The sequence below is a fragment of the Shinella sp. GW835-FHT14H05 genome (assembly GCF_058793575.1).
Window position 1 is genome coordinate 111959 of the sequence record NZ_JBXAFY010000012.1, and the last position, 52495, is coordinate 164453.

Here is a 52495-nt window from a genome sequence, read left to right on the forward strand (position 1 = left end):
GACAGAAAGACCTGCGCCACGCGGACGATGTGGATGTCGCGCTGGCAGAGGTAGAGCCCGATGAAATGAACCGGCAGGACGACCAGTGGCGCGAGAAAGCTCGACGATGCGATGAAGATGACGATCCCGAAGATGCCGTTCACCACGAACACGATGATGTCGACCCCGAAATATGTCGGCGGCCGGGTCAGCGGCTGGATGAGCGGTTCGACATCGGGTGCATCATCACGCATGTCAGACACCCCCTGCCGCCTTCATGGCGTCGACCAGTTCGGCGGCGCCGAAGATGATGGCGATGCCGATGACGATGGAGATCGCGCCCTGCCAGGCCATGCGGCCGGTTAGGAACAGGAAGCCGAGGAAGCAGACGGCTATGATGGCGAGCGAGCGGGCGACACTGCCCTGGAGGACACCGACGAACCATTCGAGGATGCCTTCGACGGGCGCTGCCGACTGCGCATAGGCGAGTTCGGGGACCAGCGCGATCGTGGTCGCGAGCAGCGCCAGCGACAGGACGGCCTTGCCGCGCCGGCGCGGCGTAATCGGGGAAATGCTCATGCGAAGTCCTTCATGTCTTGGGAGGATGATCGGGGGGCCGGCGCTATTCGGCGGTCCAGACGTGCTGGTCGCGCCAGGGCGAGGGCGCCAGCGCAACGGTCTCTTTTCGGGGGAGGCGGTTTCCGGCGCGCTTTTCCTGCGCCACTGACGCCTTGGCGTTCAGCGTCCAGCGGTTCATCACCTTGACGATGTACTGGGCGGTCTCGTTGAATTCGGGAATGCCGCCTTGTCTGTAGACGCGCTCAGGGCCGGCGTTGTAGGCGGCGAGCATCAGCAGCGGATCGTCGAATTCCCCGTAGAGCTTTTTGAGGTAGCGGACACCGGCGCGGATGTTTTCTTCGGGGTCGCAACGGTCCGTGACGCCATAGTCGGAGGCGGTCTCCGGCATCAGCTGCATGATGCCGACGGCACCCGCCTCGGAGACCTGGTGCTGGCCGCCCGCGCTCTCGACGTCAACCACAGCGAGCGCCAGATCGGGATCCAGGTCTTCTTCGGTGGCGATGGTCCGCACCATCTCCAGAACGCGGTTCGTATCGACCGGATCGCAGGCTTGCGCCGCGATCGGCGAGGTCGAGACGAGGAGGAAAAGCAGGGTGGTTTTCAATTCGAATGTCCGGGTTGCCGCGTTTGCGAATAAACTATAGTTAATTCGCGAAGGATTCCTCTGTCAATTCAGAAATGGCTTTTTCTGCAATGCACAAACAACTCAAGGTTCTCGAGATGGCCGCTTGGCTCCTCGTCGGAGGCGCTGGATTCGCCGTTGCGGAGGGTGAAGATCCCTATGGTGAGCCGTCGCCAAACTACCTTCGTCAGTTCCGGGATGAGGGGGCGAAGACGTTCGTACTGGAGCGCTTCGACGCCGAAGGAAGACTTGCGGCGCGGTCTGTGGAAAAGCTCGATGGGGAGGTCGAAATCGGCGGCCCGGTCGAGCGGATGATCGCCGGCCGGCGGTTTACCCTGCGCGGCCTGAACGCCTGCCCGACGGAGAAGGTCGTCTATAACCGGGTGCAGTCCTGGAGCTGCACCGACGCGGCGCGCGACTACGCCGGGGCGGTCTATCACAGGCGCGCCAGCGTCATCCTCTGCAAGACCCTGGTGCTGACGCCGGCCGCTGGCGAGACCACTCCGGCCTCATGTTTCGTCCTCGTCGGCGGCAAGGGCGAACCGTTCAAGACCGTCAACGATGACGACAGCATGGTCTTCCTCGGCCTTGCCGCAATCGGGCGGACAGCTGAGGGCCGATCCCGTCGGCCGGACCTCGAAGCATCGCAATCGCTTTCTCGATCGATGGGGTTCCAGAATGCGGATTGAGCTTTCCATTGCCGTGGCCTTAGTGCTGGCGACGACGGCGCGTGCGCAAGAGGAGACGATCTCGTTTCCTGCGGCCGTGAGTTTTGAAACGGGCGATAGCTGGCAGTACGAAGGCCGGAAATTCAGGCTGTTCGCCGTGCAAGCGTGCATTCGAGGCACGATCTATCGTGCCCCTGACGGCGCGGAAAGCGATTGCGGCATGCAGTCGATTGCGTCTCTTGCGGCACTGTTTTCGACGGGTATGGTCGGGTGCCAGCCGGTCGGCCGGGCGAAGGACGATGCGACCTTCGTCGTCTGTGCCGCCCAGCTCGACAACACCACCGTCGATGTCGGGACCGCGCTGATCTCTTCCGGCGCAGCCTTCGCCGCAGTGTTTCCGTCCGGTGCCCCGGTGTCCGCGGCCTATGCAGTCGCCGAATCATCCGCCAGGGATAAGGCCAGCGGCTTATGGTCGGGGACGTTCGCCCATCCCGTTTCCGTGCTTCTGAACAAGTGACCAGATCGCGGTGAAATCGACATGCAGGCACTCGGCGATCGCGCCGATCTCCTTGACCGTCAGGCGATGCCAGGCGCCGGCCTGAAGGTATTCCAGCCGCTCTTCCGAAATACCCGTCATCTCCGAAAATTCATGGAGCTTCGTCCCGCGCTGTCGAAGCTCCTCCGCGAGGAATTGCACAAGGTCGGCAGCACTCTCAATGGCCATTTGCGGTCATCCTTTCCTTGTCCCGTCGCACGGCGTCCGAGGGGCGGGAACCGCTGGCTCTGATCGCGAAGTATGGCGGAGGATCGTCGATAAGCTGATGGCGGAGCGGGCGGATACGGTACCGCCAGCCTCCAGTTTTGTCGCGCAACCTCTACACGAGCAAAAAGCGGCGTTTTCGCGGCGGCTCGGCTTTTTGGTTGGTCTACAAGTAAAATATAATTACTGTCGTGACTCGCTTCATAAGCAATCGAGCGGTGGAGGTGCCATGCCGTAGACAAAATAAAACCCGCCTCGGAGAGACGGGTCGAGTGACACACGAAGATGTGCGCAAAAGTCTTATAGCCACTGATTTTTTCGCACATTGACGCCGCCGCTGCAAGCTAATTCTTGCCACGGATACGTGTGTCCTGCGCGCCGGTCCCTCCGTTGTCATCATTGAATATGGAGAGATCATGCCTGCCACGATCCGAACGGCCTATGGGCCGAGCCTATTGGCGCGCCTGCTTGCAGCCGGTACGCAGCAACAAGTCGATGAATGCGCGAAAGCTGCCTGGATACTAAACGGCGAAGGACTGATCGCCGACGAGGAGATGGAATATCTTGCTCCTGTGATCGAGCACCGGCGGCTGTCGATCAGCGCAATGATGCGAACGGTTCGGGCGAAGGGATGCACCCGTCATTGCCGTCCGGCGATTCCTTTGCAGAAGCGCGCTGCTTGCTGGCTTCGCCGGCGGGGGCTCGCCAAGGACTGCATCATTCCAACGTGCCTGGCTCAGGCCTTCACCGTCAGCAAGCTGGCGGTGCTCTCCGTCATCGCGCGGGCGGTCATGGAGCGAGGCCAATCGACGATGTCATTGCCCGAAATCGCTGCGCGTGCGGGTGTCGGATGCACGACAGCGCGTTATGCGATTCGCGATGCTGCAAAGATGGGTCTCATCAGCGTGTCTGAAAACCGCATCAATGGATTTTGGAACCGCCCCAACACGATAAGGATCGTCTGCGGCCGCTGGCTACGATGGCTGAAGGTGTGCGCGGCATCCCGCGCACAAAAATCTGCGCGACCGGCGGGTCGGGGCGATCTCAGCACCCCCCTCAGAAATCTGATCCCCACGATTGAAATAGTAAGATTCTCCCTGCGAGGTGCGATAAGGCAAGGGACGAGTAGACCCGTATTGCCGCCCTGCTGGCGAGTTTGCCTTGGATCGAGTGAGGAAGGGTGGCCCTTGTAGCAACGATCCGGCTGGCGGCTCGACCTATATCGCAGGCATATCCGTAGTCGTTCGGCTAATTGCGATGCCGCAACGCGTCGACAATGACCTTGAACGCCGGAAGGTTCTGGCGGCGGCTGGGATAGTAGAGGAAATAGCCGTCGAAAAACGGCGACCAGTCGTCCAGCACCTGCACCAGCGCCCCTGAAGCGATATGCGGCTCGACAATATTCTCCGGCACATAGGCGATGCCGTAGCCACTCACCGCAGCGTCGATCATGGCATAGGAGTTGTTGAAGGTGAGCTGGCCGCTGACGCGTACGCGCAGTTCCTGTCCGTCTTTCTCGAATTCCCATGCGTAAAGGCCGCCGGCAGTCTCGTGGCGCATGTTGATGCAGGCATGCCCGACCAGGTCCTGCGGATGGTCCGGCAAGCCATGTTCGTCGAGATAGCCGGGCGAAGCGACCGCGACCAGCCGCCAGTCCGGCCCGATGCGCATCGCGATCATATCCTTCTCGACGCTTTCGCCGAGCCGCACGCCCGCGTCGAAACCGTCCTCGACGATATTGCGGAAGGTGCTGTCGAGGATCAGTTCGACGTTGATATCGGGATAGGCCTTGAGCACCGGCTTCAGCTTCGGCCAGACGACGCTTTCGAGCGCGTGGTCGGAGAGCGTCAGCCGGATCGTGCCCGTCGGCGTGTCGCGGAACGTCGATAGTGCAGCAATCTCATCCTCGATCTCCGCCATGCGCGGCGTGATCGTCTGCAGAAGCCGCTCGCCCGCCGGCGTCGTGGCGACGTTGCGCGTCGTGCGCGTCAGAAGGCGAATGCCCATGTTCGTCTCAAGCTGCCGGATGGCGTAGCTGAGGGTGGACTGCGCCACGCCGATCCTCGCCGCCGCCTTGGTGAAGCTCTTCTCCTCGGCGACGATCCGGAACCAGGTGAGTTGGTTGAAGTCCGTCTTCTCCATGTTCCCTCGCGATGTTCGATGAGCGGAGATTAATCGATGACATCGATTGATCCAATCAAATTGCGACGGCTAATCGCCTCAGTGTCGACGAGCTATATCCGCATCGAACCCGATGGACAGGAGAATGCGGACAATGGTTTCCGCCGTGGAAAATGCCGGCAGCAAGCCTGCCGCCTGGGGCGCCGTCCTTTCGATGGCGCTTTGCGTGGCGATGCTGATCGCCTCGGAATTCATGCCAGTCAGCCTGTTGACGCCGATGGCCGAGGGGCTGAACGCGACCGAGGGGCAGACGGGGCAGGCGATCTCGATCAGCGGGCTGTTCGCCGTTGCGGCCAGCATGCTCGTCACCACCGCTGCCGGACGGCTGAACCGGAAATGGGTGCTGATCGCGATGACGGCCTTCATGCTGCTTTCGCTGGCCCTGGTCGCCGCCGCGCCGAACTTCCTCGTGCTGATGGCCGGTCGCGCGTTGCTTGGCATCTGCATCGGCGGTTTCTGGGCACTGGCGACCGCCGTCATCATGCGGCTGGTTCCGGCCGAAGACGTGCCCCGCGCGCTCGCCCTGATGTATGGCGGGCAGGCGATTGCCGCCGCCTTTGCGACTCCCGTCGGCAGCTATCTCGGAGGCCTGTTCGGCTGGCGTGAGGTGTTCTGGGCGCTAACGCCGATCGTCGCCGTCAACCTCGTCTGGCATGCGGTCGCGCTGCCGTCGCTGCCCGCGCACCGGAAGCAGGATTTCCGGGCGATGCTCGGCCTGCTGAGGCGTCCGTACTTCATGCGGGGTCTGATCGCCTGCATGCTGTCCTGGGGTTCGGCCTTCACCATGTTCACCTATCTGCGGCCGTTTCTGGAGCAGGTGACAGGCGTGGATGTGACGACGCTGTCGGTCCTGCTGCTGCTTCTCGGCTGCGCGGGGTTCATCGGCACATGGGCTGCTGGCCGTTTCCTCAAAGGTAACGTCGCTCCCTTCCTGAAGCTGCCGGCGCTCGTCATGGGCGGAGCCACCGTCGGGCTGCTTCTTTTCGGTTTCTCGGTCGCCGCCATTGGCTTCTTCATGATGATCTGGGGTGCGATGAACACCATGTTCTCGGTGATCTGGATGACGTGGATGTCGCAGAACGCCGACGATGCGCCCGAGGCCGCAGGCAGCCTGATGGTCGCGGCGATCCAGGCCTCGATCCTGCTCGGCGCGCTCGTCGGCGGGCTGCTGCTGGACGGCATTTCCATCGAGGCGACATTCATCGGCAGCGTCGTGCTGGCGGTGCTCGCAATCGCCCTGATCGGCGATGGCCAGCGCCTGCTGAAGCCGGAGGCAATCTGACATGGGCTCGTCCGTACCGATCTCCCGGCGTCGATTGCTGGCAACAGGCGTCGCCGGCCTTGCCCTGCCGATCTTTCTGCCCTCGACCACCCAAGCCCAGGAAGGAGCGATCATGCGCCTCAAACTGACCTTCGCTGACCAGGATTTCTCGGCAACGCTGGAAGACAATGCCGCGGCGCGCGAGCTGTTCGCGATGCTGCCGCAGGATCTCACGATCGACGACTATTCGACCAACGAGAAGATCGCCTACCTGCCGCGCAAGCTGAGCGATGACGGTAGCGCACGCTTCGAGAACGAGGCGGTGGGCGACCTCTGCTACTACGCGCCCTGGGGCAATCTCGCGATGTTCCATGGCCCCTACCGCTGGTCGCGCGGGCTGGTTCGGATCGGCCGGCTGGATCAGGGCGCAAAACCTCTGCTGGTGCGCGGCGAATTTCCGCTCCGCATCGAAGCGCTGACCTGACGCGCGGCGCGCGCCCCCTTTCTCACAACTGCAAGGAGAACCTGCCATGAACCGGAACACCGACTCTGGAATCGAACTCCATCATCTGGACGCGCCCAATGCCGGCCGCCGCAACCTGCTCAAGCTGACCGGCGCGGGTGTTGCTGCCTTCGGTGCAGCGTCATTTCTCAAAACTCCCAACGCAAAGGCTCAGAACATGTCACAGGAATGGGACAAAGTTTTCCCCAAAAGCGAAAAGGTCGACCATCAGAAAGTCACCTTCAGGAACCGCTACGGCATCACCCTTGCGGGCGATCTCTACCTGCCGAAGGACCGGGCGAATGACCGCCTGCCCGCCATCGTCGTCAGCGGTCCGTTCGGCGCCGTCAAGGAACAGTCGTCGGGTCTCTATGCGCAGACCATGGCGGAGCGCGGCTTCGTCACGCTGGCGTTCGATCCGTCCTATACCGGCGAAAGCGGCGGCGAGCCGCGCAACGTCGCCTCGCCCGACATCAACACAGAGGATTTCATGGCAGGGGTGGATTATCTCGGCCTGCACGCCTCCGTCGACCGCGAACGCATCGGCGTCATCGGCATCTGCGGCTGGGGCGGCATGGCGTTGAATGCCGTCGCCGCCGACAAGCGTGTCAAGGCCGTCGTCGCCAGCACCATGTACGACATGACCCGCGTCATGTCGAAGGGCTACAACGACAGCGTAACCCCCGAACAGCGCACGCAGGCGCTGGAGCAGATGAGCCGGCAGCGCTGGGACGATGCCGAGAAGGGCACTCCGGCCTACCAGCCGCCGTACAATGAGCTGAAGGGCGGCGAGGCGCAGTTCCTGGTCGATTACCACGACTATTACATGACGCCGCGCGGCTACCATAAGCGTGCGGTCAACTCAGGCAACGCCTGGACGATCACGACGCCGATGGCGTTCATGAACATGCCGATCCTCAGCTACATCAAGGAAATCTCGCCGCGACCGCTGCTGCTGATCCATGGTGAAAAGGCGCATTCGCGCTACTTCAGCGAAACCGCCTATGCAAATGCCGCTGAGCCGAAAGAACTGATGATCATCCCCGGTGCCAGCCACGTCGATCTCTACGACAAGGTGGACGTAATCCCGTTCGACAAGATCGCCAGCTTCTTCGAACAGCATCTCGCTGCCTGACGCGCTGGCGGCACCCGTGTGAAAGGACATGGGTGCCGCCCTAAGCCGCCAACATTGCTCGCTTCCTTGTTGTTGGCCATGGCTAGTGAAAATTCCGGGCTTTCACCTTCAGCGTATCGATATGCAAGTCTTTTACGAACATGTCGCGTGGGCGCACGGCCGGCGCCTGGCGATCGCGCGGGTCCGGCCCGCCACCATGGGCGAACTCGTCGCCGCGCCCGGCCGGTAGCCGAAATTCGGTATCGCGCTCCGACAGGCTCGACAGATCGACGGAGAGATCGAACAGCTGCTGGGCGATGAGATGCACGACCTCGCCTTCGCGCTGAATCCTGCCGTTGATCGCCATCATGGATGAGCCGAGCACGACGCGCCGGCGCCGCTCGAACAACTTTGGCCACACCACGACATTCGCGGGGCCGGTCTCGTCCTCGATGGTGATGAACATCACCCCCTTGGCGCTGCCCGGCTTTTGCCGGACCAGCACCAGGCCGGCGGTCATCAGCCATCGCCCGTCTCGCGCCGCCATCGCCTCCTGGCAGGTCACAATGCGCCGCTCGGCAAGATCTCGGCGGAGGAAGGAAAGGGGGTGCTCGCGCAGCGTCAATCCCGTGTGGCTGTAGTCCTCGATGACATTGTGGCCCTCGGTCATCTGGCGCAATTCGACATCCGGCTCCTGCTGCTCGGCAATGGTGCGCGCTTCGCGCTCGGCCGCGGCGGCAAAGAGGGGGAGGGGCTCGTCGCGCAGGGCCTTGATTGCCCAGATCGCGTCGCGCCGTTCAAGCCCAAGGGAAGGCAGAAAGGCGTCGGCCTCGGCGAGCTCCACGAGCGAAGCGGCCGGCACGCCGGAGCGACGCCACATATCGTCGACGCTGTCGAACGGCTGGTCGGCGCGCGCCGCAGTGATTTTGGCGGCATCGGCGGTCGCCAGCCCGCGCACCATGCGCATTCCAAGACGCACGGCGTGCCGCTCGCCATCCCCGACCGGCTCGAGCGTGCAGTCCCAGCGGGAGCGGTTGATGCAGACCGGACGCACCTCGACACCATGCCGGCGGCAATCGCCAACGATCTGGGCGGGAGCGTAAAAACCCATGGGCTGGGAATTCAAGAGGGCGGCGCAGAAAGCATCCGGATAGTGGCATTTGATGAAGCTGCTCGCATAGGCGATCAATGCGAATGACGCGGCGTGCGACTCGGGGAAACCATAGGATCCAAAACCTTCGAGCTGGCCGAAGGTCTTGTCGGCGAATTCCGCCGAATAGCCGTTGTCGATCATTCCGTTCACAAGCTTGTCCTTGAAACGCGAGACGCCGCCAGTGAACTTGAAGGTCGCCATGCTTTTCCGGAGCTGGTCCGCCTCTCCCCCCGAAAATCCGGCGCAGACCATTGCCACCCGCATCGCGGATTCCTGAAACAGCGGCACGCCGAGCGTCTTGCTCAGCACCGCCTCGAGCTCCGGCGTCGGATATTCCGGCTGTTCCTTGCCTTCGCGCCGCCTGAGATACGGATGGACCATATCCCCCTGGATTGGACCCGGCCGCACGATAGCCACCTGAATGACGAGATCGTAAAATGTCCTGGGTTTCATGCGGGGCAGCATCGACATCTGCGCGCGGCTCTCGATCTGGAAGGTGCCCAGCGTGTCGGCCCGACGGATCATCTCATAGGTCCGCGCGTCCTCCGGCTCGATCTTCGCCAGATCGAGATCGCGGCCCTTGTGCTCGCGGATCAGGTCGAAGGCTTTGCTCATGCAGGTCAACATGCCGAGGGCGAGCACATCGACCTTCATGATCTTGAGCGCCTCGACGTCGTCCTTGTCCCATTCGACAATCCGCCGATCCTTCATCGTCGCCGGCTCGATGGGAACGAGATCGTCGAGGCGGTCGTTGGTCAAGACGAAGCCGCCGGGATGCTGACCGAGATGGCGAGGCGCCCCCATCAGCTGTTGGGCAAGCTTCAGCGTCAGGACGAGACGCCGATCCTCCGGGTTTAGGTTGAGTTCGCGGACGTTGCGATCGCTGACTTCTTCCGACCACGACCACATGCCCGACGACAGCGCCTTGATCACGTCCTCCGGCAAGCCGAGCGCCTTGCCCACATCCCGGATGGCGCCTTTGGCGCGGTAACGGGTGACGGTCGCGCACAGGGCCGCCTTGTCATGCCCGTAGGTTTTGTAAATCCACTGGATGACCTCTTCGCGCCTGGCATGTTCAAAATCCACATCGATGTCCGGCGGCTCGTCGCGCTCGCGAGAAACAAACCGCTCGAACAGCAGGTCGTTGGTCTCGGGATCGATGGAGGTGATGCCGAGAATATAGCATACGGCGGAATTGGCGGCCGATCCGCGCCCCTGGCAAAGGATGCCTTGCGAGCGCGCGAACCGCACGATGGAGAACACCGTCAGGAAATAGGGCGCGTACTTCATCGCCTTGATCAGGTCGAGTTCGTGCCGGACGATCTGCAGCGTCTTGGGCGGCAGGCCCTCCGGATATCGGTCGGGAACGCATTGCCAGACATAATGCTCGAGCGAAGCCTGCGCGTCCTTGCCGGGAACGATAGCCTCCTCGGGATACTGATAGGTCAGCTCTTCGAGGCTGAACTTGCAACGCGCGACGATCTCCATCGTCCGCGCCAGCGCTTCCCTGTATCGGGGAAAGAGCCGTTCCATTTCCTCCGGCGGTTTCAGATAGCGGTCGGCATGGCGCTCGCGTTCGAAGCCGACATCGTCGATGGTGGTGTTGGTCCGGATGCAGCTGACGACATCCTGCAGCTGGCGGCGCTCCGGATCATGAAACAGCACGTCGTTCGTCACCACCGGGCGGACCCCGACGCGGGTGGCGAGGTTCGACAGATTGTGCAGCCGCAACTGGTCGCGCGGCCGGCGGCGCAAGGTCAGAGCCATATAGGCGCGGCCCCCGAAAATCTCCGCCATCTTGCGGAGCTGCACCGCGCAGGTCTCGTCCGCCAGATCTGGGACGAGAACGCCGATCAGCCCTTCCGCATACTGGGCGACGTCATCGAGGTGCAGGATGCAATTAGCCTTGCCGCCTCTAGATTTGCCGAGCGTCAGTAGCCGGGTCAGCCGGGAATAGGCGGCGCGATCGGTCGGATAGACGAGGATCGACATGCCGCCCTGAAGGTCGAGCCGACAGCCGACGACCAGCCGGATCTTCATCTCGCGTGACGCTTCCAGCGCCCGGACGATGCCGGCGAGCGAATTGCGGTCGACCACGCCGAGCGCCGAGATGCCGAGCGCCTTGGCCGTCTGGAATAGCTCGTGCGCCGACGATGCCCCGCGCAGAAACGAGAAATGGGTGGTCACCTGAAGCTCGGCGTAGCTCATGCGAAAATCCCATGCACGAACCAGCGATGCGAGCCGGTCGCCGGATCGACGCCGTCGCCGCTGCGGAAGATCCACAGGCGCTCGCCGGTTTCGTCCTCGACGACGAAATAGTCGCGCACCGCCTCATATTCCGCGTCGCGTGTCCACCATTCCCCGAATATACGCTCCGGGCCGTCGGCGCGCTTGACGCGCCGGCGCTTGCCCCGCCAGGTGACGGATACGGGAGGGTGGTCGGGCATGAGCGCGATCACCTCGATCAGCTCCGGCCGGGAAAGCAGGCGGACCGGCCGCGGCCAATGCTGGGTCCACGTCGCGCCGGCGGCGACCGCCGCAGGATCGATCCGCCGCACGCTGCGCTCCGGAACGTCGCTTGCCACCGGCATCACGCGATAGACCCGCTGGCCGCGATTGGCGAAGACGTCGATGAGGGGGACGACGTCCGTCATCTGGTCTTCGACCAGCGAGGACGCCCTCTGAACTTCTTCCAGCGGCTCGGTCATGACGGCGACCAGCGTCAGCCGCTCGATGCCGAAGCCGGGCTCGATCTTCTCCGTCCTATCTCGAAACAGCTTGGTGAGCCATGTGACGTCGCGCGAGGGCTTGGCCGTGCCGGCGCGAATGGCCTGTCGTGTGCCGTCGACCTTTTCGACGATGAGGTCGGTGCGGCGAACGCCGTGCCCCCGGCGCTGCAGCTTTTCGACGAGCTGCGTCACCAGGCCGGCGACATAGCGGTTGATGGTCTCGGCCGCGCCGATGGGCTCGGCGAAGGCCTTGCTGACCTCGACAATATCCGGGGTGCGGATGGGATCGATGGGCTCGGCCATGCGCCCATACATCTGATCGAGCCGACGGCCGATTTCCGGCCCGAAGCGGAGGGCGAGGGGCGCGCGCGGCGTCGCGGAAAGCTGGCCGATCGTTCGGAAGCCAAGAGTTCTGAGATCGCCGACGATTTGCTCGGGCAGGCGCAGCAGGGAAATTGGAAGACGCTCGACCGCGCGCGCCGTTTCGCCCGGCGGCACGATGACGGTTTCGCGGGCGATGACACGGGCGCAGGCATGCGCCGCGCCCCAGGTGTCGGCGATGGCGACGCGGGCCGTCAGGGATTTGCCCCGGAACCGGTTGGCGGTCGCGGTCAACATGAGCTGCTCGCCGCCCTGCAGATGGTCGGCGCCTTCGGTGTCCATCACGATCCCGTCTGGCGCATCCATCGCGACGATCGGCGAATATTGCGTCAGCGCCCAGAGCGTGATGCGTTCCAATGCAGCGGCGTCGGCCGCCGGATCGGCATCGATCAGCATAAGATCGCGAAACAGCGCCTGCGCTTTTGCCGCCGGCATCCCGACCGTCACGCCGACCTTCCGCGCGGCGGCGTCGGCCGCGGCCACCCAGCGCCGGGAACCGCTGCGCGCGATGACGGCGATGGGCTGCTCAGCCGGCAGCGAAGGATCGGCCCGCCTGATCCTGTCGGTGGGCAGGTCCGGTAGATAGATCGATACGACCCGAGGCATCACAGGCTCCAACGATAAACTCAGCGCACTCGCCCGCTTTCACGCGCATAATTTCCACAAGCCAGTTCGGCCGTCCGACGCAAGGGACCGGTAACTCCTCGGATGGAAGTACGCTCACCCGCCATCGTGTGGTCGAGGCGGTCGGCTGGCCGTAGTCCGATGCCTCCGTCGGCCGCCGCCAGCGCCGGACAACCAGCGCCATCGCCCCGGTCTTTTCGGCGGCAAGCTGCAGCCGCCGGCTCGCCACCATCGGCAGACGCACCAGCTCGGCGACGACGGCGCCGAGCCCGCCATAGGCAAGCGCCTCCTCGGCATTGGCCAGGACATCTTCCTCCTTGTCGCTCTCGACGAAATAGACGCGGTCGGGATGCAGTCCCACCTGAGCCAGCGCCGGAAAAAACAGGTCCGGCCGTGTCAGGCACCAGACAATCGGTCCCGTCGTTCGAGCCGCGATGCCGGCGGCGAACAGCGCGGCCGCCGCGCCATCGACCGCGCCGGCCCCGCCACCCGAGACCTCATGAAGCGCGCCGTAGGCAAGACCGCCGCCGGGCAGGGCGGCATCGACCTCCGCCACTTGAAACGGCAACGCACCGGCTTTGCGCGAGGCAGGGCTCTCCATCGAGGCGATGCGCTCTCTCAGCTCGGTTATCACCCTGTTTCGGGCAGCATTCATCGTTCACGGACTCCAGCGGGTTCGTGTTGGCAGGCGACATCATGTCGTACAGGTCTATTTGTTCTGTATCTGTTCCTCACGGCAAAAAGAGTCAAGCCACCCGAAAATAGGAAAATTGTCTCACATTTTTGCCCGCGCGGGATTCTTGCTTGCGAATCATTGACATGAGGTCGGAGGCGACGCGCTTGCCGACTTCAAAAAAACTTATGCGGTTCGCCGTCGCGAGGGCCGACAATTGTTCCTCGTATGTTCCCATGATAGTTTGGGGAACCAAACTGGATCGGAGGCCGAAATTGTCGCGCCTGTTTTCTATATCTCGGCCGATTGAGGAAATCGTCGAGCATTTCGGCGTCAATCTTTCCTCGGTAGCGAGCGTTCCTTCCGAGACCGTCGAGGGCACCCCTGGCCTGATCGTGCTCGAAAAGGATGGCCTGCGCCTCCTGAAATCCCCAACCTGGGGCTTTCCCCGGCAGACCAGCGAGATGCGCCATAAAGGCGAGCCGCCGGGGCGCATTGGCCTCGTTGCCGACCTCACCAATCCGCTGTGGGATCGGCTTGTCGTCGACGCCAAGTATCGATGCCTGATAGCGCTAACACACTTTGCCAATCCTGACGGGTCAAAGGGTCGAAGACGAGGACGTGGTTCTCGCTTCATCGCCAGCCGCTGGTCGCCTGGGCCGGCTTCTGCCGCAACACGCCGGAGTTCGGACCCGTCTTCGCAGGCATGACGATGAAGGCGAACGAGAAGATCAGGCCCCTGAACGATCGGATGCCGGTCCTGCTGAAGCCGGACGAATACGAGCGTTGGCTTCATGGATCGATCGAGGATGTCATTGCGTTCCAATACCGCGAGCCGCCGCCGTCCGAAAAGTTCGAGGTCCTGCGAACACGGGATCGATGGCAAAGCGGCACACCGCCGTCCAAGGCTTCACGGCGCCGGGATGACGTGCTTAAGAAAGGCAAGATGACGAGAACCTGGTTCAGTGTTCGCGAGGAACCGATCTTCGCTTGGCGGGCCTCTGGCGCGTCAGCGATGAGTGGGGGCCGGTCTATTCCGGCGTCGTGACCGATGCCAACGAGGCGGTCGCGCCGGTTCACGAGCGTATGCCGGTGCTGCTCCATCGCGACGAATACCGGCAGTGGCTTCAGGGCAGCTTTGATGACCTGCTGGCATTTCAGAAGCGGGTCTTCCCGGCCGACCGCGTCTTGGTGGAGAGGACCTCGGAACTTTGGCTAAAAAGATGAGTGCCGGTTCCGCAGATGCAGCGCCTGTTTTCTGAGGCTCGAGTGCTATATCTGTCGGCTTGTAGGTCAAACCGCGAATCCTGACATTTAGAAAGTTTGGCGTTCCTGCTCTCCTGATCGGAGATGGCTATGCCGAGCGAAACGCCATTTCGTGGGGGAGTTCGAACAGGTGGGGCTACACCTCTGGCTTGTGTCGTTGGGGCGGGCACTGTAATGAGCATACTCTCCGGAGGACTTTTTTGACAGACCAACTCAAGCCCGTTGACATTCCGACCAAGTGGCCCGGCGCGAATGCTAGGCTTCTGGGTGTCGGCGTCGGATACGGACTACCGGTGAAACCCTTAGATCGCTTGGGTTTGTTCAGCGCCGATGACTTCGAGCGGTTCGTTCTCGAATGGGCTCATGGCTACCTCAAGGAGAAGCTGCCCGGCGTGACCGATGTCCAGCAACGTGGAGGGGCGGGGGACAAAGGACGTGACATCGTCGTTTGGTTTGGTAAGCCCGGGGCTCCCGACCGATTTTGGCATCTCTACCAGTGCAAGCGCTACGCCAACAAAATCGGTAAAGGGGTCGCGTTCGAGGAGATAGGGAAGGTACTCTATTTCGCATCCATCGGAAAATACACGCTGCCGAAAGAATACTGGTTTGTGACGCGGAAGGGCGTAACCGGTGACTTGCAGGACCTAGTCGATGATCCCAAGAAGTTGAAAGATGAGCTGATCGCGAATTGGGACGAATATTGTGCAGAAGGAATCGCCAAGAAAACCAAGATCAAGCTTGAAGGCAAGTTGCTGGATTTCGTAAAGAAGGCAGACCTCTCGATTGTCAAGGTGAAGCAACCCCTGGATATACTCGAAGAGCATGCTCAGACCAATTTTCATGACATCGTGTTCGGCAAGCCATTGATCGAGCGACCGCCCGCTCCCGCACCGCCGTCGTCCATAACAGAAGAGGAGCGGACCTACGTTCAGCAGCTCTTCGAAGTGATCAGCGAAATGATCTCCGCTCCCGTGAGGGCAGAGGCAGATTTCGCGGGCCATTCAAAATCGGCCACGTTGTTCGAGCGGTCGCGCATCACGTTCTATAGCGCTGAGGGCCTAAAGCGTCTCGCCCACGATCAAATGCAGCAAGTCGAGTTTTTCCACGATCTGGTGTCGCAATTTGGCGACGGCCTCTATCATACCTATAACGGTCCCGCTTCCAGCGGACACGAACGCCTTCGTTTGACGATCAATGCCGCGCAGGCGCAGGTTGTTAGCGGTCATGTCCTCGACCCTCACCTCAAGCCATTGGATCGCGAAGGTATATGCCATCATCTTGCCAATGACGGCATCGCCAAGTGGTGCCAGAATGAGTGAGGCGGCAAAGCTTGCGCCGAGACCGCAACCGCCGCGCTTGTTCAATACGCCAGTCGAATGTGGTTTCAGGCTCCTGTTCATTCTATCGGCGTCTCGCCCGGCCTTATTCGACGTGCAAAGGCTGATAAGTTACGACTATCTGCTCGTCCACTCAGGCGACGTCGACACGTCCTACCCAAGCCTTCATCCCGCGGTGCCTAACCGCGGGGCGGAATGGGTGATCAAGCGCCAGGTCGTCGACACGGGTCTGTCGCTCATGTGCGCTCGCGAGCTGGTAATCAGAAACATGACCGATCTGGGAATCTACTATTCGGGCTCGGACCTCACGTCTGCTTTTGTAGGCCTTCTCAAAACGTCATACGCCGAAGGACTTCGCGATCGGGCAAAATGGCTCGCCGAGCGGTTCGATTCCTATACCGACGAACGCTTGCAGTCGTACATGGCCGCACAAGTTGGAGAATGGGGCGCAGAATTCGACACACTCTCAGCATTGAAGGACGTTGATCTGTAATGTCTCGTATTGCCGAGATAAGGATGACTGGGCGAGGACAGATTGACGCGGTGATCCGCTTTGATCCTGGCCCCAACGTTGTGTCCGGCGATTCCGACACCGGAAAGAGCTATCTCCTGAGACTGGTCGACTATGTCTTGGGTGCCGATCAGCTGACCAAGACGATAGACGAAGCCGCCGCATACGAGACTGTATGGCTCGAGTTCAGGAACGAAGCGGACGATGTCCTTACCTTGGAGCGGAGCCTTCAGGGTGGCGAAGTCATTGCCTACTCCCAGCCCATTGGCGACTTGATCAGCGACGACTATTTCGAACTCCCCCGATCTCCAGATGACCATATCCGGAATGGCAACAATCAGGGCGAGACCTTGGCGTCGAAACGTCAAGGGCGATCTGTTGATCCAGATGTCACCGCGAGGGTGTTTCCCTTTTTTGGTCTGCCAGAGACGGTGAAGCTGAGGAAGAATAGTGACGGCGAGATTCAACGCCTGTCAATCCGCACTTTGTTGCCGATCTTCCTCGTCGATGAAGAGGCCATTATAACCGAAAGTTCCCCGATTTTAAGGGGTGGGTTCAGTGACACCGCTGAAAAACGAATGTTTTCCTATCTCCTGACCGGAAAGGACGACGCGAGCATCGTTGCCCAAGAGAAGCGCGAGATCATATCCGCCAAGCTGAAGGCGCAGCGCGATCTCCTCGCCGACCTTCTTGCTCCCTTGCATGCCCGGTTGAAGGATCATGTGGAAGCTGAAGAGGAAGAGAGCATAGAGCGTCTCGAAGGTACCATAGCAAGATTGTCGGACACCTTGGAGCAGAACGCCACCGAACGGACGCGATTGCATTCGGAGCGCGTGGCCGTCTACCAGTCTCTTGTGAAGTCAGAGACCCAAGTCGTCGCCCTCGACGCGATGCTCACCCGCTACCGTTTGTTAGACGACAGGTACTCATCAGACCTTCAGCGCCTCGATTTCATTGCCGAGGGTTCCTATTACCTGGACGGCTTGCAGACTAGCGCATGTCCTCTCTGCGGACAGGCGCTCGAAGGCGCTGAACACGATCACCCGGATCAGCCGGGACCTAAGTTCAGTTCCGATGAGGTTTACGCTTCGGCGTCGGCCGAAGCGGCTAAAATACGCGGCTTGCAGGCCGATCTCAAGAACGCCATATCGGACTTACAAAAACGGCGTGACGGTTGGCACAAAGGTGCTCGCGAGGACGCGGACCGGCTAAGGGAGATCGACAGGCTCCAGGACGTCGTTTTGGCTCCAGCACGACAACAAACCAAGGCCTCGCTTGACCAGTTGGTCAAGCGGCGGCTTGAACTACAGTCGACCCGTGCCGACCGGACTGAAGCGGCCCGGCTAGAGGGGCTGAAGGCAGAGCTTGAACGGGCCATCGAGGAACCGCCGAAAAAACTGAAATGGGCTCCTCTCGACCCGATGGCGACGACGGAACTCTGCAAGGAGATCGAAGCTGTCCTGAGAGATTGGTCTTGGAAGGACGATGTCAGGGTAGAGTTCGAGGAAAGCCAGTACGACATCAAGGTCAATGGCAAGTTCCGCCGCGCACATGGGAAGGGATTCCGCGCTGTGCTCCACGCTGCCCTTTCGGTCGCGTTGTTGAGGTATTGTCACAGCCGCGGGAGGCCTCATCCGGGGTTTCTCGTCCTTGACTCTCCTTTGACGACCGTGAAACAGCGTGGTGGGCAATCTGTCGTTGAAGCGGAAAGTGACCGCATTGAGCCAACAATCGAGCCGAAATTCTGGGAGAGCCTAGCGGCTCTCAATCCTTCTATGCAGATAATAGTCCTCGACAACAAGGAGCCGCCTCTGGAGTTTGCCAAAGCGGTAAACCTCCAAATCTTCGCAGGTCCGGGTGCTAACCCTGGCGAGCGGAAGGGTTTCATTCCTGCTCAGGTCAGGAGCTAAAGCCCATCTTTTTAGGTAAAAGATAGGTATGTAATGGTGTTTCTGCGGTTTATTGTTTAGAAATTCCAAGAACGGATCTCCAATCCATTTTCTAGACCCTCTATACCCCATCAATGACATTCCCAATGACGAGATCGCCCTTCTCGGTGAGATGATGGCCTGGACAGCTTACATCGAGGTCGATCTCTTCACTCTGTATATTCTTGGAAAACCTGGAAGCGAGGTGAAGCGCCGGAAAGAATTTTACAAGCAGACGGCCGGTCTAAAGCAACGGGTCCGCCTTGTCCGCGAGACGCTCCATGCCAAATTGCATGCGGAACTCGCCGGCCCTTTCAATGCGCTCATGACGGAGGTTGAGATCCTCGCAGACGTGCGCAATACCTGGGCACACAATCCAATTATCCGCTTTGGCCCAGAGCGTACCCTCGTGCGCTGGGAAATCGGTTCAGGCGAGTTCGCCGGTCGACTTGTTCGAGTTGACGCGAAGGTCTTGCGTCCGCTCATGCCTCGCGTCGAGCAACTTCACCTTAACCTTCGCAATCTGGCTGCACTTGTAAACAGCCCAACTGGAGAGCAATTCGCGATCACCTTCGGGGAGCGCGATGCTCGAATGGATGCGCAGCTTAAACGATTACTAGCGGCATCCCGGCCCAAAGACCCATGAACGAAATCGCAATTTTGAAGAACTTCTATTGTTGTGCCTTTAAATCACTCTCGATGAGATGGAGCTACCTTTGTCATTGCCTCCCATTCCTAAGAGGCTAGCTGCCCGCATCCGGGCTGCGCAAATGAAAGTCCAGGAGGCGAGAGGTTGGATCGACGCGACGGAGTTCAACGCCCTGCAATATGAAGCGCGTTGGAACGAGTTTGCGCGCGACCCTGCGGCATTCGCTCAAAAATATTATCCGGGCCACGGCGTGGATTCGTATCCAGTGCAAACGAACATGGCTCGCATCCGGGAGAGGCTAGAGAAACTGCCAGCGCAGCGGGACCGAAATTATCGTGATCTCGAAGAGGCCGATGCCCAACTATCGAAGGTCGAGGCCGACGTTCTGAAAGAGGTAGGCCACATGCGAGCGTCTCCTGGTCGCACCCCATGGCCAGCACCTCTAGAGCAATACAAAACGTTCCATACCAGAGCGATGGCGCAGGCTTATCACCAGCGCGACACTGCCGATGCGCAGCGTGAGGGGTATCTTGCCCGAGTCCAGAAAGACTACGATGAAGAGATCGCCGCAAGCGAAATCGAGCGTCAAGCCGAGCTTGACGAACTGGCCGAAGACATGAAGTCTTAGACGCCAGCACAACGAGCGAAATTCAAAGAAATCGTGGGGCGATCGCAGAAGGACTCCGAAACCGGACGTTGACGCCGAGTCATATCGGCGATTTCATAAAGGAGGAGCTCAAGCGGTAGTTTAAATTTTTAAGGATCGATGAGGTGCACGTATAACGGAACGAATTGTCTCATGGTTGTAGCGAAAGTCCTAAGTTCTGCTGTAAATAATCAAGACGTGACGGAGGGGCAAATATGGGGATGAGTGCACATGAGCGCGCCGCTTTCGAGCGACTGCTGAAGATCGGTCGCGGCGACACCGGCCAATCTCGCAAGGTGGCCAACTTCATCCTGGCATGGTGGAACGCAGACACTCATGGCGGGTTCGACCTCACGGAGCTATTCGGCGTGGACGAGGTAATCGCCGCCGATATGGCGACCGTCTTTGTTTGCCTGTCCCGCAACCCCGTCACATTCTACCCGGAAGAATGTCGATCGCAAATCGAGCAGATTATCAAGGGCAGGCGTCCAGAGGCATGGGCGCGCGCCAATTCCCCCGAAGCATGAGGACGCGGGCGCGCTGCGGCGGTCTCCGACTGCGAACTTCTATGGAATTTCCTCTATCGCGGAGGCCTGCTACTATCTCCGGCATCCCGTGCTGGCCAACAGATTGGCGCGAGCGGTCGATGCGGTGCTCGGGGTAGCCGGCCGTTCCGCCCATGAGATTTTCGGCTCGCCTGATGACCTAAAATTCCGCTCGTCGATGACGCCGTTCAGCAAAGCTGCCGGCGAGGAGGGCGAGAGGTTTCGTCTGGCCCTCGAGCGCTTCTTTGCCGGCGAGCCAGATCCCGTTACCCCTGAATTGCTCGGCGGGGGCATCGACTAGCCGCCGCCCTTGCCGCGTCGATCAGAGCGCGCGAACGTTTTCCGCTTTCGACTTGCCGGTCTTGCGGTCCTGGCCGAGGTCATAACTGACCTTCGAACCGTCGCGCAGGGGCCCGCCGGCGATCACGCCGGAGACATGGACAAAGACATCCTGTCCGCCGTCGTCGGGCGTGATGAACCCGAAACCCTTGTCCTGATTGAAAAACTTGACCGTACCAATCGCCATGAAGATCCTCGTAAGCTGAGCGGCGTTTCGCCGACCGCGAGCATATTCGCCACGCGAGATACTCGCAACCTGACATGCGCGGCGCGGCGGGAACAAGAATCCTTCGCGGGGGGTTTTCGTCTCGACGTGGCCTGACCTTCTGTCGGGATCGGCAATGCGAAATCGAACGAGGTCGATGATGGTGGCTGACAAGCTCTCAACCTACAAGAAGAAGCGGGATTTCAGGCAGACGCAGGAACCGAGCGGATCGACCGAGGTCAAACCGTCGAACCGGCTACGTTTCATCATCCAGAAGCACGATGCCACCCGGCTCCATTACGATCTCCGCCTCGAACTCGACGGCGTGTTCAAATCCTGGGCGGTAACCAAGGGGCCGTCGCTCGATCCGAGCGACAAGCGGCTCGCGGTCGAGGTCGAGGACCACCCGCTCGACTATGGTGATTTCGAAGGCACGATCCCGAAGGGCCAATATGGTGGCGGCACGGTCATGCTCTGGGATCGGGGCTACTGGGAGCCGGAGGGCGGCAAGTCGCCGGAAGAGGCGATGAAGAAGGGCGACTTCAAGTTCGTGCTGCACGGCAAGCGGCTGCACGGAAGCTTCGTGCTCGTTCGGATGCGTCACGACCGCGACGGTGGCAAGCGCACCAATTGGCTGCTGATCAAGCACCATGACGACCATTCGGTGGGAGAGAACGGCGCGGCAATCCTCGATGAGAACATGACCTCCGTCGCATCCGGGCGCACGATGGATCAGATCGCCGCCGGCAAGGGCCGCAAGCCGAAGCCGTTCATCATGGCGAGCGGCGATGTCGAGGCAGATGCCGTCTGGGATAGCAAGCACGGCCTCGCCGCTGATGAGCGGAAGAAGAAGACCCTCAAAGATGTTGCGACTTCCACGGCCGCCGACCTGCCCGACTTCATCCCGCCGCAGCTTTGCGAGACGCTGGACCGCCCGCCCGCCGGCGACAGCTGGCTGCACGAGATCAAGTTCGACGGCTATCGCATCCAGATGCGGGTCTCCGACGGGAAGGTGACGCTGAAGACCCGCAAGGGCCTGGACTGGACCGCCAGATATCCCGAGATCGCCGAGGTTGCCACGTCGCTTCCCGACTGCATCATCGATGGCGAGATCTGTGCCCTCGACGACAATGGTGCCCCTGACTTCGCCGCGCTACAGGCGGCATTGTCGGAGAAGAACACAGGTAACCTCGTTTATTTCGCCTTTGACCTGCTGTTCGACGGCGGCGAGGATTTACGGGAAAAACCGCTGACCGAGCGGAAATCGCGGCTGCGAGATCTTCTCGGAGATGCCACCGACGACCCGCATCTGCGCTTCGTGGAGCATTTCGAAACCGGGGGCGATGCGGTGCTGCGGTCCGCGTGCAAGCTCTCGCTGGAGGGCATCGTCTCCAAGCAGGCGGACGCGCCCTACCGATCCGGCCGCACCGACACCTGGGCGAAATCAAAATGCCGGGCGGGCCACGAGGTCGTGATCGGCGGCTACGCCAAGACAAACGGCAAATTCCGCTCGCTGCTGGTCGGCGTTAACCGCGGGAACCATTTCGTCTATGTCGGCCGGGTGGGAACGGGCTATGGCGCCAAGACCGTCGGGACGCTGCTGCCCATGCTGAAAGCCGTGGAGACGGACACATCTCCCTTCACCGGGATCGGTGCGCCAAAGAAGGAAAAAGAAGTCGTCTGGCTGAAACCCGAACTCGTCGCCGAGATCGAGTTCGCCGGCTGGACTGCGGACGGCCTTGTGCGCCAGGCAGCCTTCAAGGGCCTGCGGGAAGATAAACCGGCGGCGGAGGTCGAGGCCGAGAAACCTTCTTCGCCTATCAAGGCCGAGACACCAGACCCGGCGGCCGTCGCAAAGGAAAAGCCCAGCCGCCGCAAGGGCGCAAAAGCCGAGGTCATGGGCGTGCTCATCTCCAATCCCGACAAGCCGCTCTGGCCGGACGCCGGCGATGGCGAGCCGGTCACCAAGGAAGATCTCGCCCGTTATCACGAGGCCGTCGGTTCCTGGCTCATCGACCATGTGAAGGGCCGGCCATGTTCGATCATTCGCGCGCCCGACGGGATCGGCGGCGAGCAGTTCTTCCAGCGGCACGCCATGCCCGGCACGTCGAACCTGCTGGAACTGGTCAAGGTCTTCGGCGACAAGAAGCCGTATTTGCAGGTCGATCGCGTCGAAGGGCTGGTCGCCATCGCCCAGATCGGCGGCATCGAACTGCATCCCTGGAACTGCGAGCCCGGCCAGCCGGAGGTGCCGGGCCGCCTCGTCTTCGATCTGGATCCCGGTCCTGACGTGGATTTCTCCACGGTCGTCGCTGCCGCGCGCGAGATGCGCGACCGGCTGGACAATCTCGGTCTCATCAGCTTCTGCAAGACCACCGGCGGCAAGGGGCTCCATGTCGTCACACCGCTCGCCATCAACAAACGCAAGCCGCTGTCCTGGGCGGAGGCCAAGGGTTTTGCGCATGACGTCTGCCAGGAGATGGCCCGCGACAATCCGGACCTATATCTGATCAAGATGACCAAGAGCCTGCGCGGTGGGCGGATCTTCCTCGACTACCTGCGCAACGATCGCATGGCGACCGCCGTGGCGCCGCTTTCACCGCGCGCGCGGCCGGGCGCCACCGTCTCGATGCCGCTCACTTGGACGCAGGTCAAATCCGACCTCGATCCGAAGCGCTTCACGATCCGCACGGTCCCGGCGCTTCTGAAGAAAACGGCAGCCTGGGAGGATTATTGCGATGGACAGCGTCCGTTGGATCAAGCCATCAAGCGGCTCGGCAAGCAAAAGGCCGCTGCATGAGCGCGGGACAGGGCAGGGGGATCGCGATCCGGCATGAAGCATGACATCCCGATCGATCACTTGATGCGTCTTCGCCGGATACGGGGCTTGGCCAGGTTGATGGATACCGCCTTGAGAATTCCGGGCACGGGCGTCTCGCTTGGCGCCGACTCCGTTCTTGGCCTGATCCCCGGCATCGGCGACTTCGGCGCTGCCGCTGTCAGCCTCTTCATCGTCAACGAGGCACGCCGTCTCGGCGTGCCGAAGGAGACGCTCTTCAGGATGCTGGTCAATGTGGGCTTCGATACGGTTGCCGGAAGCGTGCCGGTGCTCGGCGACGTCTTCGACGTCTACTTCAAATCCAATCGGCGCAATCTGCAACTGGTGCTCGATCACTTCGGACTCGATCACGCCGATCTGGATCGGCAGCGATGATCAGCGGCGGCCGCCCGCCGCGGCCCTATCGAACACCGCGGCATTGTCCTGGATTTCGCGCAGCCCCTTGTAGGAGGCGTGGCGTAGATTGCCGTCGTCGGTCCAGCCTCTAAACTCGATCTCGGCGATGAGCGTCGGCTGGGCGAAGACGTAGTTCTTTCCCTTCAGAGGCACGACCGGCTTTTTGGTCTTGAGCTTGTCGAGCGTCTTGCGCAGATATTCGGCGTCGGCGGTCTTGAAGCCCGTCCCGACCGAGCCGACCGACACCCAGCCGTCGCCCTTGCGAGCCGCCAGCAACAGGCTCCCGATGCCGCCGCGTGCCGCTTCCGACTGCTCGTAGCCGACGATCATGAAGCTCTCGCTCTGGATGCACTTGATCTTGATCCAGTCGCCGGTGCGGCCGGACCGATAAGGACGATCGCGATGCTTGGCGATGATGCCCTCAAGACCCATTCTGCAGGCGTTTGCCAGAAGCTCCGTTCCGCCGCCATGAGCTTCCTCCGAGAGCTGCACCGCGCCAACCGTTCCGTCGAGGAAGTCTTCGAGCAGATGCCGGCGGACGGCGAGCTCGGTCCTGGCCAGATCGTGGCCGTCGAAATAGAGGAGGTCGAAGGCGAAGAACACTGCTTCGGTCGAGGCGCGCTTTCCGCCGCGCCCACCAAGCGAGCGCTGCAGCGCTCCGAAATCCGAATGACCCGCCTTGTTGAGGACAACGGCTTCGCCATCGAGGATGGCGGTCCCCACGCCAAGTTTCCTGGCGTCCGCGGCGATCACGGGAAAGCGGTGGGTCCAGTCATGGCCGCCGCGTGTGATGATCCGCACGCCCTTCGGCTCGATATGAATGGCCAGGCGATAGCCGTCCCATTTGAGTTCGTACAGCCAGTCAGGGCCTTCCGGCGGCGTCGACCGGAGCAGGGCGAGGCATGGCTCAACGCGGTCGGGCATCGGATCGAACGGCAGGCTCGGCTGCTCGGGGTGGCGCTTGCGCACCGGACGCGACTGCAGCGTCTCGCGGGACTCGTCGTAAAGGGGGATGGCGGATTGGCGCTTTCGTTTCATCGGTGTCCATCACATGCGGAGAGTCCGAACATAGGTGCCTTGCGCGAAGAATTCAGGATGCACGCTTGCCTTTCTCGCCTGCGGCGAGACTCTTGCGCAGCGCATCCATGATGTCGATGACATTCCCGCCCGACGGGCGGTCGTCGCCCTTGGCCTTGCCCTTTCGCGATGGTCTCAGCGCCTTCTTCTTTTTGGCGATGATATCGAGCAGGGCGTCCTGCACCGGGTCGGATACCATGTCGGGCGACCATTCCTTCGTGTGCTGCTTGATGAACTTCTGCACCAACGGAATAAGCTCGGGGTCGGCCTTATCGTCGATATCCTCGAAATAGGATTCCTCCGGCCGAACCTCGTCGCCGAAACGCAGCGTCCAGAGCACGATGCCCTCGCCGCGCGGTTCGAGCACGACGGCGCGCTCGCGCCGGCCAATCACCAGCTTGGAGACGCCGAACACCTTGTCGGCCGCCATCGCGTCGCGAATGACGGCGAACGCCTCATGACCGACCGGATCCTCCGGCACCAGATAATGCGGCTTTTCCAGATAAATCCATTCGATGCTGTCGCGTGGCACGAATTTCTCGATGTCGATGGTCTTGACCGTATCAAGGGCGACGGCGTCGAGATCGTCGTCGGTGAGGAGCACGTAGTCGTTCTCGCCGCGGGCATAACCCTTCACCTCGTCGTCGTATTTGACGGGCTTCCTGGTGACGGCATCGACATATTGTGAGGCGACACGGTTGCCGGTCGCCTTGTTCAAGGTGTGGAAGCGGACCTTCTCGCTCTCCGACGTCGCCGGCGACATGGACACAGGGCAGGTGACGAGAGAGAGCTTCAGATAGCCTTTCCAATAAGGGCGCGGTGCCATGAGTTCTCTCCTCAACCAGCTTTACGCTGCGCGGCGGCCGGGCTGCGCGCCTTCGAGGCCGCCGACCGGGCTGCCGGCTTGCGACCGGTGCCCTTGTTGGCATTGGCGGCGGCGCGCTTCGGCTTGTCGTCGCCGGCCTTGAGCATCTTCGCGCTCTCGCGCAACGCGGCCAGCAGGTCGTCGGGTTTCGAGACCTTGACCTCCTTGCGCTTCGGCAACGCCTTGCCTTCGATCTTCGCTTTCACCAGCTCGGCAACTGCCGCTTCGTAACGATCGTCGAATTCGGCCGGATCGAAGGTCCCTTTCTTCGTCGCGATGATATGCTTCGCAAGATCCAGCATCTCGCCCTTGATCTTCAGTTTTGGCATCTCTTCGAACGCCTTATCCGACGAGCGAACCTCGTAGTCGTATTGCATGGTCGTGGCGATCATCCCCTTGCCATGCGCACGGATCAGCACCGTCCGTATTCGGCGGAACAGGACAGTGCGCCCCACCGCAGCGACTTTGGATTTCTCCATAGCGTCGCGCAGCGCAGTGAAGGCATCGGAGGAGACCCGATCGGTCGGCACGAGATAATACGGCTTGTCGAAATAGACGTCGTCGACGCCGGCGCAGGGAATGAAGGCTTCGACCGTCAGCGTCTTGTTGCTTTCCGGGATCGTCGCAGCGACCTCCTCGGGATCGATCATGATGTATTGGCCATTCTCGATCTCGAAGCCCTTGGTCTGGTCCTCGCGGTCGACTTCCTTGCCGGTATCGCTGTCGATAAAGATGCGGTTGACGCGGTTGCCGGTCTTTTTGTTGATCGTGTGGAAGGAGATGCGCTCGGAGGTGCTCGCCGCCGTGTATAGACCGACGCCACAGCTCACCTCGCCGAATTTGATGAAGCCTTTCCACTGAGCACGCTGGGCCATCTCGAAACTCCCGACTCGACGCAACCAACGCGAGTCAAGCGAATCACTTGCGAATTTGTTCCGATTCAAAAATGAATCGGAAATCAATGACTTAGGGGCGGCGCGCCTCCCTCATTGCGAGTCTGCAATATGTCCTTGATTCGCTGCATCTTTCTTGCCGTTCCGTGCGTTCTTCCCGGACCACCACCGGAAAGGAATATTGTAATGACGAAGCGTGAGACCATCGATACCGGAACCGACAGGCGCTATGTCCGTCGTGACGAGAAGGGCCAGTTCAAGGAAAGCGTCAATGTCGGACGATCCCTGTCCGCCGACCGCCGCCACAAGGCGAAAACCGAGGCCAAGCCCGGTGAAGGCGACCGGGGCGATCGGCATACAAAGCACTGAGTGCCTGCTATCCTGAGCACGGTGACGCCATGGACGAGGAACGCGAGATCGGCCATAAGGCCGAAGAGGACGGCGAGCATGCCGCCGTCGCGTTCCCGTTCGACCGGATGACGGTGCAGCGGTTTCGCGAGACGTTCCCGCGGGCTCGCTGGAGTGACCGGCGAAAGGCGTGGATCCTCCCTGGCAAGACGGCCCGCCGACGCATCGATCGCTGGATGGCGAGAGAGCAATCCCGCCTCGACCCCTATGCCGAAGCGAAGGGGAGGGACGCCTATGCCTTCGAACCAATCCTCAGCCCCTATCTCAGCGTCGACAGGGACGGGTTTCGCGTTAGGACGCCCTATTCGCGCAAACTCGTCGAGGAAATCCGGCAAGTTCCCTTCGCCCGGTGGGACGGCGCCGAAAAGGCCTGGCGCGTGCCCTTTTCTTCCTATGACGATCTTGTCGATCACTGGCAGGCCATTGAAGCGGAGGCGCAGCGCTGCGAGCCAGAGGAAAGGCGCAAGCGCGCCGAAGCGCGCAAGGGCACCGATGAAGAAAGAATAGCCCGCCGTCGCACAGCCGAGCGAAAGCGGAGACGCATCCCGCTTCCGGCCGAGGATCTGCCGCCACTGGATCGTCCGGTCGCGACCGCGCTCTATGGTATCATCGTCGTGGACGACGTCACCGGTGAGCTCGTCGACCCAGGTGAGATCAGCGATCTCTATCCGGACTTTCACGGTGATCGCGTCTGGGGAGCCTGGCGCGTTCCCTCGCTCGAAGAGCTTATCCACACGTGGGCGTCAAAGGTCGAGCCGACGGAAAGGGAGCGTCAACGAGGTTGGTGGCTCCCCACCATCGAGGAACTGCGTGAGGCAAGGCGGACAGCACGGTCACGCGAGAGACGGATGGTTTCTCAGCCGCCCGCCTAATCCGCATCCGCCGGCAGATCGATCTCGATCATGACGGGGGCGTGATCGCTGGTGTGCTCCCAGCTTCGCGGCGTGCGTCGGACACTGGCCGACCTCAGCCACGGTGCGATGGTCGGGCTGAGCAGGAAATGATCGATCCGCAGCCCTGCATCGCGCTCGAAGGAATGTCTCCAATATTTCCAGAATGTGTAGATGCGCTCATCGGGATGGAGATGACGGATCGCATCCATCCACCCTTGCGCGACGAGATCGCCATAGGCCTCGCGAACCTCCGGGCGAAACAATGCGTCATCGCGCCAGCGCTCCGGTGCATAAACGTCGAGATCGGTCGGCATCACATTGTAGTCGCCGACCAGCAGGGCCGGAATATCGAGGTCGATTAGCTCGGCGGCATAGGCATGCAGGCGCTCGAACCAGCGCAGCTTGTAGTCGAACTTCGGGCCGGGCGCGGGATTGCCGTTCGGGAGATAGAGGCAGCCGACAAGGATCCCGTTGATGGCTGCTTCGATATAGCGGCTGTGCGTATCGTCGGGATCGCCCGGGAGTTCGCGGCGTGTCAAAACCGGAAGCGTGCCCTTGGCAAGTATCGCTACGCCGTTCGAGCTTTTCTGGCCGTGCGATATGCCCTCGTAACCGAGGTTCTGCAGCTCGCGCCGCGGAAAAGTCTCGTCCGTTGCCTTGAGTTCCTGAAGGCAGACCACATCCGGCGCGTCCTCCTTCAGCCATCGAAGCAGCACCGGTAGCCGGCCAATCACGCCGTTGACATTGTAGGTGGCAATCTTCACGCAGTCTCCTTACGACGATCGATGATCGTTCCGGGAAACAGGTGGTGGAAATTAAAAGGTCCGCTCGCGGCGATCGCCGAGACGAGCCCTCAGGGATCGCGACGACCGTAGTGCTCACGGGCGATGGATTCGAGGAGCGGTCGATCAAGGCCCGGTCGATAGGTCCCGCCTGGATAGGCGTCGAGCAGATATCGCGCAAACGCCCTTCTCGCCTCGGGATCTCGGCTGAACCATGGTTGCGAAGTGATCTCCTCGTAAACGTCCTTCATTGTCGAAAGCTCGTCGGGTGCAAAGATACCGTTGCTCATTTTCTTACCCCCCAAATCACAGTTCGTCTGGGAACAAGCGGCCGTGCGACGGGTTTGCAGCCACGTTTACAGTTGAGCACGCCGGGGACCGCGACGGATGATTTCATGCCGCCCGCCTCGGCGCTCTCTCGTGCCGAACGACCACCGGGATATGATATCGTGAAATACGAAGATGGCATGCAGATTCTGTACGACGTCCTCAGCAAGGGCGTGTTCATCCAGTTGCGCGGCAAATCAGGGTTCCTCAAAGCCCCTTTCCAAACCAGCGGGAGGCGATACGCGCTGCGGAGGACTACTGCCGAGAGCTCGGGATGGGGCGATTCCCGCCCGCAATAGGGGCCCGAGAGAAGATGGGAAGCGCCCGGCGTATGTTGCCGTCTCAGGCTGAACGGCCTTGTTTTCCGATCGGACCGATCTACCCCACCTGCTCCACCGATAAGGAGCCTTTCGGAAGCGGTTTGATCAACGCCTTTGCGGAAACCGAACTATCGAGCCAATCGGCCCAACTCTCCTGTTCGAGAATGACGATCTGACGGTCATGGTAGGGAGCGATATCCGGCCCCGGTTCCATCGTCAGCATGGTGAACGCCTCGCCGACGTCCTCGGTCTCGCGCCAGATGCCGGCAATGGCAAAGATGGGCTCGCCGGTCTTGCGGAACAGCCACTTGTCCTTCCGCTTCTTCTTCGGGTCGGCCGGCGCGGTGAACTCGTAGAAGCCATCGGCGACGATGAGGCAGCGGTTGGAGGCGAACTCGCGGCCCTCAGAGCGAAAGTTATAGACCGGTTTTCTCGTCGGGCTCGGCCAGCTCCACCGGCGCTGAACCAGTTCCCCGGCTCCGCGCTCGCCTTCGATAGTCCGGACAATCGGCGCAGTATCGGTGATCTTGATATCCTCGCGCGCCTCGATATTGGGACGCCCCTCGGGAAAGCGGATCTTGATCTTGCGATGCTCGAACTCCTCGATGACCGAGGCCAGTTCGACCATTAGCCGGTAATCGTTGCACATGGCTCCTCCGAATGATCAGCATCTACAGCACCTCGCGGCGCGCTGCATTTGCAATGTAAGGCGCTGCGTCCGGATTTCGACTGCAGACTGGAGGCGCGGCTAGATCTGCAACTCCAATTGGTCCGCCGCGGTTTCCTCGTCATCCATGAAAGACGATAGCGTGATGCCGAGCAGGCGTATGCCTTTTGGCGTAGGGAACAACGGCTCAAGGAGCGATTGCGCGATTGCTTCGAGATCATCAAGCCGGCCGATCGACGTCGACGTCGTCCTGCTGCGGGTGATAATCTGGAAGTCGGCATATTTGACTTTCAGCGTCACGGTCCGCCCATGGAGGCCCTTGGCACCGCAATGACGCCAGACCTTGGCGGCAAGCGGTGGGATTTCGGCGCGGGCGGCGGCGAGATCGACAATGTCGACAATGAAGGTGTCCTCGGCGCCAACGGACTTGCGCGGCCGATCCGGTTGCACGGCCCGGTTATCGATGCCGCGGGAGATATTGTAGTACCAAGCACCCGACTTACCGAAATGCTCCTGTAGCCAGGAAAGCGATTTTGCCTTGAGATCCGCACCGGTCAGGATGCCAAGCCGCTCCATCTTGGCGGCTGTCGCCGGCCCGACGCCGTGGAATTTCTTGACCGCGAGCGCTTCAACAAACCCCGGACCATTCTTCGGTAAAATTACTGCTTGGCCATTGGGCTTGTTGAGGTCCGAGGCCATTTTCGCCAAGAATTTGCAATAGGAGATGCCGGCGGATGCGTTGAGGCCAGTGACCTCCTTGATGCGCGCCCGGATGATTGTCGCGATCTCGGTGGCGATTGGAATTCCCTGCTTGTTTTCGGTCACGTCCAGATAGGCTTCGTCCAAGGAGAGCGGTTCAATCAAGTCTGTGTGTTCGGCAAAGATCTCGCGAATTTAAGCGGAGACCGCGCGATAGGTGTCGAAGCGCGGCGGCACAAAAATCAGGTCCGGGCAGCGCCTTTTCGCCGTTACCGATGGCAGGGCCGATCGAACGCCGAAGGCGCGCGCCTCGTAGCTCGCCGCGGCAACGACGCCGCGCGCTGCTGAGCCACCGACGGCGACTGGCATTCCGCGAAGCTCTGGATTGTCGCGCTGTTCGACCGACGCATAGAAGGCATCCATATCGACATGGATGATCTTCCTTATCGGGTTGTCGCCGTCCGCGCTCATGTCATTTCCACATCGATCGCATGCGCGCGGTGACATCGATGCGGATCTGCTTGGCGCTGCGCTCGCTGGCGGCCGCCGAGACCTTTGGCCAACTCGTCCCCTCGAAGAACTGCAGGAGCGTGGCCGGGATGAAGCGCGTCCGCGACGCATAGACATGACGGTCGCCTTGGGCGTTCTGTCCGTGCGTGAAGAACCGTTGCGGCGTGAGAAGGGTGAGTTTGTCGCGCGCCCGCGTCATCCCGACATAGAGCAGCCGGCGCTCCTCCTCGAGTTCCGCGGTCGTGCCTGTGCCGAGATCCGAGGGAATGCAGCCGTCGACGACGTTAAGCATGTAAACGGCGCGCCATTCCTGCCCCTTTGCGGAATGGATTGTCGAGAGGATCAGATAGTCCTCGTCGAGCAGGGGCACGCCGGCCTGGCCACTGGTGGCATCCGGCGGGTCAAGCGTCAGTTCGGTGAGGAAGCGTTCGCGGTTGGGATATCCACCGGCGATCTGCTCGAGCTGGATGAGGTCGGCCTTGCGGGTATCGGCATCCTCGTGAATGCGATCGAGATGCGGTTCGTACCAGAGACGTGCGAGGCCGATTTCTCCAGGCCATCCGCCCTCGACTTTGCGGAGGGCTGTGAGCAAGGTGACAAAGGCGGGCCAATCCTCACCCGTCTTGGGCGGCGGCGGGATCTCCGCAAGCGATTGGAGTGGTTCGGGATCGGCCGCGATCGTGTCGAGGATCTTGCCGGCCGTCTGCGGACCAATGCCCGGCAGCATCTGCAGGAGGCGGAAGCCGGCGACGCGGTCTCGCGGGTTCTGCGCAAAGCGCAACGTTGCCAGGAGGTCTTTCACATGCGCGCTGTCGAGGAACTTCAGGCCGCCGAACTTCACGAACGGGATATTCTGACGCGTGAGCTCCACCTCCAGCGCACCGCTATGGCTCGATGTCCGGAAGAGCACCGCCTGCTGCTTTAAGGTCATGCCGACTTCGCGGTTCGCCAGCACCTGCTCGACAATGTAGTTGGCCTGGTCGGTCTCGTCCTTGACGGTGACGAGCATCGGCTTTTGTTCGGATTTCCGATCCGTCCAGAGGTTCTTCGTGAAACGCTCGCGGGCAAGATCGATCACGCCGTTGGCCGCCGCGAGGATCGGCTGCGTTGAGCGATAATTGCGATCGAGCGTGATCACGTCGGCCGGTTTTGGTGAGAACTTCTTCGGGAAATCGAGGATATTGCGCACCGTCGCCGCTCGAAACGAATAGATCGACTGGGCATCGTCGCCGACGACTGTCAGGCCGCGGCCGCCGGGCTTGAGACCCATCAAAATTGACGCCTGCAGGCGGTTGGTGTCCTGGTATTCGTCGACAAGGACGTGATCGAACCGGCCGCCGATGTCGTCGGCAAGCTCGGGGTCGGACATGACCTGCGCCCAGTAGAGCAGCAGGTCGTCGTAATCGAGCACGTTCTGCGCCTGTTTCGCCTCGACATAGCCGGCGAAAAGTTGCTTCACCTGCTCCTCCCAGCCCATCACATAGGGATAGGACGATTTCAGAACCTCGTTGATCGAGCTTTCCGAATTGACTACGCGCGAATAGATAGCAAGGCATGTGCCCTTGGTTGGAAACCGGGTTTCCATCTTCGAGAAGCCAAGCTCGTGGCGGACGAGGTTCATAAGGTCCGCGCTGTCCTCACGGTCATGAATCGTGAAGTCGACGTTGAGGCCGATCTGCTCAGCATACATCCGCAAGAGCCGCGCACCGATGCCGTGGAAGGTGCCGGCCCAGGCCATGGCGTCCGCCATGACGGCCGAATTGTCGCCGAGCACTTGCCGGCAGATCCGCTGCACGCGGCGCCCCATCTCCGCCGCCGCGCGTCGCGAAAAGGTCATCAGGAGGATGCGACGCGGATCGGCGCCATTGACGATCAGATGTGCGACGCGGTGGGCCAGCGTATTGGTTTTGCCGCTCCCGGCGCCGGCGATGATGAGCAGTGGCCCGCCAACTGAACCGTCGGCCAGGCCTATGCCATGCTCGATCGCCTCGCGCTGGCGATCATTTAGTTTTTCCAGATATGTCGCTGCCATCTGTCTATAGCTCGAAAAAAGAGGATACATCCCAAGATCGAAGCGCAAAGGATGACCGGAACATATAATGAACGTAGCAGCGTCACGGGCGAAAGAAAACCCTGGAGAGTGACCTCGCCTGCCCGCCATTGAGCGGTAGGTTCCATAATAGAACTTATGCGATATATTATAACATAACGAATCGTGCGATGAAAGACTTTCTGTGTTTGCAGGGTCCCCAGCCGTTTCCTTGACAACCTACATTTCAACCAGCAAGTGCCACAGCTCAATTGGCGGGCGCCCAACACGGTTATGTGATGATCTACCCAAAATGGTACGGGCCACTGCATCGTGGTGCTCGATTGCTATGGAATCCGCGGTTGTCCATGGTTTTACGGTGCAAGCGACAAAGGCCTTCACCCAATGGTTCAAGGTTTCCATCCAAGCGTCAGAAGTTCGCGATTGAACATAGCCAATTATAGCCGCGGTTTCGTAATTTCCGCCGTGAAGGCCAGCCATAAATCGCTGAACGCCACCGGTTGTCGACCTTCTGGTGTGAAGATACTCGCGCCGTTCTCGCTTTTTAAGGTCTGGAGTTGGAAGCCTTTTACATTCGATAGGAATTAGGGGATCATAATATGTATGCTGGCGGCCGTTGATCCAAATAGAGCAGCCTTTCGGGGAAGCTATCAGATCAATTGTCCTCCCCCCTTTTGCTGTATCCGGATCCTCAGGTTGAAAATTGATATGGTCGAGTTTGGCGCGCCGGGTATGGTTGTTTAGAAATTTGCACAACTGGCTCGTCAACGTCGTTTCGCTCGTTACATTTTTTCGGCGAATGGGGTCGTCCCGCCATAGTGGAAGGCAAGATAGTACGAATTGCATCATCTCACGCAGGAACGTTCCAGGTAGATGCATATCGGTGTCGAATGCGCCAGTTGCAGCGCCTGAAGGATCGTCAGCGAGCATCAAAAACCCTGGCCGCGAAGATCAAAGAGAAGGTCATCTGCATCTCGCAGTGCGATTGATTTTAACCAGTAACGTTCCCTGTCGGGTTTGATCAGATAGACAAACTTTCGATCGTAAATTCGCGCAATGCGGGTCATCGCTAGACTTGTGCCTCGCTTTTCATGCAGAAGTGCTTCGACGTGCTCCTTCAGATCTGACATTCCGCCCAGATCGACGTTGGCCTTTCCGAATGCAAAGAGTTCGCACCTCATCCCCGGCCAAGTTTGCGATTCGAGTGGGACTAGTTGATTGTCGCGATAAATTGCATTGATCTGAGAGCAAAGGAGCGAGCGAAACGCATCGATTCCGGTCGGCGGCTTGCCAGCTGGCGAGGCGAAGCCATGACGCATGAACTCTCTATAGTAGAGCGCTATGTCGTCTAGGACGATTGACTCGTTTTCGCTTAGGTCCAAATCGCCATTGGATGGGAATGGAAGCTCATAGATATCCTTGCAGGAGATCGCTGTCGCCTTTTTCGTGAAAAGCTTCGTACTATTTGCCGCGACGAACCCCTGTAGTTTAAGTTTGTTTTTGTTAAGCCATTTCGAGGCAGCTTTAAGCGGGCGTGGATCCTTACCAGAGAATCCAACGATCTGGTCTTTATAGGTAAGGTCGCCTTTGTCCCAAAAGCTATGATGTAGGTCCATTTGTTCGCGAACGAGAAGAAGTGGAGGTCGGAAAATTTCCGCCCTACGCGGCACTTCGATCGGAACTCGTGGCATCACCTTAATCTGGTCCGTCTCGACGCCATTCCCCGTCAAGCCTTCCGATGGCAGAAACTGCTTTCCGGTAATGTAGTCGACAATACTGCCTCGGCCCTTGTCTCCTTGGATGAACCCTTCACCGTGCTCCCAGCGATGCTTGGCTGCAAAGTCGCCAAGCGTCGAACACATTCGCAGCCGCGTGACAACAGCTTGAACGCGCACCCCGCCTAAGAGACCCGCACGCCAGACGACGACGCCACTGTCCTTCAGTAGATCACCACGGCGATGCCATTGAAGATCATAGTAATCGACTTCGAAACGAAGATCTGCTCGCGCGCGAGGTGTTCGTCGGAAAATTGCATGAAGAACCTTACGATCGTCAGTAGGTTCGCTTGCTTCAGCCACGACTGCGATTGCTTTTGTGTCCGCTGCATCAAACAAGCCGCGGATCGATACAAAGTCGAGGATCTCTCGGAGATCCCACTTCGCGATGAACTCCCTTCGAAAATCATCGGCACCCGGGTTATAGAGGAAATTATATTGCTGCAGCATGCAGAGGACACCACCCGGAGCCAGTAGTGACATGCTGTCATGGAGGAAAAGGAAGGCTATCTGCTTATCGGGCAGAGACTGATGGGCCTCATCATACCGCTTGCAGCTCTCGATCGCGCCGGGAGTGTCGAGTTCGGACGCGAACGGCGGATTCCCAACGACCACACCAAACCTATCCTTGAAACCGTCTTTTTGAAGATGCTCAAAAAAGCAACTTGTAATAATTGTCCTATCGATCAGGGGAGGAAATAGCTTTTTGCTGCGTCCAAGCTCATCAGAGGTAAGCTCGTCGCACATTGCAAGCGATAGACTGAAGGCAGCAAGCTCCACTGCACCATGCTCTAGATCGGTCCCGCGAAGGCGATGAACCAAGTCCTTTAAGACGGCGACAGAGGGACGACCCCAGTTATTTTTGCTACGCCAATGAAGAATGATCCTTTTATAAGCTTCTACGAGAAATATCCCTGAACCGCATGCTGGATCAAGAAGCAGCTCGCCATCGTTGACAATCTTATCGAGGCGCGCGGGGTCGAGTACTTCGTCCAAAAGCAGCCGTACGAGAGCAGGCGGTGTATATACGCTACTCTTCGTATTCTTCACAAACATTTGGTAGATATGGCTTATCAGCTCGACGGGCAAATCTTTGAAGGAATATCTTTTCCAAAAATCAAGCTGACCGTCTTTATCTTCCTTAGCATCGATCAGGCGCTGGAAGCCGGAAAGATCGAGGCCGTCCTTCAGGGCAAGCTTATGTTCGTCATCCAGCGAGAAAACACCGCCGTTGAATTTTAATTCAAGATCTTCAAGAAGAGCAACGAGCGCACTTCCTTGCGTCAAAATATCCGCGAAACCAGATGCGCCTGGTAGGAAACTACCGAAATAACCTTCACCAAGTGCGCCCCTCTCATCGAGGTAGGCAATAAGCAGTGAAAGGATCAGAAGACGACGGACCAACTCTGGCGCAATGTTGAGTTCGCCTCTCTTCAGTTTGGCATTGAGCAGGCCTATAGCGGTGATGAGCGCCCGGTGCGCGGCCTTCTCCCTGGATAAAAGTTTCTCCGATACTTCAGGATCATCCCAGATCGTGCCGTTGCGCAAAAGCTCCGCGTTCCAGTAGGCTTCTGCGCGCGCAATTTTTCCGGCTAGCCTGATGAAGTCGACCGGCCGACAAACGAGCGCACCATTTTTGTCGAGGAAATCTGCATCATGCCGGCAACGAAACAGTTGAACGAGACCCGGCGTGTGTCGATAGACCACAGGCACACCACCCCAGTTCCATAAACGCTTATGGAGGCGAGCGAACTCGGGGTCCTTCGCAGAACCTTTGGAGATATAGATGAAAGCTTGGGCCGGGCCGGGATGCCTTGCGCTTCCCGCTTCAAAGAAGACTGCGGTCGCGCCGTACTCGGCTGCCTTTTCCATGACGACGACTTCGGCTGGTGGGCGCCCTGCTGGCGAGTAGCCTTCCACGACCATAAAGCCGTCGATTAGCTTACCGTTCTGGGCAAGCGCATCGATCGCCGTCGCCAACGAGGGCTCGACGCGCAACGTCTCCTCAACGGCTGCCTTCGCTTTTCTCACGATTTGCGCTGCTTTTTGCTGAGTTCGAAGCCTTCGCGGAGAAGGTCGACCATGCTGATTCCATGCTCGACCGCATAGATTTTGAAGGCCTTTTTGAACGAGCGAGGCACCTTAAAATTTAAAGTCTGCAGGTCGTCGGCATTCGCCTCCGTCTGTGACGCTGTTCCGGTTTGAGTTTCGATCATGTGCCCCGCCTCGCCGAATCGAAATTTTAACGACGAGAAGTTGCATTCGCAACAAATATTTCAGTATTGCCGTAAAGGGAGAAAAACGGAAATACGGCTTGCTGGCTTTCTGTGTTTCGTGCCTCATATGATAGACCCATAGCTTCCCCTGCGGCGCAGAAGCATCCTCACCTCTGCCTGCCGACTGGACCTCTTCCGATTCGGCCCAAGTAAATCGAACCTAGGGATGAGGCAAGCGACGGCAGGAAATCCGCCGTAACCGGAAGCGGCTTCCCACCAAGCCTTATTTCACTGGTCGACAAACCAATGGTCGAAGCTCTTGGACGATGACGCCCGCTTTCGGCGAGAGCAGTACTCCGATCCAGTTGTCCGAAAACACCCCCGCCCCGTCGGCCGGCGAAAGCCAGATCACGTCATTCGTTTCGAGCTCGATCTTCACCTCGCTCCCGATCGGGCTGCCGACCACCGTCTGGACGTAATGGCGCTTGATCGGATGAACCGCGCCCTTCTGATCCGTCAGGCGGTTTTCGCGATAGTCCAGGGCGAGTTCCCCCTCCTCCGCAACCGCGGCGCAATCGACGGAACGCTCACACCGGATGACCGAGGAAAACCGGCACGTCCAGGCCAGGCTCGTTGGCCACATCGGGTTCTCACCGGCATATGCAGCGGTGGCGATCGCGAGGAGACCTGAAGCTAAGAGATAACGCATGGCCGATATGCCCCGAATCCTGCGCCGGAAACCTTGCGGTTCATCCAGCGATCATACAGAGGCGGAAAATTAAATATAGTTTATGTTTTCGGCAAGCCGTTTTTGGCAGGAAGTCGGGTTCAGTCCGCGCGAGCAGCGACATTCCCGGCATTTTCGATCAAAGAGGCGCGGACCCGCTCATGAGTTCTTGCAGGGGCACATCGAGGTTGATGCTGATGCGGGTAATCGTCTGCAAAGAGGGGTTCGCTATTCCTTCAAGGATTTGAAAATAAAAGGGATAAGTCACTTCGCACAGCTCGGCCATTTCTTTCTTGTTGAGGCCGCGTTTTTCCCGCTCGCGCTCCATGACCCGTGCCATGTTTCGCAGGATCCTCGTACCAAGCTCGGTGTCTGCCTTCTTGCGCTTGCTCGTCATCGTCGTATAAACTATAATTTACTCGTAGTGTGTTTGATGAGAAGAGTACGATGATCGCCAAAGCCAAGCCTCACCATGTCGTCCTCGGACTGTTTCTGACGGCCGCGGCCCTTCCCGCTCCCGCCACTGCCAGCGAATGGGGCTGCGAAGTGCTGCTGTGCGCCTCGTCTTCCAATCCGTCCTGGCGGGGCGTGTCCGCCTGCCATCCGCCGATGAACCGGCTTATCTCCGCGATGAAAAAGCCGGGCTTCGACTGGCCAACCTGCCCCGAGGCGGGAACGGGTTCGCCGGGTCACGAGCGATATGCGGATTGCCCGGAGGGCTATCAGGTCGGAAGCAGGGGGGACCGCAATGGATTCGCCCGAGAGGGCGATCTCTGCGTCAAGACAGTCAACATTTGCCAGGGCAGAACGCACGGTCTCTACAGTTCTGATCGGCAGCGGAGCTGCATACAAACGGTCTCCATATCCCGACCGCTCAGGTCAGAGCCATACTATTTCGATATCAAGAATGACACTTCCGGGCAAACCGAGCGGCATTGGTTCGGGCTCAACAGATAGACGGTTTTCCTCGATTAAGAAAGGTTTAATCCATGCGTACGGTTAACCGGCATACCTTGCTTGGTCACGTCGGAAACATCATGCCGCTGAAGGGCGTGTTGAAGGTGAATGTGGCGACCAATCGCGAGTGGCAGTCGGACGGAGAGCGCAAAAGTGCCACCGACTGGGTTCAGATCACGGTCCTGGACAAGAAGCAGGCGGAATGGATCGAAGGGCACGTCGAAGAGGGCGATCTCGTCTACGTGGAATCCCGCGTGTCCAACAGCAGCTATGAACGCGCCGGCGAAAAGGTCTATGCCACCGACGTCATTGCGCAGCTCTTCAATCTCGTATCGAAAAAGACCTCATGATGCTCACTCGGGCCGTCATGGCCGTGGGGATTTCGCAATTGTTGATGCTCGCCGTCGCCTCGGCTTCAACGAATCGTCACACGATTGTCGGTGCAGCGGTCTGTGATCGTGACGCCTGCCAGGATGTTACGCTCTGGATCTGGGATGGCGATACCTTCACAGTCCACGACGGGACCGGCAGGCGCGAGAAGATCCGCATCGAGAACATCGATGCGCCGGAGATTGACGGAGCGTGCGCCGCGGAACGCGTTGCAGCGCTGCAAGCGAAGGACGAACTGGCAAACCAGGTGTCGGGTCACCGGATCGAATTGGTCCGTGGCAAACTTGACCGCTACGGACGCCAGTTGGCGCGCGTTGCCGTGGAAAGACGCGATGTCGGAGAAACTCTGATCGAGCTTGGCCTCGTGCGCCGGTGGGATGGCTGGCGAAAGCCATGGTGCCATAGCTGACCTCGCCGCTCTCGCGGGGAAGGCAGGCATATTCCAGCCGAGAGCAGATCCCGGCCTCGGGATGAACAACCCGAGCAATATCGGGTGAGAGGAGATGTGTTCTGCCGCGACGCCTGTGCAGCAACCGACGCCTCCATAGGGAACGGACCAATCCCGCTCTTCTGGAATGGCGACCTGGTCCAGCGCGGGGCTATGACGATCAACCCGCAAGGGGTCCGTTAGCAAGCTACGGCCGCTGCGGCATGCGCCTTCGCGGTGATCGCGCCCCGCCCCGGACCAAACATGGCGCCATCGAGCGGGAATTGGCCCGCTCCCGGATGGAGCCTCACCATGTCGCACGATCTCTCGCTCGCCCAATCACATGCCTTTCACCTCGCCCGTACGCTCATGGTCCCGGTGACCTTGTTCCGATCGGCTGGAGAGTACGGCGTCCTGCCGAGCGAGGAGCTCGACGACGCCGACGTGGACGTGATCCACGAGATCGATCCCTTCGACTTCGGGCCGGCTCACTGAGACCGCCCTGCCCTCCTCTGAGGTGCCGCATCCATGCGGCGTCCGCAAGGGAAGCGGCGCCGCGGCGGGGCGCGGGTTCCCCTCGCCCCGATTTCCGCGCCCTTGCAGCCGCCGCTTGGCGCGGCGGGTGTCGGTCTGCTGCGCAAATGTGTGGACGGGAAATGAAGGGGGTGGCCGCTGGCGCGGCCGGATCGGCATGAAAAGAGAGAAAATCAGAGAGTTGAAGGAGAAGGTGAATTGCGGTGCGCTTCTGGAGCGGGCCGGATTTGCCGTCGACGTCAAGGAGAGTACGCGCCGGGCCGTCAAGTTTCGCCGGGGCGGCGAAATCGTCATCGTGACGCATGAGGGGAAGGGCTGGTTCGATCCGCTCAGCGACGACAAGGGCGATATCTTCGCGCTCGTGCAACGCCTTGATCATGTCGACTTTGTCGAGGGTGTCGAAAGCGTCGCGTCTCTGGTCGGTTTCCAGACCAGCGATCCGGTCTGGGCGAAGGCACCCCGCGAACGGCCCGCAGCGACGAGCCTTGCGGATCGATGGTCGGCGCGACGCGTTCCATGGCGCGGGTCCGCAACTTGGCGCTATCTCTTCGGCTCGCGCTTCCTTCCGACGAGCGTGCTGCGAATGGCAATCATGAGCAACCAGCTTCGCGAAGGTCCATATGGCAGCATGTGGGCGGCCCACACGGACGATGGCGGCATTGTCTGCGGCTGGGAGGAGCGCGGCCCGGAATGGCGCGGGTTTTCGACGGGCGGCTCGAAAACCTTGTTCCGTCTTGGCGCGCGGGATGCCTTGCGCCTGTGCGTCACGGAGGCGGCGATCGACGCGATGAGCCTTGCGGCCTTCGAAGGTCTCCGCGAGGGTTCGCTCTACCTCAGCACCGGCGGGGGGTGGTCTCCCCTCACCGATGCGGCCCTGCGGATCTTGGCGTCGCGTCCCGGCGCCACGCTGGTCGCGGCGACTGACGCAAATGATCAGGGCGAGACATTTGCCGAGCGTCTGCGCGTCCTCGCCGACAGCACCGGTTGCGCCTGGCAGCGGTTGCGGCCCACGGCGGACGACTGGAACGAGGCGCTCCAGGAAAAGGCGAAGATGGAAAAGGAGAGAAGGGAGGAATGGAAAAAGGCGAGGCGTGCCGGATGCGCGCCGCCCGCGTCAAGGGAAGCTTCGCCCGGCGGAGCCGGCCCTTGACCCGGCCGGTCGCGATGCCGGCGGTCGAGGAGGGGTAACAGAGGACTGAGGAAGAAGGCAGGGTCGAGAAGGCTGTGCCGCACTTCGGTCCGATAACCCCGAAGGAGCCGCATATGACCACCGCACCCACAATCCGCAAGGTATTCCAGGGCATCGCCGACCGCCACCAGATGTATCGCATGTTCGACCGCCATGCCGGGCGCGTTCACCGCCGCGCTGACGACGCAACGGCGCTCTATGCAGGGGAATGGTTCGAGATCGGCGAGGCCGAGCACGACTATATGTTCGCGGTGGAAGCGCCGCTCTGGATCCGTGGTTCGATGTTCGCGCTCCGGCAATTCCTGACCGGCTCGGTGACGTCAGTATTTTTCGCGCTGCGCATCGACGACGCCATCCGTTACTTTCATGGCTACTGCGATCTTTCCGACGATATGTCCGTCGAGCGCATGCGTCTCGCCATCATCGAACGCGAGAGCCGGCCGGTGCGGGCGATGACGCGGGAAGAACGTCTCGAGCACATCTGGAGCTGCACCGCCGAGCCCTATCGCGGCTACGCCGAACATCGATGGCCCCATGCGTCCCGCGGCCGGCGCACCGTGCTCTTCTTCGGCGGAAAACTGGGCAGCGTCCCGAAACTGCTCGAAGCCATGACCGACGTGGAGATCGCCGCCAAGCTGCCGGTGCATCTGCGCTATCTGCCGGATGCGGCTGCGGCGTGATGGGGGCGGACATGACCTATCGGGTTTCATGGGACATCGACATCGATGACGCCAAATCGCCAATGGACGCCGCCAGCAAGGCGCACGAAATTATTCGCCGGCCGGGCACATCCGCGAACGTCTACAATGTCGAGGCGCCGGACGGCGTCGTCACCGTCGTGGGTCTGCAAGCGGGGGGCCTGCGTATCGCAAAGTCCTCCCCTGCTCTTCTACACACCCTCGATCGCGCCGAACGCTTTATCTCGGGTTTCGAGGGTGACGATCGCCAGGAGGGCGTCGATCAACTCCTGACTGATATTCGCGCCGCGCTGCAGGGGCGGATGAGAAACGGGAAGAAGAAGGGGTCGAAAAAGACCTCCCGCATGCGCGCCCGGCACGTCAAGGGCAGGCGTTGCCGCTGAAGCGGCCCCTGACCGGCCGTCCGCGACGCGGGCTCCGGACCGTGCAAGACAAGGTCTGAAGAAGGAAGGACATCGCTCCGCTTCGGACCGCATCACCCTCTCATCCCATCGCAAGCGCCCTCACCTGCTGGAACCCCTTCCCGCGGGCGATGGCGCACGCCTGCTCACAAGGAGATTTCGATGAGCAACGATCCTTTCACGCTCGATATGTTCGGCAACACCGCGCTGACATCCGGTCTGGGCCTCGGTATGTCCGCCTTCAGCGGCCACGATCCCTTCGGCGCCAATGACGACGATCCGGACCCGACGCCACCCGCCCCTGCCCCGGCTCTGCCGATCACCGCGGCGCGCAAGCCGGCCCCGCGCAAGCAGGGCGCGCGCAGCAATTTCTACCTCGACGACGAGGGCCGCGGTCTCGCCGCCGGCTGGAAGGAGCGAGCGAAGGCGAACGTCGCCGCCATCCTGATCGCCGGCGAAATCGAAAAGCAGGACCGCCCGGCGACATCAGAGGAACAGCGGAAACTCATACGCTTCACCGGCTTCGGCGCATCGGAGCTGGCGAACGGCATGTTCCGCCGGCCGGGCGAGGTGGAGTTCCGCGAGGGTTGGGACGATCTCGGCAGTTCGCTGGAGGCGGCCGTCAACGATGCCGACTATGCCTCGCTCGCCCGCTGCACCCAATATGCGCATTTCACGCCCGAATTCATCGTCAAGGCGATGTGGGCCGGGCTCCAGCGTCTCGGCTGGCGCGGTGGCCGCGTGCTGGAGCCGGGCATCGGCACGGGGCTGTTCCCCGCGCTGATGCCGCCGGCCTATCGCGCCAACAGTTGTGTCACAGGCATCGAGCTCGATCCGGTCACGGCGCGCATCGTCCGGCTGCTGCAGCCGAAGGCGCGCATCGTCAACGGCGACTTCGCTCGCACCGATCTCGGCGTCGTCTATGACCTTGCCATCGGCAACCCACCCTTCTCCGACCGGACCGTCCGCTCGGACCATCACTATCGACCGCTTGCGCTGCGTCTGCACGACTACTTCATCGCCCGCTCAATCGACCTCTTGAAGCCCGGCGGGCTGGCAGCCTTCTTGACGAGCAGCGGCACCATGGACAAGGCAGACGCGACGGCGCGCACGCATATCGCAAAATCGGCCAATCTCGTCGCCGCCATCCGACTGCCCGAGGGCAGCTTCCGCCGTGACGCCGGTACGGACACCGTCGTCGACATCCTCTTCTTCCGCAAGCGCAAGATCGCCGAGGCGCAGGACGACGTTTCGTGGCTTGAGATCGACGAAATCCGCCCGGCTACGGATGACGAAGGCGCCATCCGCGTCAACCGCTGGTTCGCCGACAACCCCGACATGGTTCTCGGCACCCACGCGCTGACCTCCGGTCCATTCGGCGAAACCTATACCTGCCGTCCCCGCGTCGGCGAGGATCTTGCCGCGTCGCTGAACGCTGCCGTCGGCCTCCTGCCGGAAAACGTCTATGACGGCGAGCCGACCGAGATCGATCTCGATCTCGAGGAGGAGCTGGCCGAGATTGTCGACCTGCGGCCCGGCAACGCCAATGTTCGCGAAGGCAGCTACTTCATCGACAACAGGCAGGGCCTGATGCAGATCGTCGACGGTGCGCCCGTCGTGATCAAGGTCAGGAAGGGCCGTACCGGCGACGGTCTGACGGAAAAGCACGTCCGTACCATCCAGAAGCTGATCCCGGTTCGCGACGCGGTGCGCGAGGTGCTGAAGGCCCAGGAGACCGGCCGGCCATGGCGCGACCTGCAGGTCCGGCTGCGCATCGCCTGGTCGAGCTTCGTCAGGGATTTCGGGCCGATCAATCACACGACCGTCAGCATCACCGAGGACGACGAGACCGGCGAGACCCGCGAGACGCATCGCCAGCCGAACTTGCAGCCCTTCCGGGATGACCCGGATTGCTGGCTGGTCGCCTCCATCGAGGACTACGACCTCGACACGGATACGGCCAAACCCGGTCCGATCTTCACGCAGCGCGTCATCGCGCCCCCTGCCCCACCGTTGGTGACGAATGCCGGCGACGCGCTTGCCGTCGTGCTCAACGAGCGCGGCCGCGTCGACCTCGACCATATCGCCGAGCTTCTCCACTGCGACCGCGACAAGGTGGTCGACCAACTCGGTGACACCGTGTTCCAGGATCCGGCCGACGGCGCGTGGCAGACCGCCGACGCCTATCTCTCCGGCCCGGTCCGCACCAAGCTTGCCGCAGCTGAAGCCGCCGCGGCGCTCGATCCGATCTTCGAGCGCAATGTCCGCGCGCTTCAGGCGGTGCAACCCGCCCCTCTCCGTCCCTCGGATATCACCGCGCGGCTCGGTGCGCCCTGGGTTCCGCCCGCCGATGTCGTCGCCTTCGTCAAGGAGAAGATGGAAGCCGATATCAAGATCCACCATATGCCGGAACTCGGTTCCTGGACTGTCGAAGCGCGCCAGCTCGGCTATCGCGCCGCCGGCACGTCGGAATGGGGAACGAGCCGCCGGCACGCCGGCGAACTGCTCGCCGATGCGCTCAATAACCGCGTGCCGCAGATCTTCGACACCATCAAGGACGTCGGCGGCGAACGGCGGGTGCTGAACGTCGTCGATACCGAAGCTGCCCGCGAGAAGCTGCAGAAGATCAAGACGGAATTCGAGCGCTGGGTCTGGACCGACCCGGAGCGGACCGACCGGCTAGCCGGCGTCTATAACGAGCGCTTTAACAACCTCGCGCCGCGCAAGTTCGACGGCTCGCATCTCCAGCTGCCAGGCGCCTCCGCCGCATTCCAACTCTACGCGCACCAGAAGCGCGGCATCTGGCGCATCATCGCCGATGGCGCGACCTATCTCGCCCACGCCGTCGGCGCCGGCAAGACGATGACCATGGCCGCGGCGATCATGGAACAGCGCCGTCTCGGCCTGATCGCCAAGGCGATGCTGGTCGTACCAGGCCATTGCCTTGCCCAGGCCGCCCGCGAGTTCCTGGCGCTCTATCCTTCCGCCCGCATTCTCGTCGCCGACGAGAGCAACTTTACGAAAGACAAGCGGGCGCGCTTCCTGTCACGCGCGGCGACGGCAACCTGGGACGCGATCATCATCACCCATTCAGCCTTCAGGTTCATCGCTGTCCCCTCCGCCTTCGAACAGAGCATGATCCAGGACGAGCTGCAGCTCTACGAGGATCTGCTGACCCGGGTCGAGCCCGACGACCGTGTCTCGCGCAAGCGTCTCGAACGGCTGAAGGAGGGTCTGGAGGAGCGGCTGACAGCGCTGGCTACCCGCAAGGATGATCTGCTGACCATCTCGGAAATCGGCGTCGACCAGATTGTCGTCGACGAGGCGCAGGAATTCCGCAAGCTATCCTTCGCCACCAATATGTCGACGCTGAAGGGCATCGATCCGAACGGCTCGCAACGCGCATGGGACTTGTTTGTAAAGTCTCGGTTCCTCGAAACCAAGAACCCCGGCCGCGCGCTCGTACTCGCCTCCGGCACGCCGATCACCAACACGCTTGGCGAGATGTTCTCCGTCCAGCGCCTGCTCGGCTACGACGCTCTCCATGAACGCGGCCTGCATGAATTTGATGCCTGGGCATCGTGCTTCGGCGACACGACCACGGAACTGGAAATCCAACCGTCCGGCAAATACAAGCCGGTCAGTCGCTTCGCCTCCTTCGTCAATGTTCCGGAACTCATCGCCATGTTCCGGGCATTCGCGGACGTGGTGATGCCCGCCGATCTCCGTGAATATGTGCGTGTTCCGGCCATCTCCACCGGCGGGCGCCAGATCGTCACCGCGACGCCCACCGCGGCATTCAAGATGTACCAGCAGATCCTCGACAGCCGCATCAAGGCGATCGAGATGCGCGAGGGGCCGGCGCAGCCCGGCGACGATATCCTGCTTTCCGTCATCACCGACGGTCGCCATGCCGCGATCGACCTGCGCCTCGTCATGCCCGCCAACGACAATGAGCCCGACAACAAGCTCAACCTGCTTGTCCAGAACGCCTTCCGCATCTGGCAGGAAACGGCGGACCAGGTGTTCGTGCGGTCGGACGGCAAGCCCTATGACCTGCCGGGCGCCGCGCAGATGATCTTTTCCGACCTCGGTACGATCAACGTGGAAAAGACGCGGGGGTTTTCGGCCTATCGCTGGATCCGCGACGAGCTGGTCCGGCTCGGCGCGCCCGCCAGCGAGATCGCCTATATGCAGGACTATAAGAAGTCCGAGGCCAAGCAACGCCTGTTCGGGGATGTCCGCGCGGGCAGGGTGCGCTTCCTGATCGGCTCCTCCGAGACGATGGGCACTGGCGTCAATGCCCAGCTCAGGCTGAAGGCACTCCATCACCTCGATGTGCCGTGGCTGCCGTCGCAGATCGAGCAGCGCGAGGGCCGCATCGTCCGGCAGGGCAACCAGCATGATGTCGTCGACATCTTCGCCTATGCGACGCAGGGTAGCCTGGATGCCAGTATGTGGCAGAACAACGAGCGCAAGGCCCGGTTTATCGCCGCGGCCCTCTCCGGCGACACGTCGATCCGTCGGCTGGAAGATCTCGGTGAGGGTGCCGCCAATCAGTTTGCGATGGCGAAGGCCATTGCCAGCGGCGACGAGCGCCTGATGAAAAAGGCGGGTCTGGAAGCCGACATCGCCCGCCTCGAGCGCCTGCGCGCCGCCCATGACGACGATCTCTTCTCGGTGCGCCGGCGGCTGCGGGAGGCCGAACGCGATATCGAGGTCGCGACGCGCCGGATCGACGAGATCGGCAAGGATATCGCGCGGCTGGTACCGACAGCAGGCGAGGCTTTCACGATGACCGTCCTCGGGGAGCGACACGTTGAGCGCAAGGACGCCGGGCGCGCGATGATGAAGGAAATCCTCACGCTGGTCCAGCTTCAGCAGGAGGGCGAGGCCCAGCTCGGCTCGATCGGCGGCTTCGACGTCATCTACGAGGGCGAGCGCTTCGGCAAGGACGGGTATCACTACCGCACCGTCCTGCAACGCACCGGCGCCGACTACGAGGTCGATCTGCCAGTGACGGTCACACCGCTCGGTGCAATCTCCCGTCTCGAACATGCGCTCGATGATTTCGAGGGCGAGCGTTACCGCCAGCGCCAGCATCTGGAAGACGCCAACCGCCGGCTCGCCTCCTACCGCGCGCACGAAACCGGCACTTTCGCCTTCGCCGACGAACTCGCCGCCAAGCGCCGGGAATTGGAGGAGGTCGAGGAGGTGCTGGCCGCTGAAGCCCGCGCCACCGCCGAGCCTGTCGCGCAAGCGGCGTAATGCCGGCGACGATCATGGCGGGAGCAACGCAGCCGCCGCATAGCTGCGTTGCACAATAAATGTTTTCCAGACGGTCAAGAAACGGGCATTATGCTCGCAGTTGATGCACATGGCGGTTTTCTCCTCCCAGTGCCCGCCGCGTCAGCTGTTCCCCTCTGGAGGTTTCGACCTTCACACTTCAATGGGCCGCGTTTTCGCAGGCCCATTTTTTTTGCTCAGGTTTCGGCCGGTCACATGCGCGATGCTGCCAACCGCGCGATCTCGACCGTCGCATCGTATCCGATCCCGTTCGTCGTGATCGTGACGTCGTCTTTCCCCTTGAACAGATAGACGGCATAATAATCCGTCTCGTTCTGATCGAGCTTTAGCCCCCAGGCGCTGTCGCCGACATCCGGTACCTCGACGATTTCTCCCGGCTTAGCTTGCGCCTTCTGGCCTGCGATCATCTGGTCGAAATACGCCCGCTCGCTGCCGGCCGGCACGCCCTGGCTTTCTCCTGCAAAATACATCACCTGCGCGTAGGCATCGGCCCTCCCGCCCTGCCAGGAGCAGAGATTGGCGCTTGTCTCGCGTATCGTCGCCGGTGCGCCGATGAACCGCTCCATCTCGGCGCCCGTCACCTTCTGGCAAGCAATCACGTCAGGGTTGACGCCCGCCGGTGGCTGTGCCGCGCCATCTGCGGCCAAGGCAGGCGCTACCGTTGCCAGCGCAAATATCATTCCCGTGGTGGTCCGCACGCTCTCTCCTTCAATTCGACTGGCGACGATGCTCGCCGTCAATCCGGGCGAGAACATGGTCGATGGCGAAAGGACGGAAAGGGGAAGAAAAGGGAGAAAAAGGAGGGAAGGAATCCGATCGCAGATCGGTCCTCCCGCCGGCGCTTCGCTCAACCGCCGCCTGCGCATCCCGGCAACTCGTCCTTCGCAGGGCCGTCGGCCCCGCTTGTCCTTCGTCGCAGGGACGCTCGGCGGCAGTTGCGCCGGTCCGGCCGCCCCGCGGTCCGGGAGGTGTCTTCGGAAAAAAGAAGACACGAGAAGGACCGGCAAGAGGGCCGCGTCCGTACCCCGGAAAGGAATATCCCATGCGTGTTGCTGTCGTCGATCCCCGATTGCTCAAGGACAACCCCGACAAGGCTCGCCAGTCGAAATCGTCGCCCCAGGCCGATGCCTTGATGGTCGCCACGATAAAGGCGGTCGGCATCATCAATCCTCCGATCGTTTTCGCCGAACCCGGTGGTGGAAACGGCCTCATCATCGACAACGGCCATCGCCGCCGGGACGGGGCGATCGCCGCCAACCTCGACGAAATCAAGGTGCTGGTCATCGAGGCGGCGAACGACAATGGGGCGATGCGCAACATGGTCGAAAACATCGCACGCGAGAATCTCAATCCCGTCGACCAATGGCGCGGGGTCGAACGCCTCGTCGCGCTCGGCTGGACCGAGGAAGCCATCGCACTGGCGCTTGCCCTCCCCGTCCGCCAGATCAAGAAGCTCCGCCTGCTTGCCAATCTCTTCCCCAGTATGCTGGAGCAGATCGCGCTGGGCGACATGCCGAGCGAGCAGCAACTTCGCATCATCGCCGCCGCCAGCGTCGAAGACCAGGAGTCGGTCTGGAAGGCGAGCAAGCCGAAGAAGGGCGATACGGCGCAATGGTGGTCGATCGCCAACGCTTTGAACAAGAAGCGCATGTATGCGCGCGATGCCAGCTTCGGCGATGACCTTGCCGCATCCTATGGCATCGAATGGTTGGAGGACCTCTTCGCTCCTGCGAACGAGGATAATCGCTACACGACAAATGTCGAAGGCTTCCTTGGCGCACAGCACGAGTGGATGACATCGAACCTTCCGAAGCGCGGCGCGATTGTCGAAGTCAACAGCTATGGCCAGCCGGAGTTGCCAAAGAAGGCCGAGCGCGTCCATGGCAAGGCGCTGAAGTCAGACCGCACGGCAATGTATCTCGACCGTGAGGGCAAGGTCCAGTCGATTGTCTACCGGCTGCCCGACGAAAAGAAATCGACGGTCAAGGGCGGCACGGCAACGATTGGTGGCACCGGCGGCGACGAGCCCATCGTGGCGTCCAAGCCGCGTCCGGACGTGACGCAGCGTGGTCACGACGTGATCGGCGATTACCGCACCGACGCGTTGCACGAGGCACTCGGCCGCGCGCCGATCGAGGATGACACGCTGATGGCGTTGCTGGTCCTCGGCTATGCCGGCACCAACGTCCGCGTCGATTCCGGCGCCGGTGGCGCGATGTTCGGCGGAACCCGCTTCAACCGGCACGCGGCGATGCTGTTCGACGACGACGGGAAGTTCCTGTTCGACCTGGACACCCTGCGGATTGCCGCGCGCAAGACGCTCATCGACGTCCTGTCATGCCGTCGCGGCATGTCGAACAGCGGTGTCCTGTCCCGCGTTGCCGGCGGGGCCATCGGGGCGGATGCCTTCCTTCCGAACATGGGCACCGTCGATTTCCTCGAATGCCTTTCTCGTCAGGCACTCGAAACTTCCTGTAGCGAAGCGTCGGTCTCGCCGCGTCAGCGCGTTCGCGAAACCCGCGCGGCGCTGGTCGAGCATTTCAAGGAGGGGCACTTCGTCTACCCCGCTGCCCGGTTCGCGCCGGAGCTGTCCGAGCTTTCCGAGATCCTCAAGGCCCGCGGCATTGCTGCGGAGGACGACGAACAAACCGAGGACGATCAGGCTGAGAGCGATGGCGAAGAGGCCTCCACCACCGAAGCTACCCCGGAGGTGATCGACGACGCCGCGCAGGCGGACGGCGACACCCAGACGGAGGAGACCGTCATCGAGGACGACACCGCCTATTCGGTCGCCGCTGAATAGGCCGCCGCACTTCCCTTTCCCGCTCGACACCTCCGCCGGCACCACCGGCGGCGGAGGTGTGTCCGGCAACCCGATCCTGCAGGAGAACGCTATGAATGCGGACCTGATCATCTCGCTCGCGCCCATCGGTTCCGTCGTCGAATGGTCCGACGGAGCCCCCCGTCCCCCAGAGCACCACGTCGCGACGCTCTATCACTGGAATCACAACAACGGCGCCGGTCTTCTCGTCCGCAAATGCGGCGAGACTGGTCCGGATCATCCCGGCGCCCAGCCCTTTTTTATGCTCCGCTGTGAGGACGACCTTCGCACGTTTTCCGTCGGCCTTACCTATCGTTTCCGAATTGCCTCCCGCCCGAAGATCGGATCGATCCGGATCTTCGAGCGGGACGATCCCGCCGCCCTGATGCTTCATCTTGCCGATGACTGGGACGCCGCCCGCGCCTGGCTCACCGACAACACCGCCTTGTCCGACGCATTCACGGTTGAAGTCACGGCCGACGAGCTGGCGGCTGATCATGTCGAGGGGAGGACGGCGGCATGAACCCGATCGATCTTCCCGACGATTCTGCTTCGGCCCTTGAGGATACAGGGGTCGAGTTCGGCTCCAGCAGTGAGGGCTTTCCGGTCGCCCGACTGGGCGATCTCCTGCTCGCCATGCTGCCACGCTCGACCGGCGGCGGGTTCCTCGCCAGCGCATGGCGCCTGGCACGACCGCTATCGACGTTGCGGCGCGAGGATTTCTACGAACACGACGGCGAACTTGCCAATCCGGCCGCATTCCGGGCGCGTGTTCTGGAAACCGCGCAGCATAGGCGCGAATTGTCGAGGCTTCAGCGTCTCCAGACCAGGATGGTCTGCAGCACGCCATGGGGGTCTTCACAGCTTGCGACGATCTATGCCGAGGGCATCGCCGCGCACATGACCGCCGGACATGGCGGCTTTCGCCTCTCGGCCGAGCGAAACAAGCGGATCATTCCGTCTCTTCGGATCGGTTCGGGTTGGTACGAGGAGGATGAAGCCTGGGCGATTGTCGCCCTCACCTTCCCCGAGCTGTTTACGAGCTACGAGCGCGCGCTCGCGGATCGCACGATCCGGGACAAATGGCCGGACGAATGGGAGGCGATCTTCGGACGTCCGCTTCAGCCAGGAGAATCGAGCGGCAAGGACCGCCGAGACTTCGAGCACCGTCATGACGGCGACTGGATCGTCGCGTTGGCGATCACCTCCGGCCATCATCCTGGCATGGTCGAAGTGGTGGCCATCCTCGGCGGTCGACGTGGCGCCAATACCATGGAGCGGCGGTTCCTGGTGCCGAAGCCTGAATACGAAGGACGCGGACCGTTCGGCTTCGTCATCGATGAGGGGCGTCATGCCGCCTATGATGGCCCGTCGTCCTTCGTCGGATGGGAGCGGAGGAAAGCGTCATGAACTTGCTTTCCGATTGCCGCTCGCTCCTGTCCCGCATGGAAGAGGCACGCCGGCAGACACAGCACCAGCTCGACCTGATCGACCGGCAGATTATCCGTCGGATGACAGCGGTCATTCCGCACCCGCATCCGCGCCGGCGCTCCTATCGGCGAGGCCAGCCGCCGGAGCCCGGAGCCTTCCTCGCCCGGTATCGCGCCAACCTCGCCGCGATCACGGCCGAGCGGCAGCAGGAGATCGATGCGCTATCGCGCAAGCTCGCCCGGCA

General features: G+C 61.2%; 52 protein-coding genes and 2 pseudogenes (1 of these 54 only partly in view). 32 read left to right on the top strand and 22 right to left on the bottom strand.

Going from position 1 to position 52495, the window contains the following annotated elements; translation table 11 throughout:
- The 3 genes in view from AC1Q6Z_RS27210 to AC1Q6Z_RS27220 are tightly spaced (at most 43 nt apart) and all read right to left on the bottom strand, a layout consistent with a single transcriptional unit that may run on beyond the window.
- A protein-coding gene (locus tag AC1Q6Z_RS27210; RefSeq protein WP_137934773.1) for a VirB3 family type IV secretion system protein crosses the window boundary here: on the bottom strand, positions 1-233 show its 5' portion. It extends 58 nt beyond the left edge of the window; 233 of the gene's 291 nt are visible here — the first part of the coding sequence; the start codon lies at positions 231-233; the stop codon falls past the left edge of the window.
- A 1-nt stretch (position 234) separates the two neighbouring features.
- Positions 235-558 (bottom strand): TrbC/VirB2 family type IV secretion system protein, encoded by a 324-nt coding sequence (locus tag AC1Q6Z_RS27215; RefSeq protein WP_137934772.1) that lies wholly within the window; start codon positions 556-558, stop codon positions 235-237.
- A 43-nt stretch (positions 559-601) separates the two neighbouring features.
- Positions 602-1162, bottom strand: a complete 561-nt coding sequence (locus AC1Q6Z_RS27220) for a lytic transglycosylase domain-containing protein (protein WP_137934771.1) — start codon at positions 1160-1162, stop codon at positions 602-604.
- Positions 1163-1278: 116 nt separating this feature from the next.
- Here AC1Q6Z_RS27220 and AC1Q6Z_RS27225 point away from each other — a divergent pair, with 116 nt between their 5' ends.
- Together AC1Q6Z_RS27225 and AC1Q6Z_RS27230 are read left to right on the top strand one after the other, a co-directional pair.
- Entirely contained in the window at positions 1279-1869 is a 591-nt protein-coding gene (locus tag AC1Q6Z_RS27225; RefSeq protein ID WP_298799544.1) for a hypothetical protein, read from the top strand.
- Positions 1859-2365, top strand: a complete 507-nt coding sequence (locus AC1Q6Z_RS27230) for a thermonuclease family protein (protein ID WP_137934769.1) — start codon at positions 1859-1861, stop codon at positions 2363-2365. The genes AC1Q6Z_RS27225 and AC1Q6Z_RS27230 overlap by 11 nt, the downstream gene beginning before the upstream one ends.
- Here AC1Q6Z_RS27230 and AC1Q6Z_RS27235 read toward each other — a convergent pair.
- A complete protein-coding gene (locus AC1Q6Z_RS27235) occupies positions 2315-2572 on the bottom strand; it encodes a helix-turn-helix domain-containing protein (RefSeq protein WP_137934768.1) in 258 nt (85 codons plus the stop codon). The genes AC1Q6Z_RS27230 and AC1Q6Z_RS27235 overlap by 51 nt on opposite strands.
- 452 nt (positions 2573-3024) lie before the next feature.
- Between AC1Q6Z_RS27235 and AC1Q6Z_RS27240 the strand changes: the two genes are divergently transcribed.
- Positions 3025-3801 carry a hypothetical protein gene (locus AC1Q6Z_RS27240; RefSeq protein WP_137934767.1) on the top strand — a complete coding sequence of 259 codons (777 nt, stop codon included), beginning with the start codon at positions 3025-3027 and terminating at the stop codon, positions 3799-3801.
- A gap of 55 nt (positions 3802-3856) precedes the next feature.
- Here the strand turns inward: AC1Q6Z_RS27240 and AC1Q6Z_RS27245 are convergent, their stop codons facing one another.
- Entirely contained in the window at positions 3857-4750 is an 894-nt protein-coding gene (locus AC1Q6Z_RS27245) for a LysR family transcriptional regulator (RefSeq protein WP_137934766.1), read from the bottom strand.
- 133 nt (positions 4751-4883) lie between these two features.
- On the opposite strand from AC1Q6Z_RS27245, the gene AC1Q6Z_RS27250 reads away from it, so the two are divergent.
- The 3 genes from AC1Q6Z_RS27250 to AC1Q6Z_RS27260 are packed head-to-tail and all read left to right on the top strand — an operon-like array spanning position 4884 to position 7687.
- A complete protein-coding gene (locus tag AC1Q6Z_RS27250; RefSeq protein WP_137934765.1) occupies positions 4884-6071 on the top strand; it encodes an MFS transporter in 1188 nt (395 codons plus the stop codon).
- Between the two features lies 1 nt (position 6072).
- The gene (locus tag AC1Q6Z_RS27255; protein ID WP_232375840.1) at positions 6073-6534 is read left to right on the top strand and encodes a cyclophilin-like fold protein; all 462 of its coding nucleotides are present in this window, start codon (positions 6073-6075) and stop codon (positions 6532-6534) included.
- 46 nt (positions 6535-6580) lie between these two features.
- Entirely contained in the window at positions 6581-7687 is a 1107-nt protein-coding gene (locus tag AC1Q6Z_RS27260; RefSeq protein WP_137934764.1) for an alpha/beta hydrolase, read from the top strand.
- Positions 7688-7769: 82 nt separating this feature from the next.
- Here AC1Q6Z_RS27260 and AC1Q6Z_RS27265 read toward each other — a convergent pair whose 3' ends face one another.
- The 3 genes from AC1Q6Z_RS27265 to AC1Q6Z_RS27275 are packed head-to-tail and all read right to left on the bottom strand — an operon-like array spanning position 7770 to position 13208.
- Positions 7770-11027: an error-prone DNA polymerase gene (locus AC1Q6Z_RS27265; protein ID WP_137934763.1), complete on the bottom strand. Its 3258-nt coding sequence runs from the start codon at positions 11025-11027 to the stop codon at positions 7770-7772.
- Positions 11024-12535: a Y-family DNA polymerase gene (locus AC1Q6Z_RS27270; protein ID WP_171026490.1), complete on the bottom strand. Its 1512-nt coding sequence runs from the start codon at positions 12533-12535 to the stop codon at positions 11024-11026. Before AC1Q6Z_RS27270 ends, AC1Q6Z_RS27265 begins: the two co-directional genes overlap by 4 nt.
- A complete protein-coding gene (locus tag AC1Q6Z_RS27275; RefSeq protein ID WP_137934762.1) occupies positions 12456-13208 on the bottom strand; it encodes an ImuA family protein in 753 nt (250 codons plus the stop codon). The genes AC1Q6Z_RS27270 and AC1Q6Z_RS27275 overlap by 80 nt, the downstream gene beginning before the upstream one ends.
- 293 nt (positions 13209-13501) lie before the next feature.
- Between AC1Q6Z_RS27275 and AC1Q6Z_RS27280 the strand changes: the two genes are divergently transcribed.
- From AC1Q6Z_RS27280 to AC1Q6Z_RS27325, 10 genes are all read left to right on the top strand, one after another.
- Positions 13502-13936, top strand: coding sequence for a hypothetical protein (locus AC1Q6Z_RS27280; RefSeq protein WP_232375839.1), 435 nt, complete (start codon positions 13502-13504; stop codon positions 13934-13936).
- Positions 13873-14274, top strand: coding sequence for an SOS response-associated peptidase family protein (locus AC1Q6Z_RS27285; protein WP_332313068.1), 402 nt, complete (start codon positions 13873-13875; stop codon positions 14272-14274). The genes AC1Q6Z_RS27280 and AC1Q6Z_RS27285 overlap by 64 nt, the downstream gene beginning before the upstream one ends.
- On the top strand, positions 14217-14453 hold the full coding sequence (locus tag AC1Q6Z_RS27290; RefSeq protein ID WP_232375838.1) for an SOS response-associated peptidase family protein: 237 nt from the start codon (positions 14217-14219) through the stop codon (positions 14451-14453). Before AC1Q6Z_RS27285 ends, AC1Q6Z_RS27290 begins: the two co-directional genes overlap by 58 nt.
- A gap of 239 nt (positions 14454-14692) precedes the next feature.
- On the top strand, positions 14693-15811 hold the full coding sequence (locus tag AC1Q6Z_RS27295) for an ABC-three component system protein (RefSeq protein ID WP_210240495.1): 1119 nt from the start codon (positions 14693-14695) through the stop codon (positions 15809-15811).
- Positions 15804-16322 carry an ABC-three component system middle component 2 gene (locus AC1Q6Z_RS27300; RefSeq protein ID WP_137934761.1) on the top strand — a complete coding sequence of 173 codons (519 nt, stop codon included), beginning with the start codon at positions 15804-15806 and terminating at the stop codon, positions 16320-16322. The genes AC1Q6Z_RS27295 and AC1Q6Z_RS27300 overlap by 8 nt, the downstream gene beginning before the upstream one ends.
- Entirely contained in the window at positions 16322-18250 is a 1929-nt protein-coding gene (locus AC1Q6Z_RS27305) for a hypothetical protein (protein WP_137934760.1), read from the top strand. The genes AC1Q6Z_RS27300 and AC1Q6Z_RS27305 overlap by 1 nt, the downstream gene beginning before the upstream one ends.
- Before the next feature lie 154 nt (positions 18251-18404).
- Positions 18405-18914 carry a hypothetical protein gene (locus AC1Q6Z_RS27310; protein ID WP_137934759.1) on the top strand — a complete coding sequence of 170 codons (510 nt, stop codon included), beginning with the start codon at positions 18405-18407 and terminating at the stop codon, positions 18912-18914.
- A 124-nt stretch (positions 18915-19038) separates the two neighbouring features.
- Complete coding sequence (locus tag AC1Q6Z_RS27315) at positions 19039-19545, top strand: hypothetical protein (protein WP_137934758.1); 507 nt, start codon at positions 19039-19041, stop codon at positions 19543-19545.
- A 233-nt stretch (positions 19546-19778) separates the two neighbouring features.
- Positions 19779-20090, top strand: a complete 312-nt coding sequence (locus AC1Q6Z_RS27320; RefSeq protein ID WP_332313042.1) for a DUF7673 family protein — start codon at positions 19779-19781, stop codon at positions 20088-20090.
- A 13-nt stretch (positions 20091-20103) separates the two neighbouring features.
- Entirely contained in the window at positions 20104-20409 is a 306-nt protein-coding gene (locus tag AC1Q6Z_RS27325; RefSeq protein WP_395773292.1) for a DUF1810 family protein, read from the top strand.
- Between the two features lie 21 nt (positions 20410-20430).
- On the opposite strand, the gene AC1Q6Z_RS27330 is transcribed toward AC1Q6Z_RS27325, so the two are convergent.
- Positions 20431-20634, bottom strand: a complete 204-nt coding sequence (locus AC1Q6Z_RS27330; protein ID WP_137934796.1) for a cold-shock protein — start codon at positions 20632-20634, stop codon at positions 20431-20433.
- Between the two features lie 178 nt (positions 20635-20812).
- Here AC1Q6Z_RS27330 and ligD (AC1Q6Z_RS27335) point away from each other — a divergent pair, with 178 nt between their 5' ends.
- Both ligD (AC1Q6Z_RS27335) and AC1Q6Z_RS27340 read left to right on the top strand, forming a co-directional pair.
- A complete protein-coding gene (ligD, locus tag AC1Q6Z_RS27335) occupies positions 20813-23452 on the top strand; it encodes a DNA ligase D (RefSeq protein ID WP_137934756.1) in 2640 nt (879 codons plus the stop codon).
- 33 nt (positions 23453-23485) lie between these two features.
- A complete protein-coding gene (locus tag AC1Q6Z_RS27340; RefSeq protein ID WP_137934755.1) occupies positions 23486-23866 on the top strand; it encodes a DUF4112 domain-containing protein in 381 nt (126 codons plus the stop codon).
- On the opposite strand, the gene ligD (AC1Q6Z_RS27345) is transcribed toward AC1Q6Z_RS27340, so the two are convergent.
- Genes ligD (AC1Q6Z_RS27345) through ku (AC1Q6Z_RS27355) form a run of 3 tightly spaced genes read right to left on the bottom strand, consistent with a single transcriptional unit; the run spans position 23867 to position 26704 of the window.
- Positions 23867-24925: a non-homologous end-joining DNA ligase gene (gene ligD, locus AC1Q6Z_RS27345; protein WP_137934754.1), complete on the bottom strand. Its 1059-nt coding sequence runs from the start codon at positions 24923-24925 to the stop codon at positions 23867-23869.
- A gap of 52 nt (positions 24926-24977) precedes the next feature.
- Positions 24978-25790 carry a non-homologous end joining protein Ku gene (ku, locus tag AC1Q6Z_RS27350; RefSeq protein WP_137934753.1) on the bottom strand — a complete coding sequence of 271 codons (813 nt, stop codon included), beginning with the start codon at positions 25788-25790 and terminating at the stop codon, positions 24978-24980.
- Between the two features lie 11 nt (positions 25791-25801).
- Positions 25802-26704 (bottom strand): non-homologous end joining protein Ku, encoded by a 903-nt coding sequence (gene ku / locus AC1Q6Z_RS27355; protein ID WP_137934795.1) that lies wholly within the window; start codon positions 26702-26704, stop codon positions 25802-25804.
- Positions 26705-26908: 204 nt separating this feature from the next.
- Here ku (AC1Q6Z_RS27355) and AC1Q6Z_RS27360 point away from each other — a divergent pair, with 204 nt between their 5' ends.
- Entirely contained in the window at positions 26909-27091 is a 183-nt protein-coding gene (locus AC1Q6Z_RS27360; RefSeq protein ID WP_137934752.1) for a hypothetical protein, read from the top strand.
- A gap of 29 nt (positions 27092-27120) precedes the next feature.
- Positions 27121-28002, top strand: a complete 882-nt coding sequence (locus AC1Q6Z_RS27365; protein WP_137934751.1) for a hypothetical protein — start codon at positions 27121-27123, stop codon at positions 28000-28002.
- Here AC1Q6Z_RS27365 and xth read toward each other — a convergent pair.
- The 9 genes and pseudogenes from xth to AC1Q6Z_RS27410 form a co-directional block, all read right to left on the bottom strand.
- A complete protein-coding gene (gene xth, locus AC1Q6Z_RS27370) occupies positions 27999-28787 on the bottom strand; it encodes an exodeoxyribonuclease III (protein WP_137934750.1) in 789 nt (262 codons plus the stop codon). The genes AC1Q6Z_RS27365 and xth overlap by 4 nt on opposite strands.
- Before the next feature lie 89 nt (positions 28788-28876).
- Complete coding sequence (locus AC1Q6Z_RS27375) at positions 28877-29095, bottom strand: hypothetical protein (protein WP_137934749.1); 219 nt, start codon at positions 29093-29095, stop codon at positions 28877-28879.
- Between the two features lie 415 nt (positions 29096-29510).
- The gene (locus tag AC1Q6Z_RS27380) at positions 29511-30101 is read right to left on the bottom strand and encodes an SOS response-associated peptidase (protein WP_137934748.1); all 591 of its coding nucleotides are present in this window, start codon (positions 30099-30101) and stop codon (positions 29511-29513) included.
- Between the two features lie 99 nt (positions 30102-30200).
- Positions 30201-31289: pseudogene (gene dinB / locus AC1Q6Z_RS27385) on the bottom strand (DNA polymerase IV).
- 1 nt (position 31290) lies between these two features.
- Positions 31291-33360, bottom strand: a complete 2070-nt coding sequence (locus tag AC1Q6Z_RS27390; RefSeq protein WP_137934747.1) for an ATP-dependent helicase — start codon at positions 33358-33360, stop codon at positions 31291-31293.
- A gap of 947 nt (positions 33361-34307) precedes the next feature.
- Positions 34308-37184, bottom strand: a complete 2877-nt coding sequence (locus AC1Q6Z_RS27395) for an Eco57I restriction-modification methylase domain-containing protein (protein ID WP_137934746.1) — start codon at positions 37182-37184, stop codon at positions 34308-34310.
- The gene (locus AC1Q6Z_RS27400) at positions 37181-37369 is read right to left on the bottom strand and encodes a hypothetical protein (protein WP_137934745.1); all 189 of its coding nucleotides are present in this window, start codon (positions 37367-37369) and stop codon (positions 37181-37183) included. Before AC1Q6Z_RS27400 ends, AC1Q6Z_RS27395 begins: the two co-directional genes overlap by 4 nt.
- A 283-nt stretch (positions 37370-37652) precedes the next feature.
- Entirely contained in the window at positions 37653-38078 is a 426-nt protein-coding gene (locus AC1Q6Z_RS27405; RefSeq protein WP_137934744.1) for a hypothetical protein, read from the bottom strand.
- A gap of 157 nt (positions 38079-38235) precedes the next feature.
- Complete coding sequence (locus AC1Q6Z_RS27410; RefSeq protein ID WP_232375837.1) at positions 38236-38436, bottom strand: helix-turn-helix domain-containing protein; 201 nt, start codon at positions 38434-38436, stop codon at positions 38236-38238.
- 107 nt (positions 38437-38543) lie between these two features.
- On the opposite strand from AC1Q6Z_RS27410, the gene AC1Q6Z_RS27415 reads away from it, so the two are divergent.
- The 8 genes from AC1Q6Z_RS27415 (at position 38544) to AC1Q6Z_RS27450 (ending at position 47960) form a co-directional block, all read left to right on the top strand.
- Positions 38544-39053 (top strand): hypothetical protein, encoded by a 510-nt coding sequence (locus AC1Q6Z_RS27415; RefSeq protein WP_137934742.1) that lies wholly within the window; start codon positions 38544-38546, stop codon positions 39051-39053.
- An 80-nt stretch (positions 39054-39133) separates the two neighbouring features.
- Positions 39134-39403 (top strand): single-stranded DNA-binding protein, encoded by a 270-nt coding sequence (locus AC1Q6Z_RS27420; protein ID WP_171026489.1) that lies wholly within the window; start codon positions 39134-39136, stop codon positions 39401-39403.
- Positions 39400-39852, top strand: a complete 453-nt coding sequence (locus tag AC1Q6Z_RS27425; protein ID WP_210240494.1) for a thermonuclease family protein — start codon at positions 39400-39402, stop codon at positions 39850-39852. The genes AC1Q6Z_RS27420 and AC1Q6Z_RS27425 overlap by 4 nt, the downstream gene beginning before the upstream one ends.
- A 330-nt stretch (positions 39853-40182) precedes the next feature.
- On the top strand, positions 40183-40365 hold the full coding sequence (locus AC1Q6Z_RS27430) for a hypothetical protein (RefSeq protein WP_137934740.1): 183 nt from the start codon (positions 40183-40185) through the stop codon (positions 40363-40365).
- Between the two features lie 196 nt (positions 40366-40561).
- Positions 40562-41554, top strand: coding sequence for a DUF3991 and toprim domain-containing protein (locus AC1Q6Z_RS27435; protein ID WP_137934793.1), 993 nt, complete (start codon positions 40562-40564; stop codon positions 41552-41554).
- 113 nt (positions 41555-41667) lie between these two features.
- Entirely contained in the window at positions 41668-42273 is a 606-nt protein-coding gene (locus tag AC1Q6Z_RS27440; protein ID WP_292855358.1) for a DUF1419 domain-containing protein, read from the top strand.
- Positions 42274-42284: 11 nt separating this feature from the next.
- Positions 42285-42674 (top strand): hypothetical protein, encoded by a 390-nt coding sequence (locus AC1Q6Z_RS27445; protein WP_137935195.1) that lies wholly within the window; start codon positions 42285-42287, stop codon positions 42672-42674.
- Positions 42675-42854: 180 nt separating this feature from the next.
- Complete coding sequence (locus AC1Q6Z_RS27450) at positions 42855-47960, top strand: helicase-like domain-containing protein (RefSeq protein ID WP_137935196.1); 5106 nt, start codon at positions 42855-42857, stop codon at positions 47958-47960.
- 230 nt (positions 47961-48190) lie between these two features.
- Here AC1Q6Z_RS27450 and AC1Q6Z_RS27455 read toward each other — a convergent pair whose 3' ends face one another.
- Entirely contained in the window at positions 48191-48697 is a 507-nt protein-coding gene (locus AC1Q6Z_RS27455; protein WP_298799508.1) for a hypothetical protein, read from the bottom strand.
- Between the two features lie 344 nt (positions 48698-49041).
- On the opposite strand from AC1Q6Z_RS27455, the gene AC1Q6Z_RS27460 reads away from it, so the two are divergent.
- From AC1Q6Z_RS27460 to AC1Q6Z_RS27475, 4 genes and pseudogenes are all read left to right on the top strand, one after another.
- Complete coding sequence (locus tag AC1Q6Z_RS27460) at positions 49042-50802, top strand: ParB N-terminal domain-containing protein (protein WP_137935199.1); 1761 nt, start codon at positions 49042-49044, stop codon at positions 50800-50802.
- 91 nt (positions 50803-50893) lie between these two features.
- Complete coding sequence (locus AC1Q6Z_RS27465; RefSeq protein ID WP_137935200.1) at positions 50894-51343, top strand: UCP036055 family protein; 450 nt, start codon at positions 50894-50896, stop codon at positions 51341-51343.
- The gene (locus AC1Q6Z_RS27470) at positions 51340-52230 is read left to right on the top strand and encodes a DUF7007 domain-containing protein (RefSeq protein WP_137935201.1); all 891 of its coding nucleotides are present in this window, start codon (positions 51340-51342) and stop codon (positions 52228-52230) included. The genes AC1Q6Z_RS27465 and AC1Q6Z_RS27470 overlap by 4 nt, the downstream gene beginning before the upstream one ends.
- Positions 52227-52495: pseudogene (locus tag AC1Q6Z_RS27475) on the top strand (hypothetical protein); the annotation flags it as partial. The gene AC1Q6Z_RS27470 and the pseudogene AC1Q6Z_RS27475, both read left to right, overlap by 4 nt.

Excerpts from the sequence above, each read along its gene's own strand:
- ligD (WP_137934756.1), top strand. The coding sequence starts at position 20,813 with ATGGTGGCTGACAAGCTCTCAACCTACAAGAAGAAGCGGGATTTCAGG.
- AC1Q6Z_RS27415 (WP_137934742.1), top strand. The coding sequence starts at position 38,544 with ATGATCGCCAAAGCCAAGCCTCACCATGTCGTCCTCGGACTGTTTCTG.
- AC1Q6Z_RS27340 (WP_137934755.1), top strand. The coding sequence starts at position 23,486 with ATGAAGCATGACATCCCGATCGATCACTTGATGCGTCTTCGCCGGATA.
- AC1Q6Z_RS27380 (WP_137934748.1), bottom strand. The coding sequence starts at position 30,101 with ATGTGCAACGATTACCGGCTAATGGTCGAACTGGCCTCGGTCATCGAG.
- AC1Q6Z_RS27250 (WP_137934765.1), top strand. The coding sequence starts at position 4,884 with ATGGTTTCCGCCGTGGAAAATGCCGGCAGCAAGCCTGCCGCCTGGGGC.
- AC1Q6Z_RS27430 (WP_137934740.1), top strand. The coding sequence starts at position 40,183 with ATGTCGCACGATCTCTCGCTCGCCCAATCACATGCCTTTCACCTCGCC.
- AC1Q6Z_RS27365 (WP_137934751.1), top strand. The coding sequence starts at position 27,121 with ATGGACGAGGAACGCGAGATCGGCCATAAGGCCGAAGAGGACGGCGAG.
- AC1Q6Z_RS27360 (WP_137934752.1), top strand. The coding sequence starts at position 26,909 with ATGACGAAGCGTGAGACCATCGATACCGGAACCGACAGGCGCTATGTC.
- AC1Q6Z_RS27410 (WP_232375837.1), bottom strand. The coding sequence starts at position 38,436 with ATGGCACGGGTCATGGAGCGCGAGCGGGAAAAACGCGGCCTCAACAAG.
- AC1Q6Z_RS27315 (WP_137934758.1), top strand. The coding sequence starts at position 19,039 with ATGAAAGTCCAGGAGGCGAGAGGTTGGATCGACGCGACGGAGTTCAAC.
- AC1Q6Z_RS27460 (WP_137935199.1), top strand. The coding sequence starts at position 49,042 with ATGCGTGTTGCTGTCGTCGATCCCCGATTGCTCAAGGACAACCCCGAC.
- AC1Q6Z_RS27390 (WP_137934747.1), bottom strand. The coding sequence starts at position 33,360 with ATGGCAGCGACATATCTGGAAAAACTAAATGATCGCCAGCGCGAGGCG.
- AC1Q6Z_RS27215 (WP_137934772.1), bottom strand. The coding sequence starts at position 558 with ATGAGCATTTCCCCGATTACGCCGCGCCGGCGCGGCAAGGCCGTCCTG.
- AC1Q6Z_RS27310 (WP_137934759.1), top strand. The coding sequence starts at position 18,405 with ATGGCCTGGACAGCTTACATCGAGGTCGATCTCTTCACTCTGTATATT.
- AC1Q6Z_RS27400 (WP_137934745.1), bottom strand. The coding sequence starts at position 37,369 with ATGATCGAAACTCAAACCGGAACAGCGTCACAGACGGAGGCGAATGCC.
- AC1Q6Z_RS27225 (WP_298799544.1), top strand. The coding sequence starts at position 1,279 with ATGGCCGCTTGGCTCCTCGTCGGAGGCGCTGGATTCGCCGTTGCGGAG.
- AC1Q6Z_RS27435 (WP_137934793.1), top strand. The coding sequence starts at position 40,562 with ATGAAAAGAGAGAAAATCAGAGAGTTGAAGGAGAAGGTGAATTGCGGT.
- AC1Q6Z_RS27425 (WP_210240494.1), top strand. The coding sequence starts at position 39,400 with ATGATGCTCACTCGGGCCGTCATGGCCGTGGGGATTTCGCAATTGTTG.
- ku (WP_137934795.1), bottom strand. The coding sequence starts at position 26,704 with ATGGCCCAGCGTGCTCAGTGGAAAGGCTTCATCAAATTCGGCGAGGTG.
- AC1Q6Z_RS27465 (WP_137935200.1), top strand. The coding sequence starts at position 50,894 with ATGAATGCGGACCTGATCATCTCGCTCGCGCCCATCGGTTCCGTCGTC.
- AC1Q6Z_RS27255 (WP_232375840.1), top strand. The coding sequence starts at position 6,073 with ATGGGCTCGTCCGTACCGATCTCCCGGCGTCGATTGCTGGCAACAGGC.
- AC1Q6Z_RS27330 (WP_137934796.1), bottom strand. The coding sequence starts at position 20,634 with ATGGCGATTGGTACGGTCAAGTTTTTCAATCAGGACAAGGGTTTCGGG.
- AC1Q6Z_RS27450 (WP_137935196.1), top strand. The coding sequence starts at position 42,855 with ATGAGCAACGATCCTTTCACGCTCGATATGTTCGGCAACACCGCGCTG.
- AC1Q6Z_RS27305 (WP_137934760.1), top strand. The coding sequence starts at position 16,322 with ATGTCTCGTATTGCCGAGATAAGGATGACTGGGCGAGGACAGATTGAC.
- AC1Q6Z_RS27240 (WP_137934767.1), top strand. The coding sequence starts at position 3,025 with ATGCCTGCCACGATCCGAACGGCCTATGGGCCGAGCCTATTGGCGCGC.
- AC1Q6Z_RS27260 (WP_137934764.1), top strand. The coding sequence starts at position 6,581 with ATGAACCGGAACACCGACTCTGGAATCGAACTCCATCATCTGGACGCG.
- AC1Q6Z_RS27405 (WP_137934744.1), bottom strand. The coding sequence starts at position 38,078 with ATGCGTTATCTCTTAGCTTCAGGTCTCCTCGCGATCGCCACCGCTGCA.
- AC1Q6Z_RS27420 (WP_171026489.1), top strand. The coding sequence starts at position 39,134 with ATGCCGCTGAAGGGCGTGTTGAAGGTGAATGTGGCGACCAATCGCGAG.
- AC1Q6Z_RS27235 (WP_137934768.1), bottom strand. The coding sequence starts at position 2,572 with ATGGCCATTGAGAGTGCTGCCGACCTTGTGCAATTCCTCGCGGAGGAG.
- AC1Q6Z_RS27265 (WP_137934763.1), bottom strand. The coding sequence starts at position 11,027 with ATGAGCTACGCCGAGCTTCAGGTGACCACCCATTTCTCGTTTCTGCGC.
- ku (WP_137934753.1), bottom strand. The coding sequence starts at position 25,790 with ATGGCACCGCGCCCTTATTGGAAAGGCTATCTGAAGCTCTCTCTCGTC.
- AC1Q6Z_RS27470 (WP_137935201.1), top strand. The coding sequence starts at position 51,340 with ATGAACCCGATCGATCTTCCCGACGATTCTGCTTCGGCCCTTGAGGAT.
- AC1Q6Z_RS27300 (WP_137934761.1), top strand. The coding sequence starts at position 15,804 with ATGAGTGAGGCGGCAAAGCTTGCGCCGAGACCGCAACCGCCGCGCTTG.
- AC1Q6Z_RS27320 (WP_332313042.1), top strand. The coding sequence starts at position 19,779 with ATGGGGATGAGTGCACATGAGCGCGCCGCTTTCGAGCGACTGCTGAAG.
- AC1Q6Z_RS27440 (WP_292855358.1), top strand. The coding sequence starts at position 41,668 with ATGACCACCGCACCCACAATCCGCAAGGTATTCCAGGGCATCGCCGAC.
- AC1Q6Z_RS27275 (WP_137934762.1), bottom strand. The coding sequence starts at position 13,208 with ATGAATGCTGCCCGAAACAGGGTGATAACCGAGCTGAGAGAGCGCATC.
- AC1Q6Z_RS27245 (WP_137934766.1), bottom strand. The coding sequence starts at position 4,750 with ATGGAGAAGACGGACTTCAACCAACTCACCTGGTTCCGGATCGTCGCC.
- ligD (WP_137934754.1), bottom strand. The coding sequence starts at position 24,925 with ATGAAACGAAAGCGCCAATCCGCCATCCCCCTTTACGACGAGTCCCGC.
- AC1Q6Z_RS27230 (WP_137934769.1), top strand. The coding sequence starts at position 1,859 with ATGCGGATTGAGCTTTCCATTGCCGTGGCCTTAGTGCTGGCGACGACG.
- AC1Q6Z_RS27445 (WP_137935195.1), top strand. The coding sequence starts at position 42,285 with ATGACCTATCGGGTTTCATGGGACATCGACATCGATGACGCCAAATCG.
- AC1Q6Z_RS27375 (WP_137934749.1), bottom strand. The coding sequence starts at position 29,095 with ATGAGCAACGGTATCTTTGCACCCGACGAGCTTTCGACAATGAAGGAC.
- AC1Q6Z_RS27270 (WP_171026490.1), bottom strand. The coding sequence starts at position 12,535 with ATGCCTCGGGTCGTATCGATCTATCTACCGGACCTGCCCACCGACAGG.